Raw genomic sequence first — 57671 nt, forward strand, 5'->3', positions numbered from 1 at the left:
TGCGGCTTCAATTTTCTCATCTGCTGCTAATCCCGTACTTAATGTTACATTATCATTCTGTAGTAATACCCTAACAATATATTTCCCATGATCGATGCTCACTAACTCACTAACTAAACTTCCTCCCGGATAATGTTTTCGGAATTGGTTTAACATAATCAATATTCCTCTATTACTATTCCTATTAATAAGTTATATTGTACTATAATAACAACAATACAAGTTTGTAGTCAAGGCTTTAGCCTTGATCATGACCATCTTTATCGTCTGTTAGGACTGACGACAAACTTACTTTCAAGTTTGCCTACCTACTTAGAATAATGGATAATTGATGGACTCGGGTAAACCCTTGGCCTTTCAAGGATGAGTTTTTCTGCCCATTCTACATTATCCATTATGGATTAACTATTGAGTAATTGCTTCAAGGTTTCTGTTTCCAAACGAGGACCATAACAAGTAACAATGCGAGAAGAAGCGCGGGAAGCTAAATCACCAGCTTGAGCATAACTCATGCCGTGGGTAACTCCATATAAAAAGGCTCCAGCGTACATATCTCCGGCACCTACAGTATCAACAGCTTCCACAGGATAAGGGGTGATTTCTATTAATTCTTGACCATCGAAAACTACAGATCCCTGTGATCCCCTGGTAATAGCAAACCCTTGAGATAAGCTTTTCAAATAATTAACCGCCTCAGAAAAGTCTTCTGTATCAGCCATTTTTAGAGCTTCTGACTCGTTAGCAAAAATAAACTCAATTTGCTCTCCAATGATTTCTAATAATCCCTCTTTAAAAAAAGAGACCATATTGGGATCAGACAAAGAAAATGTGGTTTTTACTCCCGATTCTTGAGCAATTTCTCTGGCTTTAATAGCTGCTGCTTTGGCGGTGGGAGAAGTGACTAAATACCCTTCCATGTAGAGATATTCCGAATCAGCGATCGCCCCAGGCACCAATTCTGTTTCCGATAAACTGCCACTGATCCCCAAAAAAGTATTCATAGTGCGATCGGCATCGGGAGTCACCATAACTAAACATTTGCCTGTGGTACCATCCACTTCTTTTTCGTCGTGAACATTGGTATCCAAACCACAATTTTGTAAATCTTCTAAGTAAAAAAATCCAGCTTCATCCTTAGCTACCTTACAAGAATAAAAACCACTTGCACCCAATTGACTCAAGGCCACCATAGTATTAGCTGCGGAACCGCCACCACTTTGTTTACAAAGATTACCATTAAACTTAGCGATGATTTCCCCTTGACGGGACTCATCCACCAAAGTCATAACACCTTTATCAATCTGTAATTCTTGTAGCAACTCAGGAGTCACTCTAAACTCCATGTCAACTAAGGCATTACCGACACCGTAAACGTGATACTTTTTACCCATGCTAATTCCCAAGTGATTACTTAATTTTAACCCCGTCCTTAATTACGAGGTCTCATCCTCACGATAATACAACATTCAATCAGGTTAATACTACTTAATTTTTGCTAGTGGATAGCTAGACGTATGGAGTATGTGGGGTTTATCATTAAAGGAAATGGTTGAACTAGAAGGAAAAGTCAAGGGACTGATATTCCTTCATCTATCATTAACTGTTGTCCTGAACCCCCTTTAATGGAAACTCAAGCAATTGTCGAGCTATTCCCGTTGTTTAGTGTAGCGAATCCAGAAACCCTAGAATGGATATTGTCTGTTATTGATGAAGAGAGTTATGAACAGAATGAAGAAATTATAAAAGAGAATGACTGGGGAAAAGCGGTTCACTTTATTGTATCGGGTTGGGTTAAAGTGCGTTCTCACTATAACAATCAGCAAACGGTGTTAGAAATCCTCGGTAAAGGGGATTTTTTCGGAGAAATGGAGGTTTTAGACGAGTCACTTAAGTATGTGGATGTTATTGCCCTGTCTGATGTTCAATTACTGAGTATCTCCGCACAACGTTTTTTACAGATGCTATTCAAAGATCCTCAAGTCCATCACAAAATATTGCAACTCAGTGTCAGAAGATTTCGTCACCTATACCGTCGCTTTCAACTATATCAACAAACATCAAAAATCAAGCTGATTAAAACGTTAATTAAGTTAGCAGAAAACTATGGTAAATCAATCGAAGAGGGAGCAGAGATACTACAAATACCTCATCAAGACTTAGCCGATGTTGCTGATATCTCTTTGGATGAATGTGAGCAAATCATTACCCAATTAAAACACCAAGGTTGCCTAGAAAGTGACCCCTCTCGTCAACTTCTGTTTCTGACGAATCTTAAACAGCTAAACCATTTTGCTAAACAAATTTAAGAATGATTAGATCAATTAATACGGAATTCAAAAAACTTAATTATCCCCTACCCAGCTTAACCTATTTTGTGAAAATGACTAACCCTAGTTCTCATCTCTTTGAGGTAGGGTTCCAAATTGAACATTGGCCAGACCCGGTTCTTAACCTAAAAATGCCAGTTTGGACACCAGGTTCTTATTTAGTGAGAGAATATGCTCGACATATCCAAGATTTTAGAGCAGTATCAAAAGATAAACAAACAAAACTCCTCAGTCAAAAGCTTGGGAAAAACCATTGGCAAGTAGAAACCAAAGAAGTTGATAATATACTGATAACCTATCGAGTTTTTGCCAACGAATTAACGGTCAGAACTAACCATTTAGATGATACTCATGGTTATTTCAATGGGGCTGCTTTATTCTATTTCATTCCAGGCTTAGAAGCAACTCCCGTTACTGTGGAAATTATTCCCCCTAATTCTAGTTGGAAAGTTAGCACAGGTTTACCAGAGGTTTCTGGAAAAGTTAATCAATTTTATGCCAAAGATTTTGACACATTAGTTGATAGTCCTTTTGAAATTGGTAATCACGGAGTTTATTCCTTTGAAGTCTTAGGAAAACCCCATCAATATGCTATTTGGGGAACTGGTAATATTCAACCTAGCAAACTAATAGAAGATACTAAAAAAATTATCGAAACAGAAGCCCAATTATTCGGTGGACTACCCTACGATGATTATTTGTTTATTCTTCATCTCACCCACAAGAGTTTTGGGGGACTAGAACATAAAAATTCTTGTTCTTTGATCTATTCTCGTTTTTACTTTAAGGATACAGAAAAATATAACCGTTTCATACAATTAGTCGCCCATGAATTCTTCCATCTATGGAATGTAAAACGTATCCGTCCCAAAGCCTTAGAAACCTTCAATTACGAACAGGAAAATTATACCCCTTCTTTATGGTTTTCTGAAGGAACAACCAGTTATTATGATCTGCTGATTCCTCTGAGAGCGGAAATCTATGATCCGAGAAAGTTCTTGGAACTTTTAGGCAAAGAAATTACCCGTTTCTTAATGACTCCAGGTCGAAAAGTTCAGCCCTTAAGTGAGTCTAGTTTTGATGCTTGGATCAAGCTATATCGCCGAGATAACAACAGTGATAATTGCCAAATTTCCTATTATCTAAAAGGCGAATTAGTCTCCCTTCTCTTAGATTTATTGATTAGGGCTAAGCATCAAAATAAACGGTCTTTAGATAACGTTCTAGTTCAAATGTGGGAACAATACGGAAAATCGGAAACTGGTTTTACTCCCCATCAACTACAACGGGTGATTGAATCTGTTGCGGATATGGACTTACAAAGCTTTTTCAATTTATACGTTGATAGCACAGAAGAATTACCCTTTAATAAGTATTTAAACCCCTTCGGTTTAGAGCTTAAAGCGATTCTGGAAGAAGATAATATTCCCTATTTAGGCATCAGAGTTGCCTCAGAAAATAATAAAGAAATTATTAAATTTGTTGAGAAAGGATCACCAGCTGCTGTAGAGGGAATTGATCCAGAAGACGAATTATTAGCCATTAATGGGATCAGGGTGACGGCCGCACAATTAAAGGGACGTCTGAAGGATCACCAAACAGAAGAAATCATTTCTGTGACAGTATTCCACCAAGATGAATTAAAAACCTTCTCTGTCACCTTAGGAAAACCCCAACCCAGTCGATATGAGGTGGTAGAAATGGAAAATCCTTCACTGCTTCAACAAGAAAATTTAAGGGGTTGGCTTGGAAAAATTTAGGGGAAATATTAGGCAAATTTCGGGTTATAATAGGGGTCTGGGATAGCAAACTATCTAAAAACCGCTAAAGGATAACGGAATACAAGATGCACAATTTTCTGCCAATTGCTTATTTTGAGAACCAATTTGTCCCCTTTGAAAATGCTAAAATTTCTATAGCGACCCATGCCCTACATTATGGTACAGCGGCTTTTGGCGGAATGCGTGGCATACCTGATCCCGAAAACCCCCAACAAATTCTCTTATTCCGTTTAGATCGTCATTGTCAACGTTTATGTCAAAGTGCCAAGTTTCTCAATTATGAATTATCTCCAGAGAAACTAGAACAAATTATTATTGATTTTGTCCAGAAAAATCAGCCAACCAAGTCCTTTTATATTCGTCCTTTAGTTTATAGTTCAGGATTAGGAATTGCCCCCAGGCTACACAACATTGAAAAAAACTTTTTTGTCTATGGTTTAGAAATGGGAGACTATCTTTCCCCTGATGGGATTAGTTGTCGTATTAGTTCTTGGACTCGTCAAGAAGATCGGAGTTTTCCCTTAAGAGGAAAGATCAGTGCTGCTTATATTACCTCTGCTTTAGCCAAAACAGAAGCAGTAGAGTCAGGGTTTGATGAAGCCATTTTAATGAACTCTCAAGGGAAGGTTTGTGAAGCCACAGGAATGAACGTTTTTATTGTGAGAAAAGGCAAGTTAATAACCCCTGGATTTGAACAAGATATCCTAGAAGGAATTACAAGAGATAGTGTTTTGACCATAGCTAAAAATTTAGGTATCCCCACCATCGAACGTCCCATTGATAAGTCAGAATTATTGATCGCTGATGAGGTGTTTTTATGCGGAACAGCAGCAAAAATAGCCCCAGTCAAGCAAATAGAAACCTTTAAACTCCCTGAAAATCGTCCCATTACCGAACAGTTAAAAGAGAAGTTATCAGGGATTACTGAAAATAAAGACTCTGATTATAAGAACTGGATTTATGTTATTCCTTTAGAAGGGAAATAATTGTAATCAGCTTGAAGCAAAAAAGAATGAAAAGTGTCACTAAAATCAATTTAGAACCATAAGTTAGAAATTAAGTCGTAATAACCAGCCTGTTGAGAAGGATAGTCTCCAGCTTCAATTTTTTCAATGATTTTAGGTAAAGCTTTTATAAATGCAGGACTACGATCTATAGGGTGTAAAGTCCAGGCTTTAGGGTTCATTAAAGTTCCTCTAAAATAGCTAGTTTCCTCTAATTTCTTCGATACCATAATTTCCCAAGAATCCAATTTTCCCTTACCCGTAATTTGATTGAGAACATTTTTTAGGGGTACTGACAATTGATTCATAAACTCCCGCTTATAAGAACGCCAAACAATTGGTAAAGGCAGTAAGAGATCGAAGTGTTTACAGTTAACCAAATATGCTCGACTTCCAAAAAATTTAGATTTGTAGAATTTGTCCGATTCTTTTTCGTCAACCCTACTTTGGTAAATCGTTCCATCTTCCGTTGGCGGGCCTGTTAACGGTCTGATAAACATCATCTCAGGATACTCCTGCATTAGTTCAACGCCATCTGTAATCCAATCATAATCTGGTTGTTGGTGTAGTAACATATCGCTGTCGAAGTGAAGCATATAGTCGCTTTTGCATTCTTCGATCTTCAAAATCGACCCTAGTATTGGATACCCTTTATAGTTGTGGGTGCAGCGAAGCGAGGTACCAAAGTGCTTGCCGTAAACTTGCCGACGATAATTAGGATTATAATTAATATCGACAATCCTATCGACAATATTAGCCTTGAGTAGCTGTTGGGTACATTCTTTAAGTTCCTGCATGGTTCCGATCCCAGGACGGCGTACTTTATCCCCAGTCAAGGGGGCAGTATCAATGACCAAAACCTTCTCCTCAAAGGGAAAATGGTTCATTCTCACTAGGTGAGGAATGGTGTGCATCATAAAGGAAACATCTGTACGAGCAACGAACATCCATAGGGAACAGCTTGGCCGTGCCATCTAGATTGCCTCTTTTTATTGAAATATTTGCTTTGAAACAGATTAGATTATTGTTTATGATACTAGAAAACTGTACAGTTATCAAAATTTTAAACTCAGAAATCGGCGCTCGCAAATTAGAAGATGGCGAGGTCAAGTTACTACTCGAATCAAAAGAATCTTGTCGATAGGGTAGCCTTTTGACGCTCTCCTGGCTGAAGCGCAGGAGATTCAGAACGAATCCAAGCACGGGATGGTTATTTTCTTGATTAAACTGATTCCTTTAAACAATGCTTGACTGAGTTGGGATACAAAATTAATTTCTAGAATTCTTTAAAAATGCCGAGGGTTATTCAGCAGTTGGCAACACTGTAATACAACTTGACTAACAATAACTTCTGTTTCTTGATTTAACATGAGGCGGAAATATCCTCGAATCTGCTTTGCTTGAATTGGTGTTAACTGTTTTTTTTCTATAAGATTAAATAAATTTTCTACAGCAATTAATCTTTTTAAAACATTAACGTCTGTTAATTGAGATACCCATTCTTGATACTGATTTTCTTGTTTTTTTCTGGGTATGTTAAATAATTGCCAACTCAGTAAACCTAATGTTACAAAAGTCCCTAACCCTTGTAAAATCAGTCCAGTAGCTAACCAGCGATTTTGAGCATTAGACCAAATATCAAGGGCAATATAACTACCAATTGCCCCGAAACCCCCACTGATAACAGCGATCGCTAACTTTCCTTGAAAAGTTTGGGAAAAGTCATAACAATAGAGCCAATAACTTTGGCATTTATCAGTTTGAACCCAATAAACCACACCCATGAGTCCCATCCCCGTTAAGGTAGCAGCTACCAGTTTGGGGTCCCAAGCTAACATCAGGGTGGTTCCCATGGACCCTGATAAACACAGTAGCAGTTTCCGTCGTTTTTTGTGGTTTAACACATACCTGATACCGTACCTGAGTTGACTCCAGGACAAATTAGATAATTGCTCAAAAAGGGGTTGCGATCGCAATGAAACTTGCATTACCGAGGCTGCCTAAAATATAACGTCTGCTCATGTTTACTATATCGTTAATTTAAGGGAATTTAACTACTTTTTTTGAAAACACTTGATACAATTCTTTAACATATAACTTTGATTTTTCCTTTTGCTCTCAAAACTTTGTATTATCTACAGGTTTTAAAGGGTTAAACAGTAGCAAATTATACAAAATATGGTAAAGTGAGTCTTTACCATCAATGACTTGAGGAGACGTATTATATTGAAATCCCAAGGAGTCTTTCATGGCCGAAACGCCCCAAGAAGTCTTGAAAATGATTCAAGACAACAACATTCAAATTATTGACCTCAAATTCATTGATTTACCAGGGATTTGGCAACATTGCTCTTTTTATCATAACCAAATTGACGAGGATTCCTTTGACGCTGGGGTTCCCTTCGATGGTTCCAGTATTCGGGGATGGAAAGCCATCAACGAATCGGATATGTGTATGGTTCCCGACCCCAAGACAGCTTGGATCGATCCTTTCTATGAGGAACCTACCCTAAGTTTAATTTGTAGCATTAAAGAGCCTCGTACAGGGGAATGGTACAGTCGTGACCCTCGCACCATTGCCAAAAAAGCAGTAGAGTATCTCCAAAGCACCGGTATCGGTGACACTGCCTTTTTTGGACCAGAAGCAGAGTTCTTTGTTTTTGATGACGTTCGCTTCGACCAAACAGAGAACAAAGCTTATTATTCCGTTGATAGTGTAGAAGGTCGTTGGAATACTGGCCGAGAAGAAGAAGGCGGTAACTTAGCCTATAAACCTGGTTATAAACAGGGTTATTTCCCCGTTTCTCCCACCGATACCCTCCAGGATATGCGGACGGAAATGTTGCTGACTATGGCTAAATGTGGGGTTCCCATCGAGAAACATCACCACGAAGTAGCAACCGGGGGACAAAATGAATTAGGGTTCCGTTTTGCTACCTTAATTGACGCTGCTGATTATTTGCTGACATACAAGTACGTAATCAAAAACGTGGCTAAAAAATATGGTAAAACCGTAACATTTATGCCCAAGCCCTTATTTAATGATAATGGGTCAGGAATGCACGTCCACCAATCTATTTGGAAGGGAGGACAACCCTTATTCTGGGAAGAAGGTACTTATGCCGATCTCAGTAAACTGGCCACTCACTATATCGGTGGTATTTTAAAACACGCTCCAGCTTTATTGGCATTTAGCAACCCCACCACCAACTCTTATAAGCGTTTGGTTCCTGGGTTTGAAGCACCGGTTAACTTGGTTTATTCTCAAGGAAATCGTTCCGCTTCCATTCGTATTCCTTTGACAGGGAGTAACCCCAAGGCCAAAAGATTAGAGTTCCGTTGTCCTGATGCTACTTCGAACCCCTATCTAGCTTTTGCTGCCATGCTTTGTGCAGGTATTGATGGCATTAAAAACAAAATAGAGCCAGCAGAGCCTTTGGACGTAGATTTTTATGAGCTTTCACCTGAAGAATTGAGTAAAATTCCTTCTACTCCTGGTTCTTTAGAACAAGCATTAGAATGCTTAGGAAAAGATCATGCTTTCTTAACCGATGGTGGTGTTTTCACAGAAGACTTCATCACAAATTGGATCGAATATAAACTGGATAATGAAGTTAATCCTTTACGTTTACGCCCTCATCCTTATGAGTTTGCGTTGTATTATGATGTCTAAAAATTTAGTCATTATTTAGTTTATCTTGCCACTATTATCAGTGGCATTTTTTTTGCAAGAAAGATGTTTTTCTACCTTATAAGTGAGTAGGTGTAATTAAATACAAAAGTCCGTAGTCAAGGCTTTAGCCTTGATGATAACTATCTTTATCGTCTGTTAGGACTTACTACAAACTTACCTTTATTTTGCCCTACCTACTTACTATACCAATCAGTAATAATTCATGAGGTCATAGAGATCCCCCCTTAATAAGGGGGGTTGGGGGGATCAGTTTCAACATTAATTCTAACATTAGAATTAGCACAAGTAGAAGAAAAACGACTCATGGGACTGCAAGAAGCAGACAATGATCCTGTTTTATTGGAATTATATCAAAGTCAACAACAACAGATTTTTAGGAATGCTTTTATTTTACACCGTGCTGCTCAATTGATGTTGAAAACAGTTGATTTAATTAATAAGAATATCCAAAAATTAGCAGAAGATCAAGTACAACAAAAGTCTCTGTTAGAGAACATGGTAGGAAAATTGAGTAAGTATCAAAAAGCTTATGCTTTACAACAAGAAATTAATAAAATAGAAAAAGATATTAATAAGTTAGCTGATGTTGCCATGAATTTTGAGAACATTATGAGCAACTTTTTGGGACCATTTCAGGGTTTAATTGAACAAGTTGTGAGCATTGATGAAGAACTCTCAGGAACGGTAGAAGAAATTAGAGTATTAGCAGGAGATATTCTCAACCAAGATGCTAGATTATTTGCTTTTGAGGAGTCGGAAAGTTTATCGGATAGTGTGGTAGATTTTTTGGCAACAAGTTATGGTAAACGGGAACGCATAGGGGATGCTTTGGAGAATATGCGTTTTGAAACTGTTAAGAGTTTAGATGAGTCATTATTACCTCCAGAAGTGTTAGAAAATACCTCTTTAACCACTGCACTTGATTCTATTCAAAATGATGTAGAATCAAACTTAAATCAACTACGAAATAATTATACTAACCAGACTGTTGATATTAATGATTATACTGTACCTTTAGTCTCCGAAGTTGAGTTGAAAAGTGCTAGAAATGTTGACTATGCTAAACTACGTGATCTCCTCGCAGCAGGTAACTGGAAAGAAGCAGATCAAGAAACAGCAAGAGTTATGTTGCAAGCAGCAAACCGAGTTAAAGAAGGATACTTAACTGTTAATGATATCGACAACTTCCCCTGTGAGGACTTACGCACCATCAATCAGCTTTGGTTAAGCTATAGTGAAGGGAAATTTGGCTTCTCTGTCCAAAAGGAGATATACCACCGCTTAGGAGGCACGAGAGAGTATAATAGGGAAGTCTGGGAATCCTTCGGTGATGCCGTGGGATGGCGACAAGGAGGAAGTTGGTTGAACTCCAAAAATCTTACATTTGCATCCATAAAAGCACCATCGGGACACCTCCCTTTTTTAGTGGGTAGGAGGGGAAAATCTCTCTTCTCTCGCGTCAAGACTTGTAAACTGTAGCATATAAGGCTTGTAGGAAATTTTTAAGAATATATTTTTGTAGGGGAATAATAATATTATGCCCATAATTTTATGTGTTGTTTATTAGGGGTTAATTATGATTAATATTTAATGGAGTGCAAGCATCCTGCTTGCTATTTTTCGAGCTTAGTGAGCAAGATGCTCACATTCCTATGAACTCATTTTAGCTGAAATAGTCTAGCTTGTAGGGTGGGAAAGAGGGAAAATTTTTAAAGTTAATTCAACCATTTAAAAGACTTGCACACCAGCACCTTAATATGTATTGATAGTGATGAAAATGGTGGGCAATTAATTATAGGTTAGATATCATAATTCTTGTTGATTAACCTATGCCCACCCTACATTTAAGGATCTAACCGATCGCGGATTTCTGTGAGGCGATCTTCTATGGTTTCAATATGACGCACATAGTCCGCTTGAACTTCATAAAAGTCTGCTTGTGCAGCAGCTAATCTAGCCATCCATTCAAAAACACGGCGACGATCCTGCGCCCATTCTTTTCGTTCCTTCTCCCGTTCTTTTCTATCTTGGGCTACAGCATCACTTAAAGCTTGAATCGATTTAGCATTAGATTCAACAATCTTTTCAATTCTAGCTAATCTATCTTCTGACATTGTGTTACTCTCAAATTAATTAACAAAAGTTTGATGTCCCCTTGGTGGTTGCCAGGGGACTATTTTTATTTTAGCCATTAAACTTGACTTTAATGAACCTTTAACCGATGACATTTTAAGCTACTTAATCAATTAAGTAGGTAGGTAAAAATCAATGTAAGTTTGTAGTTAGGGTTTGCTGAAAAAGTTTCTCCAAAATTTATGCCACTTTTGACCAAGAATTTTCTGACAAATCAATAAGTTTTAGTACATAAAAATTGTTTAAAGTATAATCAAAATTAATGAAAGGCGGTTTGATGAGTTCCCCTGTTCTATTATTAGTAAATAAGGACAAAAAAAGCGACAAAAACTGCCTCAGAAGTTTAGAAAGATTGACAACTAAAAATGTAATAGCAATAGATGTAATGGAGGTTTCAGGGAGTTTTGTCATCACGAGATTTAGGCTAAATCTTCGTTTAGCTTGTCCAAACTTTCCCTCAATAGCATTACGGAAGCATTCATCGGAGTGGGCTTGTTTCTTTTCTTCTTCACTGACATTTTTCGGAGGTCTTCCTAACTTCGGACCACTGATTCTTATCCCTCTTTCCTTACACCAATTTCTGTTTTCCCTAGTTCGATAAATTTTATCTACATGGACGGATTCGGGATAATAGCCAAACGTTTCTTTATACTTTTCTACTTGTTCTTTTAAATGACAAGATTCATTGAAGTTTTCCAAACTTATTTTGTCTAGAAACACATAGTTATCTACACAGCTTACTGAGAGTTTAGCTCCAAACTCTATTGGTTTTCCTGCTTTTCCCCTCACTATTGGACGAATATGCGGTTGAGTTAAACTTACAATTCTTTGAGGAACACTCTGGGTCTTATTCTCCCACATTGACTGTTGTTGTTCATAAACTTTTTTGATAGTCTCTAGACAATTTTTCTGTCTTTTACTCAGATTTTCCAGGGAAGCCCCAGCTTGAATTAAGTCTTCTATATTTCCTAAATTTTTCTTAAGGTATTTTAACTGTTTCCCGATAGCTTTTCTTCTTTCTTGATAAGATACTTTTCGTTTTTTAGCTACTTTTAAGTATTCCTTTCTAGCAATTTTTCTAGAAGTTCTCAGCTTTTTTCTCAATTTTACTCTTAATGGTTTATAAAGATTATCTATTATTCTTTTTGTCTCAATTCTGGCTTGATTTAATATGCCTAAATCCGTTGGGTATTTGATGTCTGCTGGCGCACAAGTCGCATCTAAAATTAGTTTACCTTTATTTTTTATTTTTTCTCCTTTTTCTTGGAGACAATCCTTTTTTTTTACTTCTTTATCACTCTTGTCTATTTCTCTTTTTACTATTTTTTTATTGATTTTGTTTATCAATTCTCCATCAATTCTTTTCCTAAAATGAACTAGCATTGAAGATTCCAGTGGTGGCTCTTGTTGATAACAATTTAAACCTATAAAGTATTGTAGATAGGGATTTTCTCTAATCTGTTCTATAGTTTCTCTATCACTTGTTCCTAATTTTTCCTTAATAATTAATGTCCCTAATGCCATTCTAAATAGTTTGGCTGGCGCACCTTTTTCTGCTGAAAAAAGTTTAGCATATTCTTCCTCAAAATCATCCCAAGGTATCAACTCTGCCATGATTACCCAACGATTATTGGGGGACAATTTGCCCTCGAAAGGTAATTCAAATTTTTCTGGGGGCGGTAAAGGTTGCTCCTCTTTTCGATACATTTGTTCTTGACCAACAACTGGGAGGTGTTTCTACCAATTATAGCGGTTTGTAGCCGACAAAGCTGATCTTTTTTGCGATCGCGAATATGGGTGTAACCTTTTAAAGAATAGGGTTTTGCTTTTATTCAGCAAACCCGAATTAGACCGAGTACAAGTGCGTCAGTGGCGATCTCGATGGTTTGAGGAGAGAGAAAAACTGAGTGCCGCCGAAGAACAACAGGTAACGGAGAAAGCATTAATGGTCTTGATCAAAGGAATTTTAAGCGATCGCCCAAGACCTGGAACAACAAAATCCTTTACGGTCGAACAAGTAGTCCAGATTGTAGCGATCGCTTGTGAAGAATGTGAAAAATCAGACAGACCAGTGAGCCATTGGACACCTTCAGAGTTGGCGGATGAAGCCATAAAAAGAGGAATTGTCGAAAAGATTTCCCCCCGTAGTGTGGGGCGTTTTTTAAAAAGAAGCGACATTACAACCACATCTCGTTCGTTACTGGTTAAATGCCAAAATTGATGATCCCTTAAAATTTAAAAAGCAAGTCAAATATATCTGTGAACTTCATCAAGAAGCTAAAACTTTGTTAGAACAAGGAATTCATTTAATTAGTACAGATGAAATGACAGGGATTCAAGCTCTTGAGAGATTATTTCCGAACAAAAGAATCAAGCCTAAACAAGTAGAAAAAATCGAATTTGAATATGAAAGACACGGAACTTTAAGCTTGATTGCGAACTGGGATGTGGCAAGAGGAAAAGTTGTTAGTCCCTCTATTGGACCGACAAGAACAGAACAAGATTTTTCTGAACATATCCAGAGAACGATTAAGATTGATGAAAAAGCAGAATGGATTTTTATTGTAGATAAACTCAACACTCATAAATCGGAAAGCTTAGTCAAATTAGTAGCAGAAAGCTGTGGAATTACTATTGATTTGGGGAGAAAAGGAAAGGAGGGGATTTTGCAATCTATGGACAGCAGAGCAGATTTTTTATCAGATGAATCTCATCGAATTAGCTTTGTTTATATTCCCAAACATACATCGTGGCTTAATCAAATTGAGTGTTGGTTTTAGATCTTAGTCAGGCGTTTACTCAAAAGAATTACTGTCCGTTCAACTGAAGAACTATCCCAAAAAATTCTCAATTTTATTGATTACTTTAATCAACATTTTGCTAAGCCGTTCGTTTGGAAATTTAAGGGCTTTAAAGATCATAAGTGACTGGTGGATTATTTTTGCTAAGCTGCACTAGTCATTTGTCACACCTCGTCAGGGAACTTATTTAAGTGTATACCTGAACTTCCCCTTTGACAAAACCCGATAACGTATGCTGCATGAGGGATACACCGAATTAGCTAGGGGTTATTAATGGGTACAAACAGAAGAAATGCTTAATAAATCTAATGCCTTTTGTTGCACTTCAGTAGGTCGAGTTATCTTGTCAAAAACGTATTTTCCACTCTCTAAAGAACACTCAACTGTGTTCAAGCAAATTGTTCCCAAATCTTCTAGTAAAGTACGAAAGCTGTGAACTGGTAAGTTATCTTCGGTGCGTTTTTTTCTATCTTTAGCAACAGCAGAATTACTACGACGAGCTTTTATGACATCCTGATAGTTATTATCAATTTCTTCATCTTCAAATAATAAAGGGGCTAATTTTTGTTTTAAATGCCATTCAACGTAATAAGCCAACATACATAAGAAAATATGTGCCTTAACTCTGTCTCCCTTATAATGATAAATAGGACGCACTTTTAAATCAATAGATTTATAACAACGGAAAGCTTCTTCCACCGAAGATAAACTTTTATAAGCTTTGACAACTTCAAATCCATCCATTAGAGTTTCATCTACAGAAGTTCTAAGAATATAAACCCCGTCTAGAGCAATTTCTTGGTCAATCAACTCTTGTTTACGCTCATAAGTAAATCCTGAATCTGTGATGTCTAAATTATAGTATTTATTGATTTTATACTTGTTTAATAACTTAGCCACCCTTAAGGCTATTTTATCCGCTCCTTTCAAAGCTCTTTTTTCCCTTTTGGTGGCTTTGATAATTAACTCAAATTGTTCTTCTGCTATTTTTAATAGAGCTTCTCTTTGTTTCCTATTTTTAGCAGCAATCAAAGGATTTCGACAAGCAATTAATCTTTCATTTGGGTAATCTTCGCTTTCAAATTCAACGAGATTAACTTCATCAAATAATCCTAGTTGAATAGCCTCTACTTCGGCTAATTTTCTAATGCTTGCCTTAGTTAAGCCACTGATATAATCCAATCCTTCTACTGCTTTCACCAACTCTTTAATATTTGAAGACGTTAAAATACCTCTATCTGTCACCCACACCACATTCTTAACCTCAAATCGTTTCCTAACTTTCTCTATTTGACTTTCTAATGTGCTAGTATCCGAGGTGTTTCCTTCAAAAACTTCTACAGCGATAGGACAACCATTTTGGTCACAAAGTAGTCCAAAGACTATTTGGGTTTTTCCCTTCTTCTTATCTCGATTATATCCATATTTTCCTAATTCACATCCGTTCCCTTCTAGGTAGGTTGAGGTGACATCATATAAAACTAATGAGCCATTATTGAGATGAAGACTAGCTAATTTATTTTCAATTTTCTCTTGTTTATTGACTAACCAATCCAAAGCATCATAGAGTTCGTCTTCATCAGCTTTTTCTAAGTTTAACACTTTTCCTAAACTATTACTAAAAGTTTTCTCATGAAATCCTCTGGCTGTGGCTAATTTAGATTTAGGATTGATAATTCTCGCAATTATCATACCCAAAACTAAGTTTCTAGTTCGAGAAGAAGTTTTGGCAATTATCTTATCTAACCCTAACTTTTTAATGGTTTCTAATATAACCATCACATGACCATGAGGACGACTTCTTATCACCTCAAAATTATCGGGTATCGTTTCAGTCATTGAAACTTTCGCCCCTTTTAATACCAGTTTCATATTATCAACAACTTCATCTGGCAATGTTGATAGATTTGCCAGGGTTCTTTTTTTGACTCTCTCTCCTTCTCTGTAAGATTCACGAAGCAGAACAGCCGGGGGGGAATTTCTATTCGGAACTCGCTCTATATACATGACTACTATTTTAGCAAATAGAGAGAATCCCTGTCCATTAAGATATGTTACCATATACATGGGTACAGCACCGGAGTCTAATCGCTGTATCCCTTCATAGATAAGGGTTTCAAGGCTCTATAGTAGATATGTATGGGGGAAGTTCAGGTATACATCTAATATATTTGAGAAAATATGGAGTGGCAACCCCATAACAAAATTGTTACATTTTAAGTATTTATTAAAGTTCAATTTACCCTTTATAGAGATTTGATATCTTTTTGGTTAAAAATACTGTTGTGTTTTTAAGCTGAGTAAAAAAAAATGCCATTTTTCTGGTAATTTTATCTTCAACCTAAGTAAAAACACAGTTATTACATAAGAGCAGATTAAAGCAAGTTTGATGTTTAGAATATGATCCTCATAAAAATTTTCTACTTACCTTTGGGAATAAATCCCTTTTTCACAAAATAAGTCAATGTTTCAACAGGTGTTCTTTTTAGTAAATATAACAATGCCAGAAAGATACTGAAAAAAATGAGAACTCTGTATTTGAGTCAGTAATAGCTGTCAATCATTTGCTATGCTGGGTATCAGGAGTGAACAACAATCGCTCTATCCTAAAAACGAGTGATTCTAAGACAAACTTAATTATGAATAAAATCAAAACCCTAGCAACAGGACTATCTAAACGGTTTATGGCTACTTTAGCTTTATCTGGATGCTTAATAAGCGGTGTGCAAACCTTGTCTCTAGCGAATGGTAACCCCGGACTGGTTATTTTTAGCGGTGTTGAAGAACGCAGCGACATCCTCAACTATAAATTAGACTTTAATGGACGACCCAGATTTTATGGGGAACGGATGAGACTGCGGATCTCTAAGAAGAAGTTAACCCAAGGGGTGAGTAAATTTTTTATCTCTTATCTCAAAGATCCCGAATTCGATGGTAAATTTAACACTAATTCCGTAGAAGTACGGGTTGATGGCGAATCTCTTCCCTTAAGAGAAGTTTATTGGGATAAAGAAAGTCGTGTGGTAGAAATTGACTTAGAAAAACCCTTAGAAGCAGGAAATTCGGCTGAAATTGTCTTTTCTAACGTCAAAAATCCCAGTGCTGGAACCTATTATCTGATTGGTGATGTCTTAACCTCTGGACAAATTCCTTTACGGGTTTATATCGGTACTTGGATCGTTTCTTTCTCTCGTACTTAGAAGGTGAACCCACCCCCTAACCCCCTCCACCGGAGGGGGAACTGAAGGGGGTGGGTTTGTCTGTCCCGTAGGGGTAAACGCTGAGCGTAGTCGAAGCGTTTACCCCTACAAAGATCAAAAATACTATTAAAATCTTTTCTCATACCTAACCCGGAACTCATTGAAAGCGTAATCATAAGACAAACGCACAAAACCTTTATCTTCCACTTCATAAATGGTTTCTAGGAAAGGAACAATCTTGAAATCTGTACTATTTATCGTCTCACTAACTGCGGTTTCAGCATCATAGATGATGGTTTGAAAGACCATTGGTAAAGCTAACTGAACAATTCCAAATTGAATTAATTGTTCTGTACTCTGTCCTTGCAAAGCATCGGCTAAAACCAGAACTTGTTCACCCAGTAAACGAACAATCTCCCCTTGACTTCTCGGAGGACTACTGGTTAAGTTTATAACCGAATTACTTAATAGTTGTTCATCGGTATTTCCTTGATTAGCCAGGGTTTGTAAACAGGTACTTACCTTATCTAAATCGTCTTGGGATAAACGGGTGGTGGTTTGAATCGGTTTCAGGGGATCTTGCAGTTGACATATTTCATATTCCTCTCTTCCTAAGTTGGGAAGCAGTTGAGAAAGGGGACCATTTAAACCTAAGTTAATATCAACCCTTTGTACTTTATTAAGACTATCATCAGGAATTTCTGTTTTATCTCCTGCACGGAACTTTTTGCTAGTATTAGGAACTTCTGAAACAATTGTTCTCATACCTAGATTAAGAGTAGGATTTAATAAGCCTTGATCTGGACTAAAGGTTATAGTATTTGGGCTACGTCGTTCTATAAAAAAGCGAGTTTCTAAGAAGTTTACCAACCCTCTGTTTACTACAATTTCACCCTTTGGTTCAAGGGCAGTTAAATCATTTAGAGTACCGTTAACAGCGACATTCCCCCCAAAATCAAACCGAAAGAAAGGCAATACTTCTATATATAAGTTTTCTAAGCTAACAGCAAAGTTTTCTGATTTTGGCATAAACAACATGGGTTGATTACTAGCAACTTGACCACCATGTTTTGGTAAAACCCAGTCATTAATTTCGCTGACAATTTCTTCTCTACTTTGTATTGTTGTGGGGATAAATACTTGACCATTAGCTAATTTAACATCTCCTCCTACCACTGGTTGAATAGCAGAACCAGTAACTTTTATGGTGCCATCGACTAAGCCTCTATATAATCCTTGTAGGTTAATTTCCCCTCTTTCTATGGCAACTGTTAGGGGATTTTCTAAATTATTTTGTGGTTGAAATAAGGGTAAAAACCCTGCAATATTTATATTACTATCAGCAAAGTTTCCTTGTATTTGTTCGACATTTATACCTTGATCGGTAATAGCAACGGTTCCACTAACTGTTAAAGGTTGGGGTAAAGCAGCACTTTGGAAAATTGTCTCATTTAAAGTAATCTTTCCCCCGGCATTTAAGTTAGAAACTAATAACCCTTCTGATAAGTCTAAATTACCACTAGCCTGAGCATTTATTTCTCCTTCTCCATCGGTCAAGAAAATCTGTTCACCTGTGAAGACACTGACTAACTTTAATGCTTCTGTATTTAAGTTAAGATTGACGGCAAAGTTATCATTATCGGCGTAGATGGGAAAGGGAATATCAACAGCAGCAGCAACCAAAGAATTATCATTGGTTCCCAGTTGAAAACGTTGCTCTTGATAACTAAATTGTCCGCCAATATTAGCTGCGAAAGGTCTTCCTTGAAAGGTGGTATCTACTAAAGCAAACTCCCCTTGTATCTGGGGTTCTAGGGGACTGCCTGTGATGCTTCCTGATGTATTTAATGCCCCGGTTGCGTCGATAGGAATCTTGATAAAATTATTAATAGTTGCTAGGGAAAAATAGTCAACTTGCCAATTAAGGGCAATTTCTTGTAAAGAAGCTTTTCCTTCTAATGCCATTCTAGTTCTATTAATTTGCAGTGCGGCCTTATCTATGGTCAAAGCATTATTATTTACAGCAGCATTCAAGGTGACTTCATTAATAGGAATAAAAGACACATCTCTGATTACTAACACCAGCGGTTCTATGACATCTGCATAGGGTTTTTGGGGATGCCATTCCCAATTTCTACCACTTAAAGCTACACTAATATTCGGTTTATAAATGGTACCTCCTAAAATAACTTCTGTGTCAAAATGCCCTCTTAGGTCAAGTTCCGTCGGTAATCCGCCTTTTTCCCTTTCTTTGGCTAATTTTCGGATTTCTTGGTCAATGACAGCTAATAAGTTAACTTGCTCCGCAATATTTCCGTTGGCATCTCCTACAGACTGAGGGGGGATAGCAGCGGCGTTTTGGTAGTCGATGGGTTTGATCTTCAATAAGTCTAGTAACCGTTCTATATTGGACAGTTTTAGGGCGATGAAGAGATCCTGTAGGCGGCCTTCTTCTATATTTAATCTTCCAGTGATCTCGTTGGAGTCTAGGTTGAATGATCCTTCCACTGCATATAAACTCTGTCCTAAGCTCAGGGTAGCGTTTTCTAACCTAGCAATATTGTCTCGATAGACGACATCGGCAGTTAACTGGGTAGCTTCCACAAAACCAATACTGGGTTTATCGATCACCAGTTTTCCCCTTCCTTCCAGGGTGAAGGGGTTGATCACTACTTCTGTTTGTACATCCCCAGACAAAAACCCAGGAATACCAAAGTTACCTCCTGGGGCAATTTTGAGGATATCTAAGGGTATTTGCTCGATTTTAGCCACTAATTCGTCCCCTTGTAGCTTACCTCTTATGGCAATGGGGGCCTGATCTCCTGCTTGTTGACGTAACTCAAAGGCCACGGGTAGATAAGGGGCCAGACAGTCTGCACGGGTACAGGGTTGCAAAGATGCAGCAATGACATCTTGTTTACCCCGTAAGTCTAGGGCTATGCTTTGTCCTAATGTAGCGTTGACTTTCCCTGTTAATAGGGGTTCAAAAGTGCGATCGTTAAAGGCAAAGTTACGTAGGGTTAAGTCCCCTATGAGTTTGATATTGCCTGGAAGAGTGGGGGCCGTGAGGAGGTTTTGTCCGATCACGTTTCCAGTAAAGGTTCCTACCCCTTGTAGTTTTAGTTCTTCGGGGAGAAGATCCCTTTGTATAGGCACGAGGGAAATGAGTTGGGTTAGGGGTAAATCATCTAGGGTAGAAGTAGCTTCAACCGATAGGTTAACATTAGCATCGGGGACGGTGAGGGGGTTGGAAACAACAATATTGCCCCTAGCTTTTAAGCTTTGTCCATTGGCCTCAACTGTGATATTATTAGCACTGATAGGTAAAATGGCATTCTCGTCGAAAAGGCTAGATAACGTACCTGAAAGAAAAATTTGAGCATTTATATCATTAATATCGATTTTCGGCAGTTCTGGAGCAATTTGGGCGAGAATCAGATTAGGTTTAAGGTTGGATGCAGTGACTTCGGTTGTCCATTGATTATTTTGCAGACGGGTTTGGGTGTCGATGGTGCCATCTGCTGTTGCTAGTTGCAGGTTAACGGTAGCTTGGGGGGTACTGAGATCGGGTTTCGGGGAAAGTAGGGGCAGTACATCGCTGGAAATGATCGCTTGTCCATCTACTAACTGGGCTTTAATGGGCAAGTTAGGTACTATCTTGTCTAAGGATAGGGTGGATAGGTCTACCACACCACGAACTTGACCACTGCCTAAGTCACCGATGACTCTCACGGGACTACCATCTACACTCAATTTTACATCAGCGTTGCCCCGAAAACTACTAATATCTGGGGTGTTTCCTAGAGAAGAGAGGAGAGAGTTGAGGTTTCCTGTCAAAACCAGATCGCTACTGACTAAAGTAGATTGTACAGGTAAGTTAGGAATGATAGGGTTGAGGGCAATGGTTCCTACTTGGGCTATGGTGGTTAAGATACCGTTACCTACTTCTATGTTGGCGTTGATGGGACTACCATTAACGATTAATTGTGCATTACCATTGACGTTGAGACGATTAATATTTAACTGTCCCCCCTGAAAGATATTTTCGAGGGAACCAGAAAGATTGATATTGCTTCTACTCAGTTGAACTGGAACCGCTAGGTTAGGAATATAGGGATCGAGGGGTAAACCAGATACTGCGGCCGTCCCTGTAATATTGCCTCGAGATAAAGCTGTTTCCAGGGCGATCGCACCTTGTCCTATTTGCAGTTGTAAGTTACCTTGACTTTGAATACTATCTAGGGCAAAGTCATCTAGTTTTCCACTAACACGAATATTGCCACCTCTTAGGGTAACAGCTTGGCTAAAAATTTCCTGGCGACAAGTGGTTAAGGAACAGGCTAAGTTGACAAAGGGATCAAGAGAAAATTGGTTAGCAGTGATCAGGGTTTGCCATTGTTTCTTTTCAAGATTACCTAATCCTTGAACAGTAATATTGCCTTCGGTAGAGGTTAAAACAGTATCTTGAATTAAAATATTTTTGCCCCCGATAAGAATTGTCCCTTTACCTGAAATATCTTCTCCTGAAACAGTTATAATACCAGGGGCAGACCATTCTATTTTTCCTTTGGGATCTCCTAATGTACCGCCTACCTTACCTTGTGCTGTTATCGTTCCGATACTAACATTTTGGGGAGATTGATAATAGGGTTGCGTTAACTTATCTCCTGGTAAGTTGGCGACAAATACTAAATCAGCTGGCATTTTTTGCCAGTCTATTGCTTTGTTTTCTTTTAACGCTTTTAGAATACCTAACTCAACTTTTCCTGTAGCTGTAATATTACCTCCTGCTGTTGGTTTAATATTAAATTCTTTGAGATCAACTTGATCTAGATTTGCTTGAAAAACTGTTTTTAATTCTTTTACTCTTGTTTTGTCAATTAATAAAGGTTTACTGTTATTAATAGTCCCCGTGACAACAGGGTTTATTATGTCTCCTGTTAAACTAATTTTTCCTTCTATTTCCCCTGCTAAATTAATGGGTATTTTAACCGCTAATATCTTAGATATATCTCTCAGTAAAAAGGGATTAATATTAACATCAATATTATAGCCATCTTGCCAATTAAGCGAACCCTCAACATCAATAACAAAGTCACCTAAACTTAAACGAGTTTCTTGAAAGTTTAAACTTTGACCCACAAAATTAAGTCCCACATCCAGCTTAATAGGAACTCGCAAAGGTTTTAAACTTGCTTCGATATTTGATATTTGAAATTCTCCGTTTCCTTCTGTTCCTTCTATATTCTCTAAAGAAGGTAAATTAATGTTTAAATTACTCTCAACTAAACCACTCTTTAAGGTTACGGGCAAATTAGGAATTAAGCCAGCTAACTCAGGTACAGCTAATTGAGAGATCATCAATTGTGCTTGAGTTTGGAAGGATTTTAGATTAGTTTCCCCTTTGACTGTAATAGCACTGTTTAATAAGGCAACATCTAAATCATAATTAACATTTTGCTCATCGTTAGACTTGTAACTATATCCTGCTGTTCCTCCTGCTTCTATTTTTATCAGTTCCTTAAACCCATTAGGTAACACAGAAACCTGAGCATTATTTAGGTTAATATTGGCTTTAATATCGATAGGTAAATTTAATTCCCCTTCTCCTTCAAACTCTGGTAAGCTTACCCAGTCTCCCGACGGATCTTGTTCAACATATAAATTAGGAGCATCGATAGTTATCTTAACATCTAAAGGTTGACCAATTAATACAGGTAATACATTAAACTTAACCTTGATCTCCTCAACATCAACCCGATCAGCATCGTTTTCTGTGGTAGGAATAGAAGATGTACCAATAGTAATATGATTGAAAGAAAAACTTTCAACCTCTCCCACTCTAACCTCTCTTTCTAACGCTTTACTCAACTCCTTCGACAACAAAGGAGATAATCTTTCATAGACAAAATAATTAACTCCTGCATAAGTTCCTACCCCTAAAGATACTAATACTCCACCCGCGATCAAAGTCGAGGGTTTCTTGAGAAAGTTCACTAATTTTGTCAATACAGAAGAACTACCAGATGGGGGGACTGGAGGTGGGTTAGGAGGTAGACTCGTCATAATTCCCTCTAAACTATAAGATATTAACTTAATTAATGTGTGAGTAAGTAGTTGCGTACTAATGGTAGATACTTAACTACGATGGTAAACGATCTCAGATAAATTGTTCAACGTATGAAAGTTTATATCTTTATTAAACATTAAGGAAAAATACTCCCAGTCTCCCCGTCCCCCCATCCCCCCGTCCCCCCATCCCCCCATCTCTCTAAACTCAGTTGAAAACTGCTGTAATCCCTTCTATGCTGGAGAAGATAATGTAAATAGGGAGTTTTTCTCTTGGAAAACAGAGAACAGTTTTGGTCTGAGGTTTTAGTCTTCTGTCAAAAGACAACAGAGGCGATCGCAGAGACTTTAATGGAAAAAGCAGGGAATGTGTCCCCCACCAGCAAAGAAGACGGATCTTTAGTAACAGAGTCCGATCGCTGGGCCGATAAAACCATCCGAGAAGCGATCGCAGAACAATTTCCGGATCATGGTATACTGACAGAAGAAACCAGTCATATTTTTCCCGAACAGGACTGGTGTTGGATAGTAGATCCCATCGATGGAACCACCAACTTTACTAGAGGAGTCCCCATCTGGGCTATTTCTCTGGGCTTAACCTATCGGGGAACCCCCGTCTTTGGTTTTGTTTATCTTCCCCCCCTAAAACAGTCTTTCTACGGTTATTGGTACGGGGAAACAGGGTTAAGCGGACCAACTGGGGCCTATCGTGATGGTCAACCCATTACTACCTCTGATGATACCCCCAGCAAAAGTCATTTATTCAATCTTTGCGCCCGTAGTATAAAAATATTACAAAAACCTTTCCCCTGTAAAATTCGCATGATCGGCGTAGCCAGTTATAATTTATTATTAGTAGCGTCTGGAGTTGCCGTGGGCGGAGTAGAAGCAACCCCGAAAGTGTGGGACATTGCCGCAGTTTGGGTCATTGTTCAAGCAGCCGGAGGGACGTTTATTTTCTTAAAAGATCCTCGACTTTTTCCCTTGACAATTGGCACAGATTATGGTAGTAAATCTATTCCTTCTTTAGTTGTTAATCAGGAAAGATTTGTCCTATTATTGAAACCCTTAGTAGAATGTATTTTGTAGATGCTGGAAAGAAAAAGTATTAAATTATTAACAGTGGAATTGTCCTATTTAGAATGGAAAGAAGGGGCAGAACCATTATTATTATTACATGGTTTAGTGGATCATGCTCTTGTGTGGTCAAATTTAGGGGATTATTTAGCCAAAGATTATCATATTATTGCCCCGGATCTACGAGGACATGGAGACAGTAGTAAGCCAAACAACGGTTATAAATTTAGCGATTATATAGCTGATTTAAACGAATTCATGGATTATTTGGGCTGGGAATCTGCTCATATTGTCTCCCATTCTTGGTCAGCAAAACTAGCAGCTATTTGGGCAACCCAGCAACCAGAAAGATTCAAAGATTTGGTATTAATTGATCCATTTTTTATCGATAAAATGCCACGATGGTTTAAACTTACTTTCCCCATTCTCTACAAAACCTTGCCCTTTTTAAAAGTAATTGGACCCTTCGACAGCTATGAAGAAGCAGAAAAATTAGCCCGTGGTTTGAAACAATATCAAGGATGGACTCTCTTGCAAGAGCAAGTATTTAAGTTAGGAATGGAAGAAAAAGAAGCAGGAAAATGGGGCAGTAAATTTATTAAACAAGCGAGGGATGAAATTTTTGAAGAAGTAATGAAATATGCAGGGCTTACCGAAGATATTAATATTCCTACATTATTCATTAAACCAGAAAAAGGATTGAATCGAACCGCTTGGCAACTTAAACCCTATAAAACCTATTTGAAACAGTTAGAAATCGCCGAAGTTCCCGGAAATCATTGGGCTTTTTTAGTGGAGCCAACCCCTTTTAATGAAACTGTTGAAACCTTTTTAGCAACGGATAATGGATAATTAATTAATATTGTTATTTCTGGGAACTAATCAGGGTAAAATAGATATGAATATAAGAATTTTCCCTAACTTAAGAATAACAAGAGGTTGAATAGATACCTATGGCCACAGTTTTGATTGTAGAAGATGATCCTATTAATCTTCGTGTCTTCTCAAAAATTCTCACCAAACGAGGGGGTTTAAGCGTCAAAGGTACAGAAGACGTAGACGAAGTAATGAGAATTGCCCGACAGGGGGAAGTAGATATTATTCTCATGGATGTTTCTCTGTCTCATAGCGTTTATCAAGGAGAAGCGGTTGATGGGATCAAAATCACTCAATTTCTCAAAGCTGATCCCACCACTGCTAATTTACCAATTATTTTAGTCACGGCCCATGCTATGGAAGGCGATCGAGAACATTTCCTAGAAAAAAGTGGGGCTGATGTTTACATCTCTAAACCAGTTGTAGACCACGAAAAGTTTGTTAATAAGGTGTTAACCACTATTAGTAACTATCAGAAAAATTAAAGTTAATTATTTCTTGTTTGTTGTTGATCCTCTGTCGTCATTCAAGAGTCTTTTTCTAGTTGAGCAAGAATACCTTGCATCTGAGGGGTAGTAAAGAAAGTTTGTGTATCTTTAATTAACTTTTCTCCCCAAAGATTGTCTTTAAGGTGTTGTATTTCTCCATAATTACTATCTAATTCCAGGGCAGCTTCTCCCAATTTAAGCCCCTCTTCTTTTTGTCCTTGAATATATAAAGCAACCCCCAAAGCAAGTATAGGTTCTGCTTGTTCTTCATCAATTTCTAGAGCTTTTTGCCAATGTTCGATCGCAGAGGAAATATTACCTTGTTCGTACTTAATTAAACCAATATTATTCACCGCCGGCCAAAACTCTTCTTGTTGAGCAACTGCCTTTTGATAGACAGCGATCGCCTCTGCCATACGGCCTAGTTTAAAATAAGCATTTCCTAAGTCAAACTGAGCAGAGGGAACATCGGCTTTAATTTCTAATCCTTCTTCCAATGCCGTAGCTGCTTGCTGATACTTTCCTTGTTGAAAATAGGCATTACCCAAAGTAAATTTAATCCCTACTTCTTCTGGTTCTAGGACTAAAGCTTTTTCTAAAGCCTCCACACCTGGTTCCAATTCTTGTTTGATAATATATAAAGTTCCTAAAATAAACCAAGGTTGATATTTATTTGGGGCTAACTGAACAGCTAATTTTGCCCGTGATAACGCTAAATCATGTTGTTGAAAGCGGATCAGTTGGGCTGCTTCTTCAGCCACTTCTAAGCCTTGTTGTTCGAGTTGTTCGCTATTGAGTTGAGGGGTATAAGGTAAAAGCATTTGTCCCATAACAGGAACACTACACTGCCAAACTCCCACACTCACCAATAAAGAAAGTAACCAATTACCTTTAAACACAGTTTGTTCTCTAAGTTTGTTTAACATTATCCATCCTTACCTAGTGTAGAGGAAAAAAGAAACCTTTAGTGGCAGTAATAAGTTTTTCCATCTCCCCACACTCCCCATCACCCCATCACCCCATCACCCCATCACCCCGTCACCCAGTTTGGGATTTTTTATATTCAATCAAGGTTGCAGTTTGGCCTTGCCATTTTGTGAGCCAATATTTCACTTGACCCATAATTTGGGCAAACTTGCCTAAAATACAAAAGAAAGCGTATAAGCGACTTTGAGCAGGGGTATCGCCACAAGTAGAACGATAGCCATAAATACGCCATCCTAACACGGGAGAACCTATCAATAAGAAGAGAGTTAAGCCCCTAGTCCACCATGCTAAACCCAAGGCTATTAGAGGTAAAATCAACCCCCACAACCAATTACTAATCCCTTGACGCATCATATATTTTTCGGGGGTCAAACCGTACATAGCCATGCCTTGAGCGATCGCCCAACCACTTCGGATCATACGGGACCACCACTGACTAAACCGAGTCATGTCTGCATCGTGGGCAGTCATTTCTTCATCCAAACGCCAAATTTTCCAACCCTGGCCCCGCAAACGGATACACATTTCTGGTTCCTCCCCACAGATTAAGCTATCGTTAAAGCCCTCAACCTGTTGTAAGGCTTTAACCCTAATCAAAGAATCACCCCCACAAGCTAAAGCTTCTCCGATGGGGGTATTCCATTCGAGATCCGCTAAACGGTTATAAGGGGTGGCATCGGGAAATTTTTCCCGTCTTCTCCCAGAAACTACGGCTATGGTGGGATTATTTTCTAACATTTCGGTTGCTTTTTCTAACCATCCAGCCATGAGGGTACAATCTCCATCCATGAATTGAATGTAAGTTACGTCTGGATGTTCTTTAAGCAGCCATTTCCATCCTGTATTACGTCCTCTGGCCGCCGTAAAGGGGCGATCGCTATCAAGAGAAATAGCTGAGACTCCTAGAGATTTTGCCGTTTGCACACTGCCATCTGTTGAACCAGAATCTATGTAAACAATGGCAGTCTGCTCATAATTTTTAGTTTCATCGAGAACAGATTTTAGGCACTCAGTTAATCTTTTGCCTTCGTTTCTTCCTATAAGAACAATTCCTAATTTACTCATTTATTTTAAAAGGATAATAACAATAATGCACTGTATTTTATCATAAAGTTAGTTTTAAATGTTTCTTAACTTAAGACATGACCAGTTTCTGATAGAGTTAAGCATTAATAGAATCGAAGCATTATTAAGTTATGAGTGAATTAGTTGCGATCGCTTACGATGACGAATTCAAAGCCGAAGAGGTACGTCTTACCTTAGCTAAAATGCAGAAAGAGCATCTCATTGAACTCGAAGATGCTGCCATTGTTATCAAAAATGCTGAGGGGAAAGTTAAACTCAACCAAGCTATTAATTTAACTGCTGCTGGTGCTGCTAGTGGTAGTTTTTGGGGACTTTTAATCGGGACTTTATTTCTTTGTCCCATCGCAGGTGTTGCTATGGGTGCTGCTGGTGGTGCCTTGAGTGGTGCTATTAGTGATATTGGGGTTGATGATAATTTTATGAAAGAGTTAGGAGAAACCCTAACCCCAGGATCTTCTGCCTTGTTTGTTTTAGTTAGAAAAGTAACTCCAGATAAAGTTCTTGAAGAAATTGCACCCTTTGGAGGCAAAGTGTTAAGAACTTCATTGAGTAAAGACGACGAAACTCAATTACAACAAGTCCTGGATAATAGAGGAATTAAAGCAGAAGAAATTACCGCTTGATAAGTCATTATCTCCCGTTATCAATGGATAATTGACATCCTCACCGTCCTAAGCACCTAGCGGAGGACGGTAATTCTATTAAAACCGACAAATTGAATCAGTTTCCATGGGACAATTCAAGTAATTAAGTGGGTTATTAGCAATGTTGAGATGGGTTACTTGGGTTAAATTTTTCAGTGAGGAAGTATCTTTAATTCGGTTATTATTGAGTTGAATATAAGATAATTTAGGAAGGAAAGATAAAGGAGTAATATCCACGATAGTATTATGAGATAAATGGACTTTTTCTAAATTTAAAAGATTAGATAAGGGACGAATATCCTTGACTAAATTGTTATCGAGTATCAATAAGTTTAGTTGGGATAATTTCTCTAAAGGACTTAAATCATTAATGCGATTATAAGGAGCCATAAAAACTTTCAAGTTTTCCAGATTTTCTAAACTACTAATATCCTCAATTTTATTTTTCATTAATGAGACTCCTATTAATTTATCTAGAAGAGATAAAGCGGAAATATCAGTAATTTGATTATTATCAAAGATGATAGCTTCTAAGTTTTTTAGGAAAGCGATAGGACGAAGATTAACTATCTTATTGTTGGGAAGATAAAGATGGGTAAGATTCTTTAATTTTGCTAGAGGTTTCAGACTACTCACTTGATTATTCCACATCCAAAGTGTTTCTAATTTTTTCATATTAGCTAGAGGGCTAATATCACTAATACTATTATTGGATAATTCTAATTTTTCAATTCTTTTTAAGTATGATAGGGGAGTAATATCTATTATTTGATTATCAGCTATGTATAATTCGGTGATTTTTTGAAAGGAAGATAATGGGGTTAAGTCTTTAATTTCTGTAGCTGATAAATCTAACTTATCTAACTGTGCTAGATGACGGGCAGCTATTTCACAGTCAGCATTTCTAGCTTTTTCTAATAAAATTGATACGGTGTACTGCGCTTCTTCTGATAGTCTTTCTTGATTTAAACATAACTCTGTAAACGCTGTCGTTGCATTTACAGATGTGTGATTTAGCCAAGTTTTGCTTAAGATAAGAAAGAATAATAAACCAAATAAAAATTGAAATATACGAGAAGAAATAAGAAATTTTTTGAAACTTGACATGATATAAATATCCTTGTATATCAGTAAAAATAGAAAATAGAAAACAGCAACCGTATAACCCCTACTATAACACGGGTACTATACCAGCAAATAATTTATATTATGCAGTGATCTAGGTACTCAATTTTGTTGATTTTGGTCACAAGTTTGCAGTGTCTGTGACTTGATGAAGATTTTTCTCAATAAAAGTTAATTTTAATGACAATTCTGGGAACAATAAAACTGTAAAGAAATATAATAGTATAAATAACTAATGATCAACAAAGATGGGCAGAAGCCCCAAGAAATGATCGCGCACTTCTGGAAAACACTGGATCTCAGAAAGAAAACCACCTTAGTAGCCATAACCATGAGTACCCTACCGGTACTACTCATCGGTTCAGTATCCTATTACTTTGCTAATCGTAGTATCACCCAACGCATTACCGAGGAACAAGCGGCTCAAACCTTTGATATGTCAGATAAGGTAAAGCGTTCTCTGGAAGAACGCTACGTGGACATCAAACAGATGGCCAATTTATCCATTTTTGCCGATCCTAGACTGAGAAAAATCGCTACACCAGAAGAAAAGGATCGAACTCTGCAACAAATTATGGAGGCTTCTGAGGGACTGTATAATTGGACTTTGGATAAAAAACAATTGTTAGCGTAAATTTTACGCTAAACATATCTCCAGAGCTAAAATAGAGAATTAAGGTGATTTTAAAAACTCTCTTTCCATCTTTTTAGGGGATTTTAAATATTAAATAGCTTCATTCAGTTTCGGTTCCAATATAGATATCTAAGTAGCTTTCCGTTAGAGATTGAATGACTCGTTCTAATTCATCAATGAGATTTCTTCTAGTGAGTTTTTCTACAGCATCAATATGAGCAGAACTTCCGGCTCGTCCTAAATATTTATATTTGGTTTTTTTCTCATTATTAGTGGCCATAGGAAAAATTGATTCAGCAGCCTGTAGTTTATAATACCAGTAGATTGTTCCCTTTCCATTAACCTGATAACGAATAATATGACAATTATCTGGTGCTACTTCCCCTTCCCGTTCAATTTTCTTTATTTTCTGTTTAAGAGAGCGAATTAGACTCTTAATTTGTTTGGCTCTCAGGTGGACATCTTGACTGGTCTTAAGTTCGGAATGTGATGACATTAGCCTTAACTGTAACAAACAACCTCTTTTGATGTTAGCGTATATATTCCGCTAATTTATAAGGTAATAAATTTTAAAAATGACCAAAAATGAAACGGCTACGTCTGTCGAGGAATTCCTGGTGTGGAGGTCTAACCTCTTCCAAGGACTAAAAGCTAGAAAAGAAACTATTATAGAATTACTCGATGCCCTCTCCAGTAACCAACAAGCTCACTCAGTCGTTGAATTGTCTCTCAATCCTTTATTTAGAAGAGATTATAACAGTTTATATAGAGGAATTCAATAGTTTTTACCCACTCAAACTGACCCTAATTATGAACAGAGAATTGAGACTTTATTTTCAGCGGTATCGAGAACAATTCCTCCCACTTCAAAACATTATAACTTATTTGGTATTGACACAACTCCCTGTCCACGACGGTTTGCCGAAACGTTAGCGGATAAAACCTTTATTCATTACCCCAATCCAGTTAAGGGAAATAAACCCATTAATATTGGACATTGTTATTCCGTTGTCTGCGCTTTACCTGACCAAATAGACACAGAAAAAGTCCCTTGGGCTGTCCCCTTATCAGGAGAGCTAGTCCCCTCTAAACATAAAGGAGTAAATCAAGGCAATCAACAACTAAAAAAAATCTGGCAAAGTTCTTTATTTTCTGATAAATTATCTGTCTTAGTGGCTGATAGTGACTACAGCCAAAAGGATTTTATTGGGGAACAAGTTAAGCATGAAGACGTAGTTACTATTACAAGAGTTAGAAGTGACCGAGTTTTTTATCGTCAATTTATTCGGGACCCAAATCAAGCCAAAACTTCGGGACATCCCCGTTGGTATGGGGATAAATTTGACCTTAAAGATGACCAAACTTGGACTGAACCTGATGAAGTTCATCATGTTCCCTTTACAACGAAAAAAGGTCGTCAATTAACAGTGACTATTTCGGGATGGAAACAGATGTTAATGAGAGGAACTAAAAACTATAAAATGAACAATCACCCCTTTACTTTACTCCAGATTGTTGTCAGAGATCAAGAAAGAAATAGTATTTGGAAACCTATGTGGCTTATTGTTATTGGTTCTCGGCGCGATGAGTTAAGTTTAGTTGATTGTTATCAGTGTTATCGACAACGTTATGACATGGAACATCTTTTTCGATTTGGTAAACAAAGATTATTGATGACATCCTATTTAACTCCCGATGTACATCATGAAGAAAATTGGTTTAAACTAACACTTCTTTCTTATGTAAATTTGTGGGCTGCCAGAAAATTAGCTGTGGTTTTACCCCGTGATTGGGAACAGTATTTGAAGACTAATAAATCCATCAAAATCACCCCTAGTCTAGTTCAAAGAGACTTTTCAAGAATAATTACGACCTTGGGGACTTTCGCCAAATTTCCCAAACGTCGAGGTTTTTCTTCCGGACGTATTAAAGGTTACAAAAAAGCCCCACGAACTCGTCATGATGTTATCAAGAAAGGGAGCAAAAAATCAACTAAAAACTTAAAAGCTCCTTAGTTTTCCTCAGAATCTATAGATTAGCCCTATTTGTCAGCCAATTTTATTGACTGATACAGAGCCGATATTTTGGGATTTTAGTTCAGCGTAAAATATACGCTAACAAACTTTTTTTGTCCAAAGTCCAATAAATGAGGATGTTATTGATATGCTGACTTTTGTTACTTTCCATGTTGATTCTAGTAAAGAAACAGCTAAAAAGATATACAATCAAGATAATAAGGATTTTCGTAATGACTACAACTATATCTTATTAATTAACTTATTATTTCGTTCTGTTTCAATTTTCCATCCTAATTGTCGTAAAGTGGTTTTAACTGACATGAATACCCGATTAGCAGGATTGGAAGATGATATTGAAGTCTATCGTACCTCCTTAGATCCTGAATCAATTATGTTTAGTCGTCTAGTTGCCCAATTTAACTATGTAAAAACGCAACAAATTGACTCAGATATTATTTTAATTGATTCAGATATGTTAGTTAATGCTAATCTAGAACATCTTTTTGAAGAAGATTTTTCCGTTGCCTTAACTTATCGATATTTAGAAGCAGTGAAAGATATGCCAATTAATGGTGGTATTATTTTCCTCTCAAGAGATAGAAAACAAGAAGCAATCAAATTTTTAGAAAAAGTCTATCAAATTTATCAAGAGAAATATTTAAAAGATTACCAATCATGGTCGGGGGATCAGTATGCTTTAATCGATGCAATTGGTTTTGATAACTTTAATTCTAGACAATCTGATGTAATGCTAGTTGATGAGCAAAAAATAAAATTACTTGATTGTGAAATTTATAATTTTTCCCCCGATAGAAATCCCAATTCTATTGTGAGAGAACATAAAGACAAAGTAATTCTTCATTTTAAAGGAAGTCGAAAAAAAATAATGCCTCTGTATTGGCAAGCTCATTTATCTAACAAAGAAAATTTTAACCTGAGCAGATTATTGATAACCCTAAAAACTACACTAAGCCTTATTATTAGTTGGCTATGGGCGAAGTGGACGGGAGAAAATTACCCATCAATCAATCAGTTCTTTATAACATATAAAAGAGACTTTAAAAATTGGATAAAAAGAGCTATTCAAGTGTATTGAAAAACATGATTTTGAGGTTAAAATGATTCTTTACGTTTCTGAAAATTTAGTTGCTTTGAATGGTGTAGGTCAATCAGGTATTGATGTTTTAGTAGCTTTATTAGAAAACGACAAATCTGTTACGGTTTGCACCAAAGAGGCCAATATGATTCTTCCTAACATAACTCACTTTTCCAAGAATGTACCAACTTTAATAGATTATTGTCATAAAGTGCCTTTTCAAAAAGGGATTAAGCGCACTTTACCTCGCCGAATTTTACAGTATCTAAAAAAGAGAAATAACTATCAAAATTTTCTTAGTCAAATCCAAAATTTATATCCTCATCTTTGTGTCATAAATAGTTTAGCAAGTCATAAAATGTGGATGTCAATTAGAAAGAATCTGGCAACTAACCCCAAATCAGTTTTAATTGTTCGTGAATCCCCTCGACATTTTAAACAACCTCATCCTCGTTCTTTAGAGCATGTAATTGGGGATATTCAAAACTACTCATACTTGATGTTTGTTTCATCTCATTGTCGAGATGAATGGGCTAAATTAGCTGATCTCAATGGAAACAAACTACTATATATTCCTAATTGTTGTCGAGAAGATTTAGTAGAACAACTTAGAGTCCAAAATCGTTTAACTATAAGAGAAAAATTGGGATTTCCAAAAAATGAATTAGTCGCTGTTTGTGTTGCTAGTCTCCAGCCCCGAAAAGGACAGGATATTCTCATAGATGTTTTTCCAGAAATACTTTCTATCATACCTAATCTTAAGTTATATTTGATCGGACAAACCTGTTATGACAAAAATTGGACAAACTCTTTACTTAATAAAATTGCTTCTAATGATTGGGGAGAGCATGTGGAATATTTAGGTCCAAAAGAGAATGCTTTGGAGTTTATCTATGGAGCAGATGTTTTAGTCTTACCTTCAAGGGCAGAAGCGATGCCAAGAGTTATCTTAGAAGCAATGGCTTTAGGGACTCCTGTTATTGCTTCAGATGTAGATGGGGTATCAGAATTAATCGAAAATGGCAAATCAGGTTTTCTATTCTCCCCAACAGATACCCCTAGTCTTGTATCAGCTTTTCATGCTTGGAAAAATGAGTTGAATAATATTGATTGTATAATTGAAAATGCTCAACAGAAATACTGGGATAATTTTTCAAGAAAACAACAAATTCAACGCTATCAACAAGCAGTTAGTTATATGTTAGCTAACTGAGTTTATCCAAAACATTATATCATGAGAAACCCTATATTTTCTTTACCTATGGTTTACCTAATGAGTCCACAAAAAACTTTGCCATTAATAATATGAAACGTCAACTTAAGCAGAATAAAAACAGTAACTTATTTTTATCAACTGAAAGTAGACAAAAAATTCTTGAAAATCATGTTATCTTAGTAGAAGTATATTTTAAGCTACTAAAAGAATGAAATAGGATATGGTCAAAATTTTTCTCTTTATCGGTTCAATTTTAGCTGGTTTATCCGTGGCAGGAGGTGCATTTGCTAGTCACGCTTTGAAGGATAGACTAAGCGATCGCTTTCTAGAAATATTCGAGACAGGGACAAAATACCAAATGTATCACGCCTTAGCTTTAATTTTGGTGGCTTTACTGTTAAATAGCCAAGAAAATACCCCAATAACTATGGTTGGTGCAGGATATGCTTTTATTATCGGTATTTTAATATTTTCAGGCAGTCTTTATGCCCTTAGTTTAACAGGGATCAAATGGTTGGGGGCGATCGCTCCTATCGGTGGGGCGGCCTTGATCATAGGTTGGCTAAGTTTGGCGATCGCAGCTTGGGGGATAAAGTAAATTAAAATTACATATTTTTACGGTACTGTTCCCTCTAAGATGATAAACTGACCTATTAGGCACAAAAGTTTTGATATTCTATGGTCTAGGCAGTCCCAAAACTTGTTACTGTTGCCTGAGATCAGCAAAGTTATTTATTAGAGTCAGTATGAAAGTTATTGTTATCGGCGGTGACGGTTATTGTGGTTGGGCAACCGCCCTACATCTTTCCAACCAAGGGTATGACGTTGGTATTCTCGACAACTTAAGTCGACGTTATTGGGACTCTAAACTAGGAGTAGATACCCTAACCCCCATCGCCCCCATTCAAAAACGCATTAAACGTTGGCAAGAGTTGACAGGGAAAACCATTGACTTATTTGTGGGGGATATCACTGATTATAGTTTTTTAAGTCAAACTTTACGGCAGTTTGAACCAGAGGCCATCGTCCATTTTGGAGAACAACGATCGGCACCTTATTCTATGATCGATAGGGAACACGCGGTATTTACCCAGGTTAATAATGTGGTGGGAACCCTGAATATTCTCTACGCCATGAAAGAAGACTTCCCAGAAGCTCACCTCGTTAAACTGGGAACAATGGGAGAATATGGGACACCCAACATTGATATCGAAGAAGGGTACATTACCATTGAACACAATGGCCGCAAAGATACTTTACCCTATCCCAAACAACCCGGTAGTTTCTATCATTTGAGTAAAGTCCACGATAGTCATAATATCCATTTTGCTTGCAAAATTTGGGGGCTACGAGCCACTGATCTAAACCAAGGGGTGGTTTATGGGGTATTGACTGAAGAAACGGGTATGGATGAAATGCTCATTAACCGTCTAGACTATGATGGTGTCTTTGGTACGGCGTTGAACCGTTTCTGTATTCAAGCTGCGATCGGTCATCCTTTGACGGTGTATGGTAAAGGTGGACAAACCAGAGGCTTCTTGGATATTCGTGATACAGTACGCTGTATAGATATTGCCATTAAAAATCCTGCTGAAGAAGGAAAATTCCGTGTCTTTAACCAATTTACTGAACTATTCAGTATTAAAGACTTAGCTGAAATGGTACAAAAAGCGGGACAAGCGATCGGCTTAAAAGTGGAAATTGATAACTTAGATAACCCCAGGGTTGAATTAGATGAACACTATTTTAACGCTAAGAATACTAAGTTATTAGATTTAGGTTTACAACCCCATTATCTGTCTGATTCTCTTCTGGATTCTTTGTTAAATTTTGCTGAAAAATACAAAGGAAGGGTTGACAAAGAGCAGATTTTACCTACAGTTTCTTGGCATCGGAAATAATTGCTTATTCAGTTATGGGGTGGTCATTTACCCACCTCATAACTGAATTTCATCAAAGTAGCAAATGACACTAACTCTATACAATACCTTAACCCGCAAAAAAGAACCTTTCACCACCATTGAACAAAGAAAAGAAGCCAGAAAAAATAAGAATTTTGCTGAAAGCGATCGCATTCGAGATCAGTTAAAAGAACAAGGTATTATATTAGTGGATCAACCTGGAGGGGTGACAACTTGGCACCGTAGTTAGGGGAGACTGGGTGACTGGGGGACGGGGAGACTGGGGAGTGTGGGAAGAAATTTATTGTTTTTGAGTTGATTAGGATTGAACTTTTTATGAATAATTATCAGCAGTTATTAAGCATTCAGACAAGAGGAAAAGATTTTCATCGTCTTACCCGTGACGTTGAAAATGTTGTTAGTAAATCAGGAATTTCAACGGGTTTATGTACTATTTTTGTGCGCCATACTTCCGCTTCTTTACTTATTCAAGAAAATGCTGATCCCGATGTTTTAGTAGACTTAGCAAACTTCTTTTCTAAGCTAGTCCCTGAAGATTCTAAACTGTATATTCATAGTGCCGAAGGTGATGACGATATGCCGGCTCATATTCGTTCTATGTTAACAAAAACTTCGGAACAAATACCTGTTTCTAATGGTAGATTAGTGTTAGGAACTTGGCAAGGTATTTATCTCTGGGAACACCGTCAACGTAGTCATCACCGAGAGATTGTTATTCATATTAATGGTGACTAAGCGGCGATCGCATAATACCATTGCAAATGTCGCATAAAAAAATTGTATTTCAAAATAATTTATTTAAGTTTTTATACAAATCATACCGTTTTGGGAGTGTCAAAAGTTATGATGAGGAACTACGCGATCGCCTGTTTTTGCAACACTACCCATATTTTAGATGGGTTTACCCTGTACTCAAACGCCGAAATATAAACGTAATTGCTCCCCGCTGATATTACGCACTTTGGCAATAATTTTGTTATCAACTTTAATTAATCCAAACATTCTATCAGTATCAAACGAGAGATCACTGACTTGTAAATCTTGTAATTCAAATTGATCTTCTTCGGGATTGAAATCAAGAATTAAATCTGTTCCTTGTGCTTTAGACAACACAAAGGTATCATTCCCTGTACCACCACGTAGACGATCACTTCCTTCTCCACCATCAAGATAATCATCACTAGAATCTCCAATTAAGTAATCATTTCCTTCATTACCAAACAGAGAGTCATTATCATCACCACCACGAAGGTAATCACGGCCAATTCCTCCCAGAATGTGGTCATTACCCTCATCTCCATAGATTCGATCATTTCCTCTACCGCTATTCACCCAATCATCTCCTTCTCCTGAACGAATCAACTCTCCTTTTTGTCCCCCTGAAACCGTATCATTTCCAGCACCCGCATCAATTTTAATATTCCCCCCTAAGTTATTTATTTGATCATCTTTATCGGTTGCAACAATATTTCTGTTTGTCATTCCTTGACCAATTAAGTTTATGCTATAGGTACTTTCGTCTTGGTCATCACTATTAATAATTAAAGTGGCCATTCTAGACTGAATCCCTCCAGGTTTAAATTCAATAGTAATTGTAGTTGTACTTCCAGCCGATAGAGTATTAATGGTTGGTGATGTGATTTTGAAGTCAGAAGCATTTGCTCCCGAAATAGCCATATTAGTAATATTTAGGTCGGCATTTCCTATGTTTTTAATCGTTAAAATTTGACTAACCATACCTGAATTTACATTGATTTTACCAAGATATAAAGTTGATTTATTAGATATATCGTTGTTTCTTTGCTTAATATGAATTATTCCACTTGTTGGGGTTTTATTTACGTCATCAACCGTGATAGTAAATGGTTGACTATAGGTGAGAGTTTCGCTATCTTCCGCTGTGATGTTAATGTTTATAGACGGCTCATCTTCAAAGTCTAATGCTTGATTAGCTTTTAATTTTAATTGTCCATTTACTACTTCAAAGAGATTATCATTAACTGTATAAGTAACTGTGTCACCATTATCCACATCGGTAACGGAAAGATTACCAATCACTTCACCACTAGCATTTTCATTGACTGATTGATTGTCTAATATAACATTTGTTGGGGCTTCATTTATATCATTAACCGTGATAGTAAATGGTTGACTATAGGTGAGATTTCCGCTATCTTCCGCTGTGATGTTAATGTTTATAGACGGCTCATTTTCAAAGTCTAATGCTTGATTAGCTTTTAATTTTAATTGTCCATTTACTACTTCAAAGCGATTATCATCAATGGTATAAGTAAATGTGTCACCATTATCCACATCGGTAACGAAAAGATTACCAATCACTTCACCACTAGCATTTTCATTGACTGATTGATTGTCTAATATAATATTTGTTGGGGCTTCATTTATATCATTAACCGTGATAGTAAATGGTTGACTATAGGTGAGAGTTTCGCTATCTTCCGCTGTGATGTTAATATTCAGAGACGGCTCATTTTCAAAGTCTAATGCTTGATTAGCTTTTAATTTTAATTGTCCATTTACTACTTCAAAGCGATTATCATCAATGGTATAAGTAAATGTGTCACCATTATCCACATCGGTAACGGAAAGATTACCAATCACTTCACCACTAGCATTTTCATTGACTGATTGATTGTCTAATATAATATTTGTTGGGGCTTCATTTATATCATTAACCGTGATAGTAAATGGTTGACTATAGGTGAGATTTCCGCTATCTTCCGCTGTGATGTTAATGTTTATAGACGGCTCATTTTCAAAGTCTAATGCTTGATTAGCTTTTAATTTTAATTGTCCATTTACTACTTCAAAGCGATTATCATCAATGGTATAAGTAAATGTGTCACCATTATCAACATCGGTAACGGAAAGATTACCAATCACTTCACCACTAGCATTTTCATTGACTGATTGATTGTCTAACGTAATATTTGTTGGGGTTTCATTTACGTCATTAACCGTGATAGTAAATGGTTGACTATAGGTGAGAGTTTCGCTATCTTCCGCTGTGATGTTAATGTTTATAGACGGCTCATTTTCAAAGTCTAATGCTTGATTAGCTTTTAATTTTAATTGTCCATTTACTACTTCAAAGCGATTATCATTAACTGTATAAGTAACTGTGTCACCATTATCCACATCGGTAACGGAAAGATTACCAATCACTTCACCACTAGCATTTTCATTGACTGATTGATTGTCTAACGTAATATTTGTTGGGGCTTCATTTATGTCATTAACCGTGATAGTAAATGGTTGACTATAGGTGAGAGTTTCGCTATCTTCCGCTGTGATATTAATGTTTATAGACGGCTCATTTTCAAAGTCTAATGCTTGATTAGCTTTTAATTTTAATTGTCCATTGATTACTTCAAAGCGATTATCATTAACTGTATAAGTAAATGTGTCACCATTATCCACATCGGTAACGGAAAGATTACCAATCACTTCACCACTAGCATTTTCATTGACTGATTGATTGTCTAACGTAATATTTGTTGGGGCTTCATTTATGTCATTAACCGTGATAGTAAATGGTTGACTATAGGTGAGAGTTTCGCTATCTTCTGCTGTGATGTTAATGTTTATAGACGGCTCATTTTCAAAGTCTAATGCTTGATTAGCTTTTAATTTTAATTGTCCATTGATTACTTCAAAGCGATTATCATTAACTGTATAAGTAAATGTGTCACCATTATCCACATCGGTAACGGAAAGATTACCAATCACTTCACCACTAGCATTTTCATTGACTGATTGATTGTCTAACGTAATATTTGTTGGGGGTTTATTTATGTCATTAACAGTGATAGTAAACAGTTTATTATAGGTTAGGTTTCCGCTATCTTCTGCTGTGATATTAATATTAACAGATGATTCATTTTCAAAGTTTAAGAATTCCCCTGATTTTAATTTTAACTGTCCATTAACCACTTCAAAGCGATCGTCATCTAAAGTATAAGTAAACGTATATTCGTTATCAACATCACTAGTATCAAGATTACCAATGACTGCACCTGTTGCATTTTCATTGACTGATTCATTATCTAATGTAATATTGGTTGGAGATTCGTTGACATCATTTACACCAATGGTTATCTCTTCAAAATAAGAGCGATTACCACTATCTCTGACGGTAAGGTAAAATGTTATTTCAGATTCATTTTCAAAATCCAAAGCTTGACCTGCTTTAAGCTTTAATTGATTATTAGTTATTTCAAAACGGTTATCAGGAATAAAGCCATTACCATTTTTCTCCTTGGTATAAACTTGTAGATAGGTAAATGTTTCATTGTGATCTTCATCAACAACAGATAAATTGCTAATGACACCACCAATATTGTTTTCATCAATTGATAAATTATCAAAAAGAATATCTGTTGGAGCTTCATTTAGATTATAAATAAATACGGTTTCAGTGAATGAGACATCAGGGGTATTACCAATCCCTTGCTCATCAACTTCAATCGTCACATCAAAACGATTACCATTGACATTTTCTTCATAATCAAAGGTTTTACCATCTTTATTTCTAACCCAGATTCCGCACTTCAAAAACTAGCATTAAATACTACAAGCCTGGGGTTAATAATTAAGTATAATTGCTTAAGCTCTTGAAGACAAAAAAGTGGGATAATTGCTTAAGTTGTTTCCTCTGTAAAAAAAGAGCGAAAAATGTCTTATTTAGAAGAAATACAAGTTAAAAATTTAGACCATTTAGGGATTGGACTTTGGATAAAAAACAATTGTTAGCGTAAATTTTACGCTAAACATATCTCCAGAGCTAAAATAGAGAATTAAGGTGATTTTAAAAACTCTCTTTCCATCTTTTTAGGGGATTTTAAATATTAAATAGCTTCATTCAGTTTCGGTTCCAATATAGATATCTAAGTAGCTTTCAGTTAGAGATTGAATGACTCGTTCTAATTCATCAATGAGATTTCTTCTAGTGAGTTTTTCTACAGCATCAATATGAGCAGAACTTCCGGCTCGTCCTAAATATTTATATTTGGTTTTTTTCTCATTATTAGTGGCCATAGGAAAAATTGATTCAGCAGCCTGTAGTTTGTAATACCAGTAGATTGTTCCCTTTCCATTAACCTGATAACGAATAATATGACAATTAGCTGGTGCTACTTCCCCTTCCCGTTCAATTTTCTTTATTTTCTGTTTAAGAGAGCGAATTAGACTCTTAATTTGTTTGGCTCTCAGGTGGACATCTTGACTGGTCTTAAGTTCGGAATGTGATGACATTAGCCTTAACTGTAACAAACAACCTCTTTTGATGTTAGCTTATATATTCCGCTAATTTATAAGGTAATAAATTTTAAAAATGACCAAAAATGAAACGGCTACGTCTGTCGAGGAATTCCTGGTGTGGAGGTCTAACCTCTTCCAAGGACTAAAAGCTAGAAAAGAAACTATTATAGAATTACTCGATGCCCTCTCCAGTAACCAACAAGCTCACTCAGTCGTTGAATTGTCTCTCAATCCTTTATTTAGAAGAGATTATAACAGTTTATATAGAGGAATTCAATAGTTTTTACCCACTCAAACTGACCCTAATTATGAACAGAGAATTGAGACTTTATTTTCAGCGGTATCGAGAACAATTCCTCCCACTTCAAAACATTATAACTTATTTGGTATTGACACAACTCCCTGTCCACGACGGTTTGCCGAAACGTTAGCGGATAAAACCTTTATTCATTACCCCAATCCAATTAAGGGAAATAAACCCATTAATATTGGACATTGTTATTCCGTTGTCTGCGCTTTACCTGACCAAATAGACACAGAAAAAGTCCCTTGGGCTGTCCCCTTATCAGGAGAGCGAGTCCCCTCTAAACATAAAGGAGTAAATCAAGGCAATCAACAACTAAAAAAAATCTGGCAAAGTTCTTTATTTTCTGATAAATTATCTGTCTTAGTGGCTGATAGTGACTACAGCCAAAAGGATTTTATTGGGGAACAAGTTAAGCATGAAGACCTAGTTACTATTACAAGAGTTAGAAGTGACCGAGTTTTTTATCGTCAATTTATTCGGGACCCAAATCAAGCCAAAACTTCGGGACATCCCCGTTGGTATGGGGATAAATTTGACCTTAAAGATGACCAAACTTGGGCTGAACCTGATGAAGTTCATCATGTTCCCTTTACAACGAAAAAAGGTCGTCAATTAACAGTGACTATTTCGGGATGGAAACAGATGTTAATGAGAGGAACTAAAAACTATAAAATGAACAATCACCCCTTTACTTTACTCCAGATTGTTGTCAGAGATCAAGAAAGAAATAGTATTTGGAAACCTATGTGGCTTATTGTTATTGGTTCTCGGCGCGATGAGTTAAGTTTAGTTGATTGTTATCAGTGTTATCGACAACGTTATGACATGGAACATCTTTTTCGATTTGGTAAACAAAGATTATTGATGACATCTTATTTAACTCCCGATGTACATCATGAAGAAAATTGGTTTAAACTAACACTTCTTTCTTATGTAAATTTGTGGGCTGCCAGAAAATTAGCTGTGGTTTTACCCCGTGATTGGGAACAGTATTTGAAGACTAATAAATCCATCAAAATCACCCCTAGTCTAGTTCAAAGAGACTTTTCAAGAATAATTACGACCTTGGGGACTTTCGCCAAATTTCCCAAACGTCGAGGTTTTTCTTCCGGACGTATTAAAGGTTACAAAAAAGCCCCACGAACTCGTCATGATGTTATCAAGAAAGGGAGCAAAAAATCAACTGAAAACTTAAAAGCTCCTTAGTTTTCCTCAGAATCTATAGATTAGCCCTATTTGTCAGCCAATTTTATTGACTGATACAGAGCCGATATTTTGGGATTTTAGTTCAGCGTAAAATATACGCTAACAAACTTTTTTTGTCCAAAGTCCAATGATGATCGGGCTATGCTCTTAAATACAACAGGTAAAAAAGTCGCTATTTTATATCCTTGGGGAGATATTTTAGAGCGAAAAAGTGGGGCAAGTAAACGAGTTGGTCTACTCATTGATTATCTCAAATCACAATCTTATCAAGTTTGGTTATTCACCACAGGGGATGCTAAAGACTTTAGAGAAGATGGCGTACACTATACCTATTATCAACAAGCTTATGAAGATTATTGTTTAGTGAATGATATCTATAAAGATGCTTATCAATCTTGGTATGATGTTTTAAATTCTAATAGTGATACTTTAGAAAATAACCAAGAATCTGAGCATTGGTTACCTTGGATATATTATCAATATCGTTTCGATTTAGGATTTATTAATTGGGTTAAAAAATTAACAGAATGGGCAGATACAGTGATATTAGAATATCCTTTTTGGGGTTCAACTGTCGGAGATATTTGTCATCAATCTAAAACTCAATTAATTATCACAGCACATGATATATTAGTTCAACAACTTGACGAAAATACCTTAATAGGAAAGATTGCTTTAGCCGAAGAAATTAAAGCTTTGAAACAAGGGGATCATCTTATCTCTGTTTCTCAAGATAATCAATCTTTTTTAAGACAGCATAAACTATCTTCTATACTCGTTCCTAACCCAGCTAATATAGAGGAATGTAGTGACGAAAAATTAAGAGAAGATTCACCATTTAAGACTATAGAAAAACCCTTTTGCTTATTTGTAGGTAGTCGCCATGATCCCAATATAGAGGCAGTGGAAGTTATTCAGCAAATAGCCAAAGATTTTACATTTCAGTTTAAAGATTTTACATTTCAGTTTATTGTGGTGGGAAGTTGTTGGGAACCCGAAGAAAACAATAATTTTATTGCCCTCGGAAAAGTCAGCGATCAAGACTTGGCATGGTTATATCATCATGCAACCCTAATTCTAGCACCCCTCCTCTCAGGCACAGGAACCTCTCTGAAGACAGTTGAAGCTATGTCCTATGGAAAAGTTCTTTTAGGAACCAGTGTCGCTTTTAGGGGCTATCCTGTGGAGTCTGACAAAGAAGGTATTATCTGCGATCGCCTAGATGAATATGTTCTTTTAATTGCTAACCTATTAAAAGATGAAAATAAACTTCAAGAAATGGGAGAAAACGCCAAACAATTTGCTAAAAAATATGATTATCGGCTCTTATATTCTTCCTATCATGATCTTATTGAAAATCAACTTTAGTATAAATTTCTCTGGGGTAAATTTGAAAAGGAATAGAAGTTAAGGAGAAGATAGTATTTTCTCCTTCATATTCTGAAAAAATCCACTTATTGGGTTCTGTTTTATAATAATGATCTAGATGTATTTTATCTTGAGCAATGAGAATATACTCTTGAAAAGTAGGAATAGTTCTATAAGCAGCAAATTTATCACCAATATCATATTTTTTAGTAGAGTCTGATAAAACTTCTGCAATAAATAAGGGGTTAATAATGGTATCTTTTCTTCCTTCTTGTAATTTTATTTTACCTTCAACTACCATTACATCAGGATAAGCATAGATGCGCTTTTCTGGTATCCAAATACGTTGATCAGCAACAAAAACCCGATAGGGTTGTTTCATCAAAGCAAAATTTAGAGAACCACTTAAAATAAGACAAATTTGATTATGGTTAGGAGTTCCACCTGTCACGCTAACAATTTCTCCATTAATATATTCATGACGATTTTCTGAATTAATCTCTAATTCCAGGTATTCTTGAGGGGTATAATATTTTTTTTCTTGTGCTTGCATAATTATTAATCATTAAACAATGAACAATGGATAAGTTGAATATAGGATATAAAACCAACAGGAAAATTAATTGTCAATTTTTAGAGAAAGGTGTTGAACCCCATTAATTATCCATTATCCATTATCCATTACCCATTAAAGTTTTTGCCTTATTTAGCCACTTTTTCTCGGTCTTTTTCAGCCAAGAATTTTTCTAACTCTGTCAAAGCATCCGCATCCACTTTTGTTTGCATGGGACAGAACTTAGGACCACACATAGAACAAAACTCAGCGGTTTTGTAGATATCTGCCGGTAAAGTTTCGTCGTGATATTCCTTAGCACGCTCAGGATCTAAAGATAGCTCAAACTGACGGTTCCAATCGAAATTATAACGAGCTTCCGACAGTTGATCATCTCTGTCTCTGGCCCCCGGACGATGACGGGCAATATCCGCGGCGTGTGCTGCTATTTTATAGGCAATTAAGCCATTTCTGACATCCTCTGCATCAGGCAACCCTAAATGTTCTTTCGGGGTTACATAACATAACATAGCCGTGCCATACCAACCGGCCATAGCTGCACCGATCGCCGAGGTAATATGGTCATAACCAGGAGCAATATCAGTCACCAAAGGACCCAACACATAGAAAGGAGCCTCAGAACACTCTTCCATCTGTTTTCTGACGTTAAACTCAATCTGATCCATCGGCACATGGCCAGGCCCTTCTACCATCACCTGTAGATCGTGTTCCCAGGCACGACGGGTAAGTTGTCCCAAGGTTTTCAACTCCGCCAACTGTGCTTCATCAGAAGCATCGTGAGTACACCCTGGCCGTAGAGAGTCCCCTAAACTGAAAGAAACGTCATATTTCTTAAAAATTTCGATAATGTCGTCAAAATGGGTATAAAGAGGGTTTTGTTTATGATGGTGTAACATCCAACGAGCAATAATACCACCCCCACGGGAGACAATACCTGTTAAACGACTTCTCACCAAAGGCAGGTGTTCGATCAAAATACCTGCATGAATGGTCATATAGTCCACCCCTTGTTGGGCGTGTTTCTCGATGATATGGAGAAAATCATCAGCACAGAGCTTATCCATATTACCGTGGACGCTTTCCATTGCTTGGTAGATAGGAACCGTACCAATAGGGACAGAAGAAGCTTTAATAATGGCACTACGAATAGTGTCTAAGTCGCCCCCACCGGTGGATAAGTCCATCACCGTATCCGCACCATACTTAACCGCTAAATTTAGTTTAGCCACCTCTTCATCGAGATCAGATGAATTAGGAGAAGCCCCAATATTAGCGTTAACCTTACACTTAGAAGCGATGCCAATACACATTGGCTCTAGGTTAGGGTGGTTGATGTTAGCTGGAATAATCATCCGTCCCCTGGCCACTTCTTCGCGGATTAATTCCGGGGGTAAACCTTCCCGTTTAGCCACATAGTCCATTTCCTCAGTAATTAGTCCCTGACGTGCATAGTGCATCTGAGAGACATTACTTTGCCCCCGTCGCTTGGCAACCCATTGTGTTCTCATACTTTGATACCTCTATAAACAGCTTCCCTACGCTGGTATTACCCAGTCTCAGGTTCTAAGGGTCTTTCTCAGCCTGGCTTCACAGACACCCCTAGCTATGAGTCCAATTTTACACCAAAAGCCATGAACAGATTACATTTAATGGCCAACTATTAACTTTCATTAACCATTAGATTAGAAAATATCATTGCGATTTATATTGTCAAAGGGGCCAAGGTTCTCTATTGTTTATATAGAAGGTTAATAAGTTAGCTACTCCCGTGTAAATTTTTCCCCTAGTCTTTAGCACTAGAAGAATCAAGTTTCACGTTAGATTAGATGCTCAAAATATTAGGTAAATGTATCTATTTGCTTAGTAGTTATTCGGTCTAGAAACAATTTTTCTGTTGTTGAAACCCATAGGGTTAACAAAAAACCTCTAGTAGCTTCTCATTAATAAAGTTCAGTTTTGGCCTTAAAGGGAGGATAGTAAAAAATGCCAATTGCCGTTGGAATGATCGAAACAAAGGGCTTTCCTGCTGTGGTAGAAGCAGCAGATGCGATGGTAAAAGCCGCCCGTGTTACTCTAGTGGGTTACGAAAAAATTGGGAGCGGTCGTGTTACGGTTATTGTTCGGGGTGATGTTTCGGAAGTACAAGCCTCTGTTGGCGCAGGGATCGAAGCCGCTAACCGAGTCAATGGGGGAGAAGTTCTATCTACCCACATTATCGCCCGTCCTCACGAAAACCTCGAGTACGTTCTACCCATTCGCTACACCGAGGAAGTAGAGCAGTTTCGAGCGTATTAGCCGTCTTTTCCCATAAGAGCGATCAAGAGAACAATTAGCCATTAATCATAGGAGAAAAAACTCATGTCAATTGCAGTTGGAATGGTAGAAACCCTTGGTTTTCCTGCCGTAGTAGAAGCAGCAGACGCAATGGTAAAAGCGGCCCGTGTTACCTTAGTAGGCTACGAAAAAATTGGGAGTGGTCGTGTTACGGTTATTGTTCGGGGTGACGTTTCCGAAGTTCAAGCTTCAGTCTCAGCCGGTGTTGACAACGCAGGAAGAGTTAACGGTGGACAAGTCTTATCCACCCACATCATCGCTAGACCCCACGAAAACCTCGAATATGTCTTACCTATTCGTTACACCGAGGCAGTAGAACAATTCCGTGAAAGTGTCAACCCTCCTTTACGACGGGGATAATTAGTCATTTTCCAAGATAATGCAAATTGCCAAAGTTCGAGGTACTGTTGTCAGTACCTACAAAACCCGCAGTTTAACTGGAACAAAGTTCTTATTGCTTCAGTTTATGGATGCCCAAGGACAACCGCTTCCTAACTACGAGGTAGCCGGGGATTTAGTCGGTGCAGGAATCAACGAGTGGGTATTGGTATCAAGAGGCAGTGCTGCTCGCGTTGACGATGGGATGGAACACCGTCCTCTCGATGCGTTGGTAGTAGGAATTATTGATACGGTTACGGTGGAAAATAGTCGGCTGTATAGCAAAAAAGACGAAGAACGAGGTTAAAGCCTTCATCAACGTCAGCTAAAAACTCATAATAAATTACAAAGAGGAGGACAAATATTGTCATGGTAGTCCGCAAAAGGGCGGCACCCCCAACACCCTGGTCACAAACCCTCGCAGAACCCCAAATTGATGACAGTGCCTTCGTGCATTCCTTTTCTAACCTGATCGGGGATGTTGAGATAGAGGGCAATGTCTTAATAGCCCCAGGAACCTCCATCAGAGCCGATGAAGGCACACCTTTTTATATTGGTGAAGGCACAAACATCCAAGATGGTGTTGTCATTCATGGGTTAGAACAAGGGCGGGTTATGGGAGATGACGGCCAAGAATATTCAGTTTGGATCGGTAAAGAAGCCTGTATTACCCACATGGCACTGATCCACGGACCTGCTTATATTGGTGAGGGCTGCTTTATCGGTTTTCGCTCAACCGTATTTAACGCTAGAGTCGGTGAAGGCTGTGTTATTATGATGCACGCCTTGATTCAGGATGTAGAGATTCCCCCAGGAAAATACGTCCCCTCTGGTGCAGTTATTACTAACCAACAACAAGCCGATCGCCTCCCTGACGTACAAGAGAGCGATCGCCACTTTGCCCATCATGTAGTGGAAGTCAACGAAGCGTTGCGGATCGGATATCAATGTGCCGCCAACAACGCTTGTATTACCCCCATTCGTGGACAGTTAGGGCAGTCTATAAAAGACATTAAACAGACTGATTATAGAAATTCGGTGACAAGTATGAGTTTAAGTTCAGACATCGTGGCTCAAGTCCGTTCCTTACTTTCCCAAGGGTATACCATTGGGGCAGAATATGCTAATGAACGTCGTTTTAAAACAAAATCTTGGTTAACTGGTGGGACTTTTAGTGGTCGCGCCGATCAAGTTTTAGGAGACTTAGAAGGGTTTCTACAACAGCATCAAGGGGAATATGTTCGCCTCTTAGGAGTTGATACGGGAGCAAAACGCCGTGTTCTCGAAGTGATAGTGCAACGACCAAAAGACACCCCAGGGGAACCCAGTCGCATTACTACCACCAAAAACAACTCTAGTAATGGCCATGTTGCCGCTGCCAGCAACGGCAATGGAAATGTTGGAGATGATATTGCTTCCCAAGTTCGTGCCTTACTACATCAAGGGTATAAAATTGGCACAGAATATGCCAATAAACGTCGTTTTCAGACCAAATCTTGGAAAACAGGCCCCTCCATTCAAGGTAATCGTGAATCCGATGTTATTAACCAATTACAAAACATTTTAGCCGAACACCAGCAGGAATATGTCCGCTTGATCGGGGTTGATCCTAACGCTAAACGTCGGGTATCAGAAAGCATTATTCAGCGTCCAGGACAAGCAGGTAATATTCAGAGTAATGGTGCAGTTGCCTCTCCCAGAGCAGCCAACAGAGAAGCCGTAGCCAGTGGCGGTTTAACTGCTGATGTTGCTCAACAAGTCCGTTCTTTACTCTCTCAAGGGTACAAAATAGGCACAGAACACGCCGATAAGCGTCGTTTTCGTACCAAGTCTTGGCAGAGTTGTTCTCCCATCGATAGCAACCGTGAAGCCGATGTGCTTGCTGCTTTAGAGGTCTGTTTAGTAGATCATAGTGGGGAGTACGTTCGTTTAATTGGGATCGATACTCAGGCTAAAAGACGAGTGGTAGAAACCATTATTCAACGGCCTGGTGAAACTTCTAATAATGGAGCCAGAACCGCCACAGCGACGGCCCCTGGTCAAAGTTACAGTTATGCCAGCAGTAGTCGTGACAATGGCAATGGCAATGGCAATGGCAATGGTCGTGTTGCTACCATGAACTTAACCACCGAGATAGTTTCCCAAGTGAGTTCGTTACTCAAGCAAGGTTATAAAATTGGCACAGAACACGCAAATAAACGGCGTTTCCGTACCAAGTCTTGGCAAAGTTGCTCTCCCATAGATAGCAACCGTGAAGCCGATGTACTTGCGGCTCTAGAAGCCTGTTTAACAGAGCATCAAGGGGAATATATCCGCTTGATTGGTATTGATAGCCAAGCCAAACGGCGTGTCTTAGAAACCATCATCCAACGTCCATAATAATCTGTAGAAGGGGTGAGGAGACTTCCCCCTCAATATTATCTAGGTTGTTTGAGAATTAATTTTTTCTGCATTCTAAATCATCTTAATCAAGTCGTTTTTAAGAAAAACCGACGGAATATTGACTTACCTCTTCTCATTATGAGATTTCAACAATGTACAATTAACAATTAAAAATCAGTTGTTAATTGTTAATTATTAATTGTTAATTTATAAAGTGATGCCTTTACCACTTATTCAACCACCAAGTCGTTCAGAAGTTTCGGTTATTGGTGAGGTTATTATTCATCAGGGTGCGGTTGTCGCACCAGGAACAATTTTACAAGCTGCCCCTAATTGTCGTATTGTCATCCATTCGGGGGCTTGCATTGGCATGGGAACCTTAATTAATGCCTATCAAGGAGACATTGAAATTGAATCCGGTGCTATGTTAGGGGCAGGGGTTTTAATCGTTGGTCAAAGTAAAATTAGTCAAAATGTTTGTCTTGGTTCTTGTACTACGGTAATTAATAGTTCTATTGAGTCGGGAACCACCATCGAAGCTGGAACATTAATTGGTGATACTTCTCGTCAGTTTTCAGAAGAAGAAACCAAAGCTCCCAAACAAATTAAAGCAGAGAATAATGGTTCTTCAGAAAATGGTCATTTAATTGCCGATAATAATCAAAAAGATAATCTACCTCAGCAAAGTGAAGAGAAAAAGCCGGAATTTGTGGAAGAAATAGAGGATTTATGGGCAGATACTCCACCCAAAGTCGAAGAAGTAACAGAAATTCCTGAAATTCCCACAAAACCTGATACTCCTACAGAGACTAAAAATGCCCCTGTGGTGGGTCAAGTTTATATTAATCAACTATTATGTACTTTGTTTCCCGATCGCCAAGCTTTTAATCAGTCTCAAAATAATTCTGCTTCAAAAGATCCGCCGGGTAAAAATAAGTAAAAATTCGCTAAAATTGGGGCAGCTTCTTAAGGAAGTCAGAAGTCAGAAGTTCCTCACTACGTTCCGGCACTATCGTACAGAAGTTGTTTTTGAAACAGAGATTTATGCTCCGCTTCAAAAACTATGCGCGGCTCGACTGAGCTTCGCCGAACGTCCTTAAAAGCCGGGGTTTTAGACCCAACTATTTTCGATAAGTATTAAGGTTTTTCCGATGGACCCAATTACCACAGCGATCATAGCTGCCTTAGCTGATTTGAGTAAACAGACTATCAAAGATAGTTATAACGCCCTGAAAGAGGCTTGTAAGAAGAAATTTAGTGAAACAAGTGATTTAGCAAAAGCTGTTGATAACTTAGAAAATAAGCCTGATTCAAAAGGTCGTCAAGAAACTCTAAAAGAAGAAATTGAAGCAGTTAACGCTCATCAAGATCCAGAAATTATACAATTAGCACAAGCATTGCTAGAAAAAATAAAAGAACAATCTCCTGCACAGAAAAATATCACTATGGGAAATGTTACTACTAAAGGAGAAGGAAATACAACCATTGCAAACCTAAAAGTAGAAGGACAAGTACGTGATATTGGAGGTATTCACGGAAAAAAGTAATCATTTATAACTATTATTATGGTCAGTATGATGTAGAGTCTATTGATTCAGAGAAGCCTGTTGATGATAATCTTGTCTGTCCTTATCGTGGCTTATTTCATTTTGCTCCTAATGATTCAGAGTTTTTCTTTGGTCGAGATATATTTAGGGTTTGCTGAATAAAAGCAAAACCCTAATTATACTGGCTAGTTTTTGGATAATTTTCAGCACTTCTAATATCTGGAGTCGTTTATGGAATAGGGGTTTGCAAAGGATGCGTGCAAAATGGAGCTTTGGTGAATAATTTATGAAAGGTTTATGATGGAAATGTGGCAAAATATAGAGCATAAGTCTTTTCTTTATGCAACAAACTTTTGCCACAGGAAAATCAACTATTGCTCCTGATATTCTAATTGTGGCAAAAATGCTAACTTTTGCCACAGTGTCCCCCACCTCGTAGATTGGTGCGTCAAATAAGTCCAATTATCAGAGTCTTAAAAATATCTTTAAGTCAATAGTCATTTACTTAGTAATTGATTAGTAGTGTACTTGTAGGACTCAGATAAATACAGTTTTACGACTCTCAAAACCTAAAAAATCCCCCACATTCAGTAGAGGACTTCAAAAATAAATTTAGTATCAACTTCTATTTCTTCTTAGCTTTAGCTAATTTACGTTTGAATCCTGCTCCAAAGGCTATGGCTGTTCCTGCTCCGAGAATGGTTAAAGGCTCAGGTATAGGAGTTCCTTCAGTAACTGCATATACTAAGTCTTGTTCAACTAGATTATTTAGGTGATTTCTGATAAAGGAGATCCCTTACGATCCCCCCTAACCCCCCTTAAAAAGGGGGGAATAATTGGAAAAGCAGGTATATTCAAGTGTGGAAATCACCTTAGCAGTTGTATATTATTATTACTTCGAGTACCGATATTTTGGACAACAAAAAAGTTATTTGCAAAAGCAAAGTTAGGACTTCTGGGACCAGAAGAATTATTCGGAAAACCTAAGCTACCTCCAACCTGATTTGCAGCGGAAACCGCGTCAGATCCAGAACCCCACCAAGGTTGTGAGGTTAAAAGAGCTTGGTTATCTTCAAAGCTTCCTTGGATTGTAGTTAACTCATAGTTTACATTATTTAACGTGATGGTGAATGCTCGTGCTTCAGGAGCAATAAATGATAATGTTCCTATAGTTATTGAAACTGTTAAAACACTAAATCCATTTAATATATTTTTAACCATTTTCAAAATCAGTATAAGTTTCTAATATAATAATACATATGACGAATAATTTTGTCCATAAACGTAATTTATAACTTCATGTGTAATAGTAAAAATACATTATTTTCTAAATTATAGATATTTACCTATCTAATGAATTTGTAGACATAAGATGTATCATACAACAGTTTAACTAAATCTTTGTATCATGCAGTGGACATCCTACCCAGTGATGAAGGTGAGAGAGACTCAGTAGATCACAAAGTCAGTTTGAGACAAGCGATCGCCACTAAAAATCATAAGTTTAAATTATGTAGGAGGAGAAGGAAGAGGTAAAATATCATTGATGGGAATATAAACATCTTTTACTGTGCCGAAAATTTGGTCAACGGCTTGGCGTAAAAAAGAGAGCATCTGTTTTAAAGGGAACTTATCACGGTAAATTAACCGTCCTCCCCGTCGAGGTTGACTAATTTTTCGCGTAACTGCTCACCGCAACAAAAAAGTCTTATTGAAAAGCACTACAAACAACATCAGTTGAGTCAACAAAAATATAAGCCCTGTGATTTAGCGTAAAATTTAAGCTAATTTATTACGGCTATTTTAATGACTAACATTCCCAGAATCAAGTCTTTTAAAAACCTCAAATAAAAACAACAATATGAGAAAAAAAAATAGTAAGATAGTTTTTTGTTAGCGGAGATTATCCGCTAACCTTGTTTATTTTTGTGCAGAGAGATAGGGGGATCAAGAAAAATCTATCCCCCATCGGCTCCGGAGCCTTTTACATCTCTAATCCTGGGGGACTCCGACCAGCTAATGAAAATAATTCGCATAATTGGACAATGGCATTTTGCCCCTGTAATCTCATGGTCTCTAAAAAACTGAACATTTGGGTGACTAACTCTGCACCCCAGTCGCTTCTTGCTCCCCCACTTACTTTGCGGTGAATGACAATGGGACGTAAAGCTCTCTCAGCATCATTATTATCTGGTTTGACTTCAGGATAAGTTAGAAAGGTGAACCACTCTTCCCAATGACGTTTGAGACGGTTAATCAATCTTTGTGCATCATAAGGCCATCCTTTTTTGGGAGTTGCTTTAAAAATCTTTTGCAGTGAGTTCTCGACTTCTGTTCTTTTGGAGCCTAAGTCTTCAAGGGTTAAATTTCGAGCATGATAATGACGATAATGGATACGGGCGGTTGCTAAAACTTGCTGTACATCGGCAGCAAATTCTCGATTCGCTTGAAAACGACTGGTTTTAAGGGACTCTAACTCTCGTTCTAAATGTGCCAGACATTTCTGTTTGGCCATCGCACTTTGTCTAAAGTAGGCACTATAGCAGTCACTGGTGAGGATGCCCTTAAAATCTGCTCCTAACAATTTCTCGACTTCTGCGGAGCTTCTAGTGGGAGCCAATATCAACACACAGACCTCATTTGATGTGGCTACCCAAACCCAATACTTGATGCCATCGATGCAATAACTGGTTTCGTCAACACATCGGATTCCTGGCTGCTGGATGTACTTTAACCACTTTTTGGTCAAGGGTTCTAAACTTTCTTGAAACCATTTGTGCATTTTGGCAAGGCTCCCTTGAGAAATGGGAATGCCAAAGACATACTCTATAAAATGTTCCTGTTTACGCCATGTAAGATTACCCCCATAGCCAAGCCAGCCCAGGATGCTACTTAATCGCGCCCCATAACGGAATCCTTCTTTAACTCCCAATGGAACAGGACTGTAATCTGACCATCCACAACTAGGACATTTATAGAATCCGCGACGATATTCCCTGATTTCTATGGGTTGGTCTACTACTTCAGCCACTTGCTGGACTTTTTCGGGAACTACTTCATCTCGTTCCACTGAACCCCCACAAACAGGACAGTTTTCTAGTTCTAAAGGGACTATCTTATCGGGCTGACCAAAACCATTACGGGTCTTCCCTGGGTGGTCATATTTTGGTCCGCGTTTAAATCCTTTTTTGCGTTTCTTTTTGTCAGAAGGCTTTTTTAGTGGGTCTGATGATGGGGGGACTGAACTGTTTTTTGAGTTACGGTTTTTTAGCTTATCTCTCTCTTCTTTCAATTTTTCAATTTCTTGCTGTTGTGTAGAGATTTGTTGTTGTTGCTGGTCAATCAGTCTTTGTTGAAGAGATAACTGTTGTTGTGCCTTGACTAGCCACTCAATCATGAAGACATTGTTCGCCAACTGTTCATCGGCGATAGCTCTAACTAGCTTTGAATCAATGGTAGCATTTGTGGTCATAACCCCCACTATACATAAAAATCCCCGATTTTACCTTTATGTTGTCAAGACAGATTCTTTATTGCGGTGAGCAATTACGCTTCATCCCCAGAAACCTCTTTAAAATTTAAAAAAATTAAGTGGGAGTGTACACGAGACTGACAGAATTCGCTATAATTGTTGTACATGGTAACTCTCTTCTTATTTACTGATTTGGTGGGACGTTACACAATAAACTATAGGGCTTGCCCTAAAAGTTTTGATAACGTCAAAGGTTAGCTCTTGGCGTTATACTTTTTTGTGGGTGTTCATTGGACCCAAAAGCACGATGATATCCTCACAGTAACTCATTTTTGATTTATTTTCAACAAATGTTGCGAAAGTTTAAAATCACATTACAACAACATTAAAATTGAGCATTTCCCTAAAGTAGCATTCCGTCTCCATTGTTCAAAAGAGCAGTTATTTCTTGCTGAGTCATAGCTTGCTTGAAAATTGCAAGTTGAGCGCAGCGAAAATTAAATCCTCCACTTAAGATTGGACTTTGGACAAAAAAAGTTTGTTAGCGTATATTTTACGCTAAACTAAAATCCCAAAATATCGGCTCTGTATCAGTCAATAAAATTTGCTGACAAATAGGGCTAATCTATAGATTCTGAGGAAAACTAAGGAGCTTTTAAGTTTTCAGTTGATTTTTTGCTCCCTTTCTTGATAACATCATGACGAGTTCGTGGGGCTTTTTTGTAACCTTTAATACGTCCGGAAGAAAAACCTCGACGTTTGGGAAATTTGGCGAAAGTCCCCAAGGTCGTAATTATTCTTGAAAAGTCTCTTTGAACTAGACTAGGGGTGATTTTGATGGATTTATTAGTCTTCAAATACTGTTCCCAATCACGGGGTAAAACCACAGCTAATTTTCTGGCAGCCCACAAATTTACATAAGAAAGAAGTGTTAGTTTAAACCAATTTTCTTCATGATGTACATCGGGAGTTAAATAAGATGTCATCAATAATCTTTGTTTACCAAATCGAAAAAGATGTTCCATGTCATAACGTTGTCGATAACACTGATAACAATCAACTAAACTTAACTCATCGCGCCGAGAACCAATAACAATAAGCCACATAGGTTTCCAAATACTATTTCTTTCTTGATCTCTGACAACAATCTGGAGTAAAGTAAAGGGGTGATTGTTCATTTTATAGTTTTTAGTTCCTCTCATTAACATCTGTTTCCACCCCGAAATAGTCACTGTTAATTGACGACCTTTTTTCGTTGTAAAGGGAACATGATGAACTTCATCAGGTTCAGTCCAAGTTTGGTCATCTTTAAGGTCAAATTTATCCCCATACCAACGGGGATGTCCCGAAGTTTTGGCTTGATTTGGGTCCCGAATAAATTGACGATAAAAAACTCGGTCACTTCTAACTCTTGTAATAGTAACTAGGTCTTCATGCTTAACTTGTTCCCCAATAAAATCCTTTTGGCTGTAGTCACTATCAGCCACTAAGATAGATAATTTATCAGAAAATAAAGAACTTTGCCAGATTTTTTTTAGTTGTTGATTGCCTTGATTTACTCCTTTATGTTTAGAGGGGACTCGCTCTCCTGATAAGGGGACAGCCCAAGGGACTTTTTCTGTGTCTATTTGGTCAGGTAAAGCGCAGACAACGGAATAACAATGTCCAATATTAATGGGTTTATTTCCCTTAATTGGATTGGGGTAATGAATAAAAGTTTTATCCGCTAACGTTTCGGCAAACGGTCGTGGACAGGGAGTTGTGTCAATACCAAATAAGTTATAATGTTTTGAAGTGGGAGGAATTGTTCTCGATACCGCTGAAAATAAAGTCTCAATTCTCTGTTCATAATTAGGGTCAGTTTGAGTGGGTAAAAACTATTGAATTCCTCTATATAAACTGTTATAATCTCTTCTAAATAAAGGATTGAGAGACAATTCAACGACTGAGTGAGCTTGTTGGTTACTGGAGAGGGCATCGAGTAATTCTATAATAGTTTCTTTTCTAGCTTTTAGTCCTTGGAAGAGGTTAGACCTCCACACCAGGAATTCCTCGACAGACGTAGCCGTTTCATTTTTGGTCATTTTTAAAATTTATTACCTTATAAATTAGCGGAATATATACGCTAACATCAAAAGAGGTTGTTTGTTACAGTTAAGGCTAATGTCATCACATTCCGAACTTAAGACCAGTCAAGATGTCCACCTGAGAGCCAAACAAATTAAGAGTCTAATTCGCTCTCTTAAACAGAAAATAAAGAAAATTGAACGGGAAGGGGAAGTAGCACCAGCTAATTGTCATATTATTCGTTATCAGGTTAATGGAAAGGGAACAATCTACTGGTATTATAAACTACAGGCTGCTGAATCAATTTTTCCTATGGCCACTAATAATGAGAAAAAAACCAAATATAAATATTTAGGACGAGCCGGAAGTTCTGCTCATATTGATGCTGTAGAAAAACTCACTAGAAGAAATCTCATTGATGAATTAGAACGAGTCATTCAATCTCTAACTGAAAGCTACTTAGATATCTATATTGGAACCGAAACTGAATGAAGCTATTTAATATTTAAAATCCCCTAAAAAGATGGAAAGAGAGTTTTTAAAATCACCTTAATTCTCTATTTTAGCTCTGGAGATAT

Annotated in this window: 43 protein-coding genes, 6 pseudogenes and 1 riboswitch (1 of these 50 cut by a window edge); of the genes and pseudogenes, 29 read left to right on the forward strand and 20 right to left on the reverse strand. The window is 37.5% G+C overall.

Features of this window, described 5'->3' with window-relative positions; translation table 11 throughout:
* Together CWATDRAFT_RS03840 and CWATDRAFT_RS03845 are read right to left on the reverse strand one after the other, a co-directional pair.
* Positions 1-156: the 5' end (the start) of a hypothetical protein gene (locus tag CWATDRAFT_RS03840; RefSeq protein ID WP_007303752.1), read on the reverse strand. Its footprint begins 717 nt before the window's first position; 156 of the gene's 873 nt are visible here — the first part of the coding sequence; its start codon is at positions 154-156; its stop codon lies beyond the left edge, outside the window.
* Positions 157-401: 245 nt separating this feature from the next.
* Entirely contained in the window at positions 402-1391 is a 990-nt protein-coding gene (locus CWATDRAFT_RS03845) for an adenosine kinase (protein WP_007303753.1), read from the reverse strand.
* A gap of 231 nt (positions 1392-1622) precedes the next feature.
* Here CWATDRAFT_RS03845 and CWATDRAFT_RS03850 point away from each other — a divergent pair, with 231 nt between their 5' ends.
* From CWATDRAFT_RS03850 to CWATDRAFT_RS03860, 3 genes are all read left to right on the forward strand, one after another.
* Positions 1623-2306 carry a Crp/Fnr family transcriptional regulator gene (locus tag CWATDRAFT_RS03850; protein WP_007303754.1) on the forward strand — a complete coding sequence of 228 codons (684 nt, stop codon included), beginning with the start codon at positions 1623-1625 and terminating at the stop codon, positions 2304-2306.
* Between the two features lie 2 nt (positions 2307-2308).
* Entirely contained in the window at positions 2309-4087 is a 1779-nt protein-coding gene (locus CWATDRAFT_RS03855; protein WP_007303755.1) for a M61 family metallopeptidase, read from the forward strand.
* Between the two features lie 86 nt (positions 4088-4173).
* The gene (locus CWATDRAFT_RS03860; RefSeq protein WP_007303756.1) at positions 4174-5094 is read left to right on the forward strand and encodes a branched-chain amino acid transaminase; all 921 of its coding nucleotides are present in this window, start codon (positions 4174-4176) and stop codon (positions 5092-5094) included.
* Between the two features lie 50 nt (positions 5095-5144).
* On the opposite strand, the gene CWATDRAFT_RS03865 is transcribed toward CWATDRAFT_RS03860, so the two are convergent.
* Both CWATDRAFT_RS03865 and CWATDRAFT_RS03870 read right to left on the reverse strand, forming a co-directional pair.
* Positions 5145-6086 carry a hypothetical protein gene (locus CWATDRAFT_RS03865; protein WP_007303757.1) on the reverse strand — a complete coding sequence of 314 codons (942 nt, stop codon included), beginning with the start codon at positions 6084-6086 and terminating at the stop codon, positions 5145-5147.
* Positions 6087-6398: 312 nt separating this feature from the next.
* Positions 6399-7100, reverse strand: a complete 702-nt coding sequence (locus tag CWATDRAFT_RS03870; protein ID WP_007303758.1) for a hypothetical protein — start codon at positions 7098-7100, stop codon at positions 6399-6401.
* A gap of 260 nt (positions 7101-7360) precedes the next feature.
* Between CWATDRAFT_RS03870 and glnA the strand changes: the two genes are divergently transcribed.
* Together glnA and CWATDRAFT_RS32265 are read left to right on the forward strand one after the other, a co-directional pair.
* A complete protein-coding gene (gene glnA, locus CWATDRAFT_RS03875) occupies positions 7361-8785 on the forward strand; it encodes a type I glutamate--ammonia ligase (RefSeq protein ID WP_007303759.1) in 1425 nt (474 codons plus the stop codon).
* A 258-nt stretch (positions 8786-9043) separates the two neighbouring features.
* A complete protein-coding gene (locus tag CWATDRAFT_RS32265) occupies positions 9044-10285 on the forward strand; it encodes a GUN4 domain-containing protein (RefSeq protein WP_007303760.1) in 1242 nt (413 codons plus the stop codon).
* A 365-nt stretch (positions 10286-10650) separates the two neighbouring features.
* Here CWATDRAFT_RS32265 and CWATDRAFT_RS03885 read toward each other — a convergent pair whose 3' ends face one another.
* The gene (locus tag CWATDRAFT_RS03885) at positions 10651-10920 is read right to left on the reverse strand and encodes a hypothetical protein (protein ID WP_007303761.1); all 270 of its coding nucleotides are present in this window, start codon (positions 10918-10920) and stop codon (positions 10651-10653) included.
* Between the two features lie 199 nt (positions 10921-11119).
* Complete coding sequence (locus CWATDRAFT_RS03890; RefSeq protein ID WP_007303762.1) at positions 11120-12646, reverse strand: IS5-like element ISCwa2 family transposase; 1527 nt, start codon at positions 12644-12646, stop codon at positions 11120-11122.
* Positions 12647-12782: 136 nt separating this feature from the next.
* Here CWATDRAFT_RS03890 and CWATDRAFT_RS03895 point away from each other — a divergent pair.
* Together CWATDRAFT_RS03895 and CWATDRAFT_RS03900 are read left to right on the forward strand one after the other, a co-directional pair.
* Positions 12783-13160, forward strand: a pseudogene (locus CWATDRAFT_RS03895) (helix-turn-helix domain-containing protein); the annotation flags it as partial.
* A 64-nt stretch (positions 13161-13224) separates the two neighbouring features.
* Positions 13225-13866 (forward strand): annotated as a pseudogene (locus CWATDRAFT_RS03900) (transposase).
* Between the two features lie 144 nt (positions 13867-14010).
* Here the strand turns inward: CWATDRAFT_RS03900 and CWATDRAFT_RS03905 are convergent.
* Positions 14011-15747, reverse strand: coding sequence for an IS1634 family transposase (locus CWATDRAFT_RS03905; RefSeq protein ID WP_042711168.1), 1737 nt, complete (start codon positions 15745-15747; stop codon positions 14011-14013).
* 632 nt (positions 15748-16379) lie between these two features.
* Here CWATDRAFT_RS03905 and CWATDRAFT_RS03910 point away from each other — a divergent pair.
* The gene (locus tag CWATDRAFT_RS03910; RefSeq protein ID WP_007303766.1) at positions 16380-16940 is read left to right on the forward strand and encodes a DUF2808 domain-containing protein; all 561 of its coding nucleotides are present in this window, start codon (positions 16380-16382) and stop codon (positions 16938-16940) included.
* Positions 16941-17066: 126 nt separating this feature from the next.
* Here the strand turns inward: CWATDRAFT_RS03910 and CWATDRAFT_RS03915 are convergent, their stop codons facing one another.
* A complete protein-coding gene (locus CWATDRAFT_RS03915) occupies positions 17067-23006 on the reverse strand; it encodes a translocation/assembly module TamB domain-containing protein (RefSeq protein ID WP_007303767.1) in 5940 nt (1979 codons plus the stop codon).
* A gap of 276 nt (positions 23007-23282) precedes the next feature.
* Here CWATDRAFT_RS03915 and CWATDRAFT_RS03920 point away from each other — a divergent pair, with 276 nt between their 5' ends.
* The 3 genes from CWATDRAFT_RS03920 to CWATDRAFT_RS03930 all read left to right on the forward strand — a co-directional run bounded on the left by CWATDRAFT_RS03920 (position 23283) and on the right by CWATDRAFT_RS03930 (position 25447).
* Complete coding sequence (locus CWATDRAFT_RS03920; protein WP_007303768.1) at positions 23283-24098, forward strand: inositol monophosphatase family protein; 816 nt, start codon at positions 23283-23285, stop codon at positions 24096-24098.
* The gene (locus CWATDRAFT_RS03925; RefSeq protein WP_007303769.1) at positions 24099-24938 is read left to right on the forward strand and encodes an alpha/beta fold hydrolase; all 840 of its coding nucleotides are present in this window, start codon (positions 24099-24101) and stop codon (positions 24936-24938) included. It abuts the gene before it with no gap.
* A 101-nt stretch (positions 24939-25039) separates the two neighbouring features.
* Positions 25040-25447, forward strand: coding sequence for a response regulator (locus CWATDRAFT_RS03930; RefSeq protein ID WP_007303770.1), 408 nt, complete (start codon positions 25040-25042; stop codon positions 25445-25447).
* Between the two features lie 41 nt (positions 25448-25488).
* On the opposite strand, the gene CWATDRAFT_RS03935 is transcribed toward CWATDRAFT_RS03930, so the two are convergent.
* Together CWATDRAFT_RS03935 and CWATDRAFT_RS03940 are read right to left on the reverse strand one after the other, a co-directional pair.
* Positions 25489-26376 (reverse strand): tetratricopeptide repeat protein, encoded by an 888-nt coding sequence (locus CWATDRAFT_RS03935; RefSeq protein WP_007303771.1) that lies wholly within the window; start codon positions 26374-26376, stop codon positions 25489-25491.
* A gap of 112 nt (positions 26377-26488) precedes the next feature.
* Complete coding sequence (locus CWATDRAFT_RS03940) at positions 26489-27502, reverse strand: glycosyltransferase family 2 protein (protein ID WP_007303772.1); 1014 nt, start codon at positions 27500-27502, stop codon at positions 26489-26491.
* Positions 27503-27633: 131 nt separating this feature from the next.
* Here CWATDRAFT_RS03940 and CWATDRAFT_RS03945 point away from each other — a divergent pair, with 131 nt between their 5' ends.
* Positions 27634-28146 carry a DUF1269 domain-containing protein gene (locus tag CWATDRAFT_RS03945; RefSeq protein WP_007303773.1) on the forward strand — a complete coding sequence of 171 codons (513 nt, stop codon included), beginning with the start codon at positions 27634-27636 and terminating at the stop codon, positions 28144-28146.
* 78 nt (positions 28147-28224) lie between these two features.
* Here the strand turns inward: CWATDRAFT_RS03945 and CWATDRAFT_RS03950 are convergent, their stop codons facing one another.
* Positions 28225-29274: a leucine-rich repeat domain-containing protein gene (locus CWATDRAFT_RS03950; RefSeq protein ID WP_007303774.1), complete on the reverse strand. Its 1050-nt coding sequence runs from the start codon at positions 29272-29274 to the stop codon at positions 28225-28227.
* Between the two features lie 286 nt (positions 29275-29560).
* On the opposite strand from CWATDRAFT_RS03950, the gene CWATDRAFT_RS03955 reads away from it, so the two are divergent.
* Positions 29561-29926, forward strand: coding sequence for a hypothetical protein (locus CWATDRAFT_RS03955; RefSeq protein WP_157134037.1), 366 nt, complete (start codon positions 29561-29563; stop codon positions 29924-29926).
* A gap of 100 nt (positions 29927-30026) precedes the next feature.
* Here the strand turns inward: CWATDRAFT_RS03955 and CWATDRAFT_RS03960 are convergent, their stop codons facing one another.
* Positions 30027-30422, reverse strand: coding sequence for a hypothetical protein (locus CWATDRAFT_RS03960; RefSeq protein WP_007303776.1), 396 nt, complete (start codon positions 30420-30422; stop codon positions 30027-30029).
* Positions 30423-30501: 79 nt separating this feature from the next.
* Here CWATDRAFT_RS03960 and CWATDRAFT_RS03965 point away from each other — a divergent pair.
* The 7 genes and pseudogenes from CWATDRAFT_RS03965 (at position 30502) to CWATDRAFT_RS03995 (ending at position 36913) form a co-directional block, all read left to right on the forward strand.
* Positions 30502-31941: pseudogene (locus tag CWATDRAFT_RS03965) on the forward strand (NF041680 family putative transposase).
* A 148-nt stretch (positions 31942-32089) separates the two neighbouring features.
* Complete coding sequence (locus CWATDRAFT_RS03970; RefSeq protein WP_007303778.1) at positions 32090-33040, forward strand: hypothetical protein; 951 nt, start codon at positions 32090-32092, stop codon at positions 33038-33040.
* A gap of 22 nt (positions 33041-33062) precedes the next feature.
* Positions 33063-34253 (forward strand): glycosyltransferase family 4 protein, encoded by a 1191-nt coding sequence (locus CWATDRAFT_RS03975; RefSeq protein WP_007303779.1) that lies wholly within the window; start codon positions 33063-33065, stop codon positions 34251-34253.
* A 223-nt stretch (positions 34254-34476) separates the two neighbouring features.
* On the forward strand, positions 34477-34854 hold the full coding sequence (locus CWATDRAFT_RS03980) for a DUF423 domain-containing protein (RefSeq protein ID WP_007303780.1): 378 nt from the start codon (positions 34477-34479) through the stop codon (positions 34852-34854).
* Positions 34855-35002: 148 nt separating this feature from the next.
* Positions 35003-36157 (forward strand): NAD-dependent epimerase/dehydratase family protein, encoded by a 1155-nt coding sequence (locus CWATDRAFT_RS03985; protein ID WP_007303781.1) that lies wholly within the window; start codon positions 35003-35005, stop codon positions 36155-36157.
* A gap of 118 nt (positions 36158-36275) precedes the next feature.
* Positions 36276-36407 (forward strand): annotated as a pseudogene (locus CWATDRAFT_RS03990) (CysS/YqeB C-terminal domain-containing protein); the annotation flags it as partial.
* Between the two features lie 86 nt (positions 36408-36493).
* Positions 36494-36913, forward strand: coding sequence for a secondary thiamine-phosphate synthase enzyme YjbQ (locus CWATDRAFT_RS03995; protein WP_007303783.1), 420 nt, complete (start codon positions 36494-36496; stop codon positions 36911-36913).
* Positions 36914-37090: 177 nt separating this feature from the next.
* Here the strand turns inward: CWATDRAFT_RS03995 and CWATDRAFT_RS04000 are convergent, their stop codons facing one another.
* Complete coding sequence (locus CWATDRAFT_RS04000) at positions 37091-40753, reverse strand: choice-of-anchor D domain-containing protein (protein ID WP_007303784.1); 3663 nt, start codon at positions 40751-40753, stop codon at positions 37091-37093.
* Between the two features lie 303 nt (positions 40754-41056).
* Entirely contained in the window at positions 41057-41452 is a 396-nt protein-coding gene (locus CWATDRAFT_RS04005; RefSeq protein WP_007303072.1) for a hypothetical protein, read from the reverse strand.
* 79 nt (positions 41453-41531) lie between these two features.
* Between CWATDRAFT_RS04005 and CWATDRAFT_RS04010 the strand changes: the two are divergent.
* Both CWATDRAFT_RS04010 and CWATDRAFT_RS04015 read left to right on the forward strand, forming a co-directional pair.
* Positions 41532-42971, forward strand: a pseudogene (locus tag CWATDRAFT_RS04010) (NF041680 family putative transposase).
* A gap of 141 nt (positions 42972-43112) precedes the next feature.
* A complete protein-coding gene (locus CWATDRAFT_RS04015) occupies positions 43113-44339 on the forward strand; it encodes a glycosyltransferase family 4 protein (RefSeq protein ID WP_007303786.1) in 1227 nt (408 codons plus the stop codon).
* Here the strand turns inward: CWATDRAFT_RS04015 and CWATDRAFT_RS04020 are convergent.
* Together CWATDRAFT_RS04020 and thiC are read right to left on the reverse strand one after the other, a co-directional pair.
* Positions 44320-44892, reverse strand: coding sequence for a Uma2 family endonuclease (locus tag CWATDRAFT_RS04020; RefSeq protein ID WP_007303787.1), 573 nt, complete (start codon positions 44890-44892; stop codon positions 44320-44322). The two genes, CWATDRAFT_RS04015 and CWATDRAFT_RS04020, sit on opposite strands and share 20 nt — an antisense overlap.
* A gap of 149 nt (positions 44893-45041) precedes the next feature.
* Positions 45042-46421, reverse strand: coding sequence for a phosphomethylpyrimidine synthase ThiC (thiC, locus tag CWATDRAFT_RS04025; protein ID WP_007303788.1), 1380 nt, complete (start codon positions 46419-46421; stop codon positions 45042-45044).
* A gap of 7 nt (positions 46422-46428) precedes the next feature.
* A riboswitch (TPP riboswitch) is annotated at positions 46429-46524 on the reverse strand.
* A 372-nt stretch (positions 46525-46896) separates the two neighbouring features.
* Here thiC and CWATDRAFT_RS04030 point away from each other — a divergent pair.
* The 6 genes from CWATDRAFT_RS04030 to CWATDRAFT_RS04055 all read left to right on the forward strand — a co-directional run bounded on the left by CWATDRAFT_RS04030 (position 46897) and on the right by CWATDRAFT_RS04055 (position 51554).
* Positions 46897-47208, forward strand: a complete 312-nt coding sequence (locus CWATDRAFT_RS04030; RefSeq protein WP_007303789.1) for a carbon dioxide-concentrating mechanism protein CcmK — start codon at positions 46897-46899, stop codon at positions 47206-47208.
* A gap of 63 nt (positions 47209-47271) precedes the next feature.
* Complete coding sequence (locus CWATDRAFT_RS04035) at positions 47272-47607, forward strand: carbon dioxide-concentrating mechanism protein CcmK (protein WP_007303790.1); 336 nt, start codon at positions 47272-47274, stop codon at positions 47605-47607.
* Between the two features lie 19 nt (positions 47608-47626).
* Positions 47627-47932 carry a EutN/CcmL family microcompartment protein gene (locus CWATDRAFT_RS04040; protein ID WP_007303791.1) on the forward strand — a complete coding sequence of 102 codons (306 nt, stop codon included), beginning with the start codon at positions 47627-47629 and terminating at the stop codon, positions 47930-47932.
* A gap of 62 nt (positions 47933-47994) precedes the next feature.
* A complete protein-coding gene (locus CWATDRAFT_RS04045; RefSeq protein WP_007303792.1) occupies positions 47995-50004 on the forward strand; it encodes a ribulose bisphosphate carboxylase small subunit in 2010 nt (669 codons plus the stop codon).
* 220 nt (positions 50005-50224) lie between these two features.
* On the forward strand, positions 50225-50947 hold the full coding sequence (locus CWATDRAFT_RS04050) for an LbetaH domain-containing protein (protein ID WP_007303793.1): 723 nt from the start codon (positions 50225-50227) through the stop codon (positions 50945-50947).
* Between the two features lie 211 nt (positions 50948-51158).
* The gene (locus CWATDRAFT_RS04055; RefSeq protein ID WP_007303794.1) at positions 51159-51554 is read left to right on the forward strand and encodes a hypothetical protein; all 396 of its coding nucleotides are present in this window, start codon (positions 51159-51161) and stop codon (positions 51552-51554) included.
* Between the two features lie 625 nt (positions 51555-52179).
* Here the strand turns inward: CWATDRAFT_RS04055 and CWATDRAFT_RS41620 are convergent.
* From CWATDRAFT_RS41620 to CWATDRAFT_RS04070, 4 genes and pseudogenes are all read right to left on the reverse strand, one after another.
* Positions 52180-52347: a PEP-CTERM sorting domain-containing protein gene (locus CWATDRAFT_RS41620; protein ID WP_412093201.1), complete on the reverse strand. Its 168-nt coding sequence runs from the start codon at positions 52345-52347 to the stop codon at positions 52180-52182.
* A gap of 74 nt (positions 52348-52421) precedes the next feature.
* Positions 52422-52781, reverse strand: coding sequence for a hypothetical protein (locus tag CWATDRAFT_RS36960; protein ID WP_157134038.1), 360 nt, complete (start codon positions 52779-52781; stop codon positions 52422-52424).
* 757 nt (positions 52782-53538) lie between these two features.
* Entirely contained in the window at positions 53539-55035 is a 1497-nt protein-coding gene (locus CWATDRAFT_RS04065) for an IS66-like element ISCwa4 family transposase (protein ID WP_007303795.1), read from the reverse strand.
* A 635-nt stretch (positions 55036-55670) separates the two neighbouring features.
* A pseudogene (locus CWATDRAFT_RS04070) lies at positions 55671-57110 on the reverse strand (NF041680 family putative transposase).
* Positions 57111-57189: 79 nt separating this feature from the next.
* On the opposite strand from CWATDRAFT_RS04070, the gene CWATDRAFT_RS04075 reads away from it, so the two are divergent.
* On the forward strand, positions 57190-57585 hold the full coding sequence (locus CWATDRAFT_RS04075; protein ID WP_007303072.1) for a hypothetical protein: 396 nt from the start codon (positions 57190-57192) through the stop codon (positions 57583-57585).
* Positions 57586-57671: the final 86 nt, after the last annotated feature.

Origin of the sequence: Crocosphaera watsonii WH 8501 (assembly GCF_000167195.1) — a bacterium.
Lineage (GTDB): Bacteria > Cyanobacteriota > Cyanobacteriia > Cyanobacteriales > Microcystaceae > Crocosphaera > Crocosphaera watsonii.

Bases quoted from the DNA above. Each gene is read 5' to 3' on its own strand.
- CWATDRAFT_RS03845 (WP_007303753.1), bottom strand. From the start codon at position 1,391: ATGGGTAAAAAGTATCACGTTTACGGTGTCGGTAATGCCTTAGTTGAC.
- CWATDRAFT_RS03850 (WP_007303754.1), top strand. From the start codon at position 1,623: ATGGAAACTCAAGCAATTGTCGAGCTATTCCCGTTGTTTAGTGTAGCG.
- CWATDRAFT_RS03855 (WP_007303755.1), top strand. From the start codon at position 2,309: ATGATTAGATCAATTAATACGGAATTCAAAAAACTTAATTATCCCCTA.
- CWATDRAFT_RS03860 (WP_007303756.1), top strand. From the start codon at position 4,174: ATGCACAATTTTCTGCCAATTGCTTATTTTGAGAACCAATTTGTCCCC.
- CWATDRAFT_RS03865 (WP_007303757.1), bottom strand. From the start codon at position 6,086: ATGGCACGGCCAAGCTGTTCCCTATGGATGTTCGTTGCTCGTACAGAT.
- CWATDRAFT_RS03870 (WP_007303758.1), bottom strand. From the start codon at position 7,100: ATGCAAGTTTCATTGCGATCGCAACCCCTTTTTGAGCAATTATCTAAT.
- glnA (WP_007303759.1), top strand. From the start codon at position 7,361: ATGGCCGAAACGCCCCAAGAAGTCTTGAAAATGATTCAAGACAACAAC.
- CWATDRAFT_RS03885 (WP_007303761.1), bottom strand. From the start codon at position 10,920: ATGTCAGAAGATAGATTAGCTAGAATTGAAAAGATTGTTGAATCTAAT.
- CWATDRAFT_RS03890 (WP_007303762.1), bottom strand. From the start codon at position 12,646: ATGTATCGAAAAGAGGAGCAACCTTTACCGCCCCCAGAAAAATTTGAA.
- CWATDRAFT_RS03905 (WP_042711168.1), bottom strand. From the start codon at position 15,747: ATGTATATAGAGCGAGTTCCGAATAGAAATTCCCCCCCGGCTGTTCTG.
- CWATDRAFT_RS03910 (WP_007303766.1), top strand. From the start codon at position 16,380: ATGAATAAAATCAAAACCCTAGCAACAGGACTATCTAAACGGTTTATG.
- CWATDRAFT_RS03915 (WP_007303767.1), bottom strand. From the start codon at position 23,006: ATGACGAGTCTACCTCCTAACCCACCTCCAGTCCCCCCATCTGGTAGT.
- CWATDRAFT_RS03925 (WP_007303769.1), top strand. From the start codon at position 24,099: ATGCTGGAAAGAAAAAGTATTAAATTATTAACAGTGGAATTGTCCTAT.
- CWATDRAFT_RS03930 (WP_007303770.1), top strand. From the start codon at position 25,040: ATGGCCACAGTTTTGATTGTAGAAGATGATCCTATTAATCTTCGTGTC.
- CWATDRAFT_RS03935 (WP_007303771.1), bottom strand. From the start codon at position 26,376: ATGTTAAACAAACTTAGAGAACAAACTGTGTTTAAAGGTAATTGGTTA.
- CWATDRAFT_RS03940 (WP_007303772.1), bottom strand. From the start codon at position 27,502: ATGAGTAAATTAGGAATTGTTCTTATAGGAAGAAACGAAGGCAAAAGA.
- CWATDRAFT_RS03945 (WP_007303773.1), top strand. From the start codon at position 27,634: ATGAGTGAATTAGTTGCGATCGCTTACGATGACGAATTCAAAGCCGAA.
- CWATDRAFT_RS03950 (WP_007303774.1), bottom strand. From the start codon at position 29,274: ATGTCAAGTTTCAAAAAATTTCTTATTTCTTCTCGTATATTTCAATTT.
- CWATDRAFT_RS03955 (WP_157134037.1), top strand. From the start codon at position 29,561: ATGATCGCGCACTTCTGGAAAACACTGGATCTCAGAAAGAAAACCACC.
- CWATDRAFT_RS03960 (WP_007303776.1), bottom strand. From the start codon at position 30,422: ATGTCATCACATTCCGAACTTAAGACCAGTCAAGATGTCCACCTGAGA.
- CWATDRAFT_RS03970 (WP_007303778.1), top strand. From the start codon at position 32,090: ATGCTGACTTTTGTTACTTTCCATGTTGATTCTAGTAAAGAAACAGCT.
- CWATDRAFT_RS03975 (WP_007303779.1), top strand. From the start codon at position 33,063: ATGATTCTTTACGTTTCTGAAAATTTAGTTGCTTTGAATGGTGTAGGT.
- CWATDRAFT_RS03980 (WP_007303780.1), top strand. From the start codon at position 34,477: ATGGTCAAAATTTTTCTCTTTATCGGTTCAATTTTAGCTGGTTTATCC.
- CWATDRAFT_RS03985 (WP_007303781.1), top strand. From the start codon at position 35,003: ATGAAAGTTATTGTTATCGGCGGTGACGGTTATTGTGGTTGGGCAACC.
- CWATDRAFT_RS03995 (WP_007303783.1), top strand. From the start codon at position 36,494: ATGAATAATTATCAGCAGTTATTAAGCATTCAGACAAGAGGAAAAGAT.
- CWATDRAFT_RS04005 (WP_007303072.1), bottom strand. From the start codon at position 41,452: ATGTCATCACATTCCGAACTTAAGACCAGTCAAGATGTCCACCTGAGA.
- CWATDRAFT_RS04015 (WP_007303786.1), top strand. From the start codon at position 43,113: ATGCTCTTAAATACAACAGGTAAAAAAGTCGCTATTTTATATCCTTGG.
- CWATDRAFT_RS04020 (WP_007303787.1), bottom strand. From the start codon at position 44,892: ATGCAAGCACAAGAAAAAAAATATTATACCCCTCAAGAATACCTGGAA.
- thiC (WP_007303788.1), bottom strand. From the start codon at position 46,421: ATGAGAACACAATGGGTTGCCAAGCGACGGGGGCAAAGTAATGTCTCT.
- CWATDRAFT_RS04030 (WP_007303789.1), top strand. From the start codon at position 46,897: ATGCCAATTGCCGTTGGAATGATCGAAACAAAGGGCTTTCCTGCTGTG.
- CWATDRAFT_RS04035 (WP_007303790.1), top strand. From the start codon at position 47,272: ATGTCAATTGCAGTTGGAATGGTAGAAACCCTTGGTTTTCCTGCCGTA.
- CWATDRAFT_RS04040 (WP_007303791.1), top strand. From the start codon at position 47,627: ATGCAAATTGCCAAAGTTCGAGGTACTGTTGTCAGTACCTACAAAACC.
- CWATDRAFT_RS04045 (WP_007303792.1), top strand. From the start codon at position 47,995: ATGGTAGTCCGCAAAAGGGCGGCACCCCCAACACCCTGGTCACAAACC.
- CWATDRAFT_RS04050 (WP_007303793.1), top strand. From the start codon at position 50,225: ATGCCTTTACCACTTATTCAACCACCAAGTCGTTCAGAAGTTTCGGTT.
- CWATDRAFT_RS04055 (WP_007303794.1), top strand. From the start codon at position 51,159: ATGGACCCAATTACCACAGCGATCATAGCTGCCTTAGCTGATTTGAGT.
- CWATDRAFT_RS04075 (WP_007303072.1), top strand. From the start codon at position 57,190: ATGTCATCACATTCCGAACTTAAGACCAGTCAAGATGTCCACCTGAGA.